The following is a 57,671-nucleotide window of genomic DNA, read 5'->3' on the forward strand; positions in this document are numbered from 1 at the left end:
GGGCGGACCGGAAAAAGTTGGTTGGTTTTCGCAATAGCCGAAAGGGCCAAAACTCTGCCTGTCGGGCGGTGGAGGACACACACCGGCCCGTCCGGCGATTGAGGACGAACCGGCAGCCGGACGGGCCCGGGAACCGGCACGCCCTACGCCACCGCGGGCAGTTGCTCCGGTCCCGCCTCTTCCGCTTCTTCCGTAGGCCGCACCCCCAGGTCACGCAGGATCGCGTGCGCCGCGCGGCGGCCCGAGAACAGCGCGCCCTGGACCGTGTTCGTGTCCCGGTGGTCCCCGCACACGTACAGCCCCGACAACAGCCGCACCGGGCGCCGCAGATCGTGCGGCGGGGGCATCGCGGGGACCGCCTCCGGATCGTGGTAGGCGGCCAGCAGCTCCCAGTCGTCGGTCGGCGTCCCGTACAGCTTCGCGAGATGCGCGCGGACCGTACGGTCGAGATCCGCGGCCGGGGGAGGGGTGCCGAGCACCGTCGACGAGATCAGCACCCGGCCTTCCGGCGCCCGCGCCGGATCGACCGCGCTCATCACGGCGGTGTGCGCGACCGGACCGCCCCGGTCCGCGTCCAGCAGCAGCGCCGGATCGGTCATCGGCGGTTCCGGCGCGGTGTGGTGCAGAACCGTCACGGGGTGGAAGTCCGGCACCCGCAGCCCCGGCAGCAGCTCGGCCGCGGCCCGCGCGCCGGTCGCCAGGACCAGCGCACGGCCGGTGATCTCGCCGTGCTCCTTGGTGGTGACACAGCTGATCGACGCGTCCGTGACGCACACATCCGTACGGACGGTGCCCTCCGGCAGCGCCCGCGCCAGCAGTTCGGGCAGCGCCGAGGCACCGCCCGCGGTGACGAACAGCCGGCCCCGGGCGAACGCTTGCAGCGCGAGATCGGCGCAGCGGCTGGACGTCCCCAGATCGGGGTCGCAGAGCAGCGCGGACAGCAGCGGGCGGAGAAAACCGTTGACGGTACGGGCGGGCAGACCGCGGGCGGACAGCGCCTCCAGGGCGGTGCGTTCGGGCCGGGTCAGCAGTCGGCTCGTCGGCATCGCCGCCAGCCGCCCCAGGACGGCGCTGAGCCGGGCCTGGTCGACCGCGCCGCCCAGCGGCGGGCGGGGGGCGCTCGCCAGGGCGCGTGCCACCGTCAGTGCGCTCCGCGCGCTCCCCACGGCCCCGGTCCGGTAGTTGCGTCCGTCGCTGTGCACAAGCACGCCCGGCGAGAACTTCCGCAGCCCCGCGCCGTCCAGACCCGGTGTACGGAGCAGCTCCGGATACGAAGTGGTGAGCAACTGCCCCTGGCGGTCGAGCCGGAAGCCGTCGACCTCATCGGTCGCCATCCTGCCGCCCACGTAAGGGGCGGCCTCCAGGACAGTGACTCTTACACCTGCGCTGGTCAGATGACGGGCCGCCGACAAACCCGCGATGCCGGCTCCGATGATGACGACGTCCGCCTGCTGTGCGGTCGAGTGGTGTGCGGTGCTGAGCACGTGCCCCTCCCCGATGTCGGCGCGGCCGGCGCCCGGTGAGACCCGGGCGAGGCTCCAGTTCCGGTCGAGCGTAGGAAGAGGAGGGCGTCTCCGGTGCCGCGCGTGTGAGGGGTCACCGGTGCATGGGGGGTGCGCGCGGACCTCCGTAAGAAGGCCGCCGGACAGGACCTAGGCCGCGCGGATGGCCTCGTCGATGGTGGGGAACGCGAACGTGAAGCCGGACTCCAACAGGTGCGCCGGCCGCACCCGTTGACTGCCCAGCACATCCTCCGCGAGATCGCCCAGCGCCACCCGCAGCGCCACCGCCGGGACCGGGAAGGGGGTCGGCCGGTGCAGCACCCGCCCCATCGCCGCCGTCACCTCGCGATTGGTCACCGGCTCGGGCGCCGTGAGATTCACCGGGCCCTCCAGGGACTCCGTGTCGATGAGATGCCGCAGCGCCGCCACCTCGTCGTGCAGGGAGATGAAGCTCCAGTACTGCCGCCCGCTGCCGAGCCGCCCACCCAGACCGGCGCGGAAGACGGGGAAGAGCCGCCCCCACGCGCCGCCCGCGCGCGAGACCACCAGACCCGTCCTGGCGTACACCGTCCGTACCCCCGCCTCCTCCGCGGGCACGGCGGCCTCCTCCCACGCCAGACAGAGCGACGGCAGGAAACCGTCGCCGGGCGGCGCGCTCTCGTCCACCGCCCGGGCGCCGGTGTCGCCGTAGAAACCGATGGCGGAGCCGCACACCAGCACCCGGGGCGGCTCGGCGAGGGAGGCGACGGCCTCGGCGATCGCGGCCGTACCGAGGATCCGGCTGTCCCGGATCTCCTTCTTGTACGCCTCGGTCCAGCGGCGGCCGGCGATGCCCGCGCCCGCGAGATGGACGACGGCCTCGCAGCCGTGCAGCCGGCCGGTGTCGACGCGCTGGCGCAGGGGATCCCACTCGACCTCGTCGTCCGCCCGCGCGGGGCGCCGCACCAGCCGTACGACCTCATGGCCGTCAGCGCGCAGGGAGCGTACGAGTGCCGTGCCGATGAGCCCGGTGGAGCCGGTGACCGCGATCCTCATGGCCCCATCCTGCCCCGGAACGCCGCGTGGCACAGTGGCATCATGCCTGTATCTCCACTGCCTTCACCCAGGTCCGAACCGCGCACACCGCCCCGGATACGCCCCGCGTCCCCCGCGGACGCGGACGTCCTGTCCGATCTGAACCTGCGGACCTGGTCGCCGCTGCATGCCGTGACCCCCAGGCCGGAGCCGCCCCTCGGCCCGTTCTTCGACGCCACGCACGCGCCCGAGGACTATCTCGTCGCGGAGATGGACGTGGACGGCGGCGAGGACCGGATCGCCGGGTACATACGGGTGGGACGGCCCACCCCGCTCGCCACCAACGCGCATGTACGGCAGATACAGGGGCTGGCGGTGTACGAGTGGGCGCGCGGCCGGGGCGTGGCACGCGCCCTGCTCCGCGCGGCGGCCCTGCACGCGCGCAACCAGGGAGCGCGGCGGCTGACGCTGCGGGTGCTGGGGTACAACACGGCGGCGCGGGCGCTGTACGAGTCCGAGGGCTTCGTGGTGGAGGGGGTGCTGCCGGAGGAGTTCTGTGTGGAGGGGCAGTACGTGGACGACGTGTTCATGGGGCTGTCGCTGACGGAGTGAGCGCCCGGCGCCGCCGGGCACGTGACCGTACGGTTCGGGCACGCGCCAACCGTACGGGCCGGGCCCGGCGTGACCGTGAGACCCGGGCGTCAGGCCCGGCCGGGCCCTAGCGGCCCTTCCTGACCTCCCCCGCCGTCTGGGCGCCGAAGCGCTCCCAGAGCCGGGGGAACCGCTCCGCCAGCGCCGTCTCGTCCTCGAAGTCCAGCGGTGTGCCCTGCGGCTCCGCGGTCTGCGGCGGGATGCCCAGGTCCGGCGCCACCACCCCGGTGAGCTGTTCGTACGCCTCGTCCGCCGCGTACCCCAGCTCCTCGCCGTCCCCGTCGAGGTCCTCGTCGAACTCGTCGAGCAGTTCGGCGAGGCTGTCGGGGTCGTGCACCCCGCCCTCGAAGATCTCCCGGCCCTGCCCGATGAGCCAGCAGCGGAAGTAGTCGAACGCGTCGTCGCTCGCACCGCCGAGCAGGACGGCGGCGGCGCCCCACAGATCCCAGCGGTAGGCGCGGTTGTAGCGGGACTCGAAGTGCCGGGCGAAGTCCAGGACGGAGTCGGGATCGAGCGTCAGCAGCCGTTCGACCAGCAGGTCGGCGTGGTCCTCGGGGTCGCCCTCGGCGGCCTCGCGGGTGCTGTCGACGATCTCCCAGAACTCCGTCTCGTCCATCACGGGTCAAGCATCGTGCTTGGCGGAGGGCCGCGCACGCGGAGCCGCCGAAATCATGCGCCTTTCTCACACGCGCGAGGCATACGCCCAGGATCCCGTCCGGCCGGCTCCACGGAATCAGTCCGTCCGGATCTCCGGATCGCGGCAGGCAGGTTCCTCGGATCCCGGCCGGCCCGCCGCTCAGGATCCCGGCTGGTCCGCCAGCTGCAGCGGCTCCGCGACCTGCTCCCAGCGCGACTCGAACCAGCGCGCGATCTGCTCGAATCGGGCCCGCTCCACCACGCTCGCCCCCTCCGCGGTCAGCGACGACGCGAACAGATCGCCGCTGCGCAGCTCCAGTACGTCGAGCGAGGCGCCGTCCGGATTGTTCTGCATCTGGCCGCGCTCCAGCCAGTAGTACCCGGTCAGCAGCTCCGTACCGTTGATCAGATAGCGCTTCTCGCCGGGGATCGTCGGCAGCCCGCGGACGGCCACCGAGACCTGCTCGACCAGCCCCCGTTCTGCCAGCAGGGTCAGCGAGTGCTCCAGCGCCCCGGCGTACGTACGGATCACATGGCGCAGCCTCGCCAGCGGCCTGGGGTCGGCGGGGTCGTCGGCGTGGCGCGGATACGGGTGGCTGGTCACCAGGTCCGGCAGGAGGACCCGTACGGTGATCGACTCCGGCGGGCGGCGGCGGCCCTCGCGGATCGCCTCGACCTCGTTCTGCACCGCCTTGCTGAGCTGCTCGGTGGTCAGCGACCAGACATCGAGGGTGACATGCCGGGCGGCGAAGGCACGGGTGATGTGGTGGGCCAATGGCTGGAGGTTGGCAGTCCGGTTGGCGACCCGGGCGGCCCGGCCGGGAGCGCCCTCCTCCAGCAGGCCTTCGTCACGGAGCATCTGCTGGGCGCTCTGGATGGTGCCGCGGCCCACGCCGTACCGCCGCTGGAGCTGGTGCTGCTTGGGCAGCGTCTGGCCGGCGGGCAGCCGGCCCTCCAGGATCTGGCTGCGCAGATCGTCGGCGATGGAGCGGTACTGGGGGAGGTCGTCGCCTCCTCCCCGCTCTGGGGGCATCACACAGCCGAGGCTACAACCGCCGTTCAAGCCAGGACAGATACCTGCAACCGCCGGTCAACTCGCCCCGCTGGCCGGTGAAGTGACCGGCCGAGCGGTCAGGCCGGGCGGCCTGCACCACAATGGCCACCATTACCAGTGGGTATGGGAAGGGGACCGATACCCGACCATTGGCCTTCTCTCCGCAGCTTTTCTCTGCCAACGGGGTGCCAACCGCAGGGTGTCCCGTTCATGCAGGGTCGAAGCGCGATGAATCGGAAGCGGAGGAGATGCCATGGGGGCACTGACACGTATCGAATGGCTGGTGGAACTGGCGGCCCGGGCGGCGCAGTTGGCGGGGATCCTGGGGCCCGAGGGGTCGATGGGCGTACTGGTCTGCGCCCTGCTGATCCGCGCGGCACGAGCCGACCGCGCCGACCGGACACAGACCGTCAATCTGCTCTGCGCGGCCTCGGTGCTGCTGATCCTGCTGCTCGTGGCCTCGGGCTGAGCCCCCGGCGGTGCTGGTCGCCGCGGGCCGAACCCCCGGTGACAGGGGGGCCGGCGGCAGGGGCCCGTCAGGAGTCCCAGGGCACCGCGATGGTGTTCCACAGCGAGTCGAACCACTGCTGGGTCTGGTCCACATAGGCCGCCGTGACATGGTCGTTGTCGACCGCGGTGTGCCGGAACAGCATGCCTTCCACGCCGAGCATGTCGTAGATCTCGATCGGGTCGTCCCGGTCGAGGTCCACCCGGCGCGACTGCACCTGGTAGTGGCCCGCCAGCACCTCCTGCCCATTGAGGATGTACACCTTCTGGGTCGGGCTGATCGAGACCTTCCGCGCCTCCACCGACACCTCGGGGACCAGTCCGCGGACGGTGAGCATCCGCAGGGAGTGGCGCAACGATCCGTAGATATGGGCGGTGGTCTCCCGGAGCCGCTCGCGTGGCCGGGTGTTCGCCGGCTCGCCGACGACCTGGGGGAGTGCCAGCGGATCGTCGGCGTTCGGCAGCAGGATCCGTACGGCGATCCGCTCCGGGTTCCGTACGCCGGCGGTGCCGAGGGCGACGAGCGGGCCCGCGAGGGCGGAGGCGAGGGTCTCGCCGTTGAGGCAGTACGCGTCGATGGTCACCCGCCGGTGCCGGAAGCACTGGGCGACCCGCTCGCCGAGGAACACCCCTGCGGGGCGCGGCGGATGGCGGCGCGGGGCGGGTACGTCATCGGCGCGGCCGTGGCCTCGCGGCTCGGCCGGGAGCGGGGAGGCCAGCGGGGTGGTCCTGGCGACCGTCGCCGGAGTGCCCTGCTGGGCGCGCTTGATCAGGCCCTCGTGTTCGAGGAGTTCCAGGGCCCGGCGGACCGCGCCGCGCGGGACTCCGTACTGTTCGCTCAGCTCGGCCTGGGTGGGAATCCGCTCGCCGACGCGCAGCTCCCCCTGGGAGATGTGATGGCGCAGCGCGTCCGCGACCACATCCCGTGGACGCTGTTGTCCCTCGGTCAGGGCGCTGTCTCCGGACACAGCCAAACTCTACAACAGCCTGCCAATGGAGGAGAGTTGCCGGAAGCGGACATCTCGCCACTGCCAATGCCCCGCCATTGGGGGCCATTTTGATGCGCGGAGACCCGTGCGCGGGAAGCAATGCACAGGGGCGCGTCGAGGGCCCGTACGGGGCGTGTGCAGGGGCGTGTGCGTGAGTGTGTACGGGGGGGGTGTGTGCGTGGGCGTGTACGGGGCGCTCTCACCCGTACAGCGCGCGCATCCGTTCCGCCGCCTCGGCGAACCGCCCGCGCAGCGAGGCCGGTTCCAGGATCTCCGCGTCCGGGCCGAGGGTGAGCAACTGCCCGAACGCCACGTCCTCGGACTCCACCGGAAGTGTCACGGTGAGCAGCCCGTCGGCGCCGGCGGGGCCGGCCGCGGCGACGGCCTCACGGGCGGCGGCCCGGTCCACGACATACGGCAGCCTGCGGGCGCCGTCCGCGGAGAGCCGTACCACGATCTCGGTGCGCAGCAGCGAGCGCGCGAACTCCGCCGACTGCTCGTCCCAGAAGGTGGGCAGATCGAAGGATTCCTCCCTGACGAAACGTTCCTTCTGGGGCTCGACCGTGGTGAACCGGTCGATCCTGTACACCCGGAACGTGCCCTGCACACAGGCGCAGAGGTACCAGACCCCGGCCTTGAGCACGAGACCGTACGGCGCCAGCTCCCGCTCCACCTCGCTGTCCCTGCGCCGGTAGCGGGCGCCCAGCAGCCGGTCGTCCCACACCGCCTCGGCGATCGCAGGAAGCAGTTCCGGTGTCTGCGGCTCCTGATACCAGCCGGGCGCGTCGAGATGGAAGCGCTGTGACGCCGAGTCCGGGGCGTCCCGCAGCGACGGCAGGAGCGCCGCCGACACCTTCAACCGGGCCGCCGACGACACGTCGTCGAGCCCCATCTCCCGCAGCGCGCCCGGCACTCCGGAGAGGAACAGCGCCTCGGCCTCACTGCGCGCAAGACCGGTCAGCCGGGTCCGGTAGCCGCCGATCAGCCGGTATCCGCCGCTCCTGCCCCGGTCCGCGTAGACCGGCACGCCCGCCTCGGACAGCGCCTGGGCGTCCCGGGTGATGGTCCGCTCGGAGACCTCAAGCTCCCGCGCCAGCTCGGCAGCGGTCATGGAGGGTCTGGACTGGAGCAGGAGAACCATCTTGATCAGCCGGGCAGCGCGCATGACTCCATGATGCCGGGGAGCCCGGCGGGCCGTGGAAGCGGTTGGCCAATTCGCGTGGCCGGATTCCATGACAAGTGGCGTATAGGCGCCCAGATCCCGTATAGATCACAGACAGACCGTGTACGGGACGGCAAAGGATCGGAACTCATGACAGACCACGACACCGACCTGGTGGCCTTTGTCCGGGCTCGCCTCGACGAGGAGGAGCGGATCGCGCGGGAGGCCGGCGAGGAGGACTGGCGGTGCCCGCCCGAAACGCCGGGCGAGATCCACGACCGTACCGGCGGGATCGCCTTCGCCGTGCGCACGCGCGGCTACGACCGGCACATCGCGCGCCAGGACCCCGCGTACACCCTCCGCCGGATCGAGACGAACAGGGTGCTCCTCGACGAGTACACGGAAGTGGCGGCACTCGACATCGACCGCCCGGTGCGCGACTTCGCCTCGGGGCGGGCGGTCGGCCTCGGTTTTGTCGTACGGCAGTTGGCCGCCGAGCACGCGGGGCACCCCGACTACCAGGTCAAGTGGCTGCCCCGGTTCGCACGCTGAGCGCGGGGGCCTTACGGACGGCGCCCCTCCCGGATCCTGTGAACGGGAGGGGCGTCGCGTCCGGGGTTGTCGGCCGAATGGCCTTCCGGTCAGAGGCCGTAGCGCTCGCGGGCCTCGACGACCCGCTCGGGCTTGACCTCGCCCCTGCGGGCGAGCTGCGCCAGCGCCGCCACCACGACCGACCGGGCGTCCACACCGAAGTGGCGACGGGCCGCGTCACGGGTGTCGGAGAGGCCGAAGCCGTCCGTACCGAGCGAGGTGTAGTCCTGCTCCACCCACTGGCTGATCTGGTCCGGGACCTGGCGCATCCAGTCGCTGACCGCGAGGACCGGGCCCGGCGCGCCGGAGAGCGTCCGGGTCACATACGGCACCCGCTCCTCGCCGCGCAGCAGCGCCGCGTCCGCCTCCATCGCGTCCCGCCGCAGCTCGCTCCAGGAGGTCGCGGACCAGACATCGGCCGTGACGCCCCAGTCGGCGGCGAGCAGTTCCTGCGCCTCCAGGGCCCAGTGGATCGCCGTACCCGACGCCAGAAGCTGGGTACGGGGCGAGTCCGCGGCCGCCGGGACGCCCTCCTTGAAGCGGTACAGGCCCTTGACGATGCCCTCCTCGACGCCCTCCGGCATCGCGGGCTGCGGCATCGGCTCGTTGTAGACCGTCAGGTAGTAGAAGACGTCCTCGGCGTCCGGACCGTACATCCGCCGCAGACCGTCCTTGACGATCACGGCGATCTCGTACGCGAACGCCGGGTCGTAGTTGAGCGAGGCCGGGTTGGTGGACGCGATCAGATGCGAGTGCCCGTCCGCGTGCTGGAGCCCCTCGCCCGTCAGGGTCGTACGGCCGGCCGTGGCGCCGACGATGAAACCCTTGCCGAGCTGGTCGGCGAGCTGCCACATCTGGTCGCCCGTACGCTGCCAGCCGAACATCGAGTAGAAGATGTAGAACGGGATCATCGGCTCGCCGTGCGTCGCGTACGAGGTCGCTGCGGCGATGAAGTCGGCCATCGAACCGGCCTCGGTGATCCCCTCGTTGAGGATCTGGCCGTCCCTGGCCTCCTTGTAGTACATGATCTGGTCGCGGTCGACCGGATCGTACGTCTGGCCCAGCGGCGAGTAGATGCCGGCCGACGGGAACAGCGCCTCCATACCGAAGGTGCGCGCCTCGTCCGGGACGATCGGGACCCAGCGCCTGCCGGTCTCCTTGTCCCGCATCAGGTCCTTCATCAGCCGTACGAACGCCATGGTGGTCGCCACCGGCTGCTTGCCCGAGCCCTTGTAGACCGTCTGGAACGCACGGTCGGACGGCTCGGGCAGCACGACCGGATGCACCCGGCGGGCCGGCGCGGGGCCGCCCAGCGCCGCCCGGCGCTCCTGGAGGTACCGCACCTCCGGGGAGTCCGCGCCCGGGTGGCCGTACGGCATCAGGTCCTCGTTGAGCTTCGCGTCCGGGATGGGGAGACCGAGGAGGTCCCTCATCGAGCGGTACTGCTCGCCCGAGAGCTTCTTCATCTGGTGGTTGGCGTTGCGCGACTCGAAGCCCGGGCCGAGGGTGTAGCCCTTCACGGTCTGCGCCAGGATCACGGTCGGGGCGCCCTTGTGCGCCAGGGCCGCGCGGTACGCCGCGTACACCTTGCGGGCCTCGTGGCCGCCGCGCGAGGTGAAGAAGCACTCGGCGATCTTCGCGTCCGACAGCAGCTTCGACATCTCGATCAGAGCCGGGTCGACACCGAAGAAGTGCTCGCGGACATACGCGATGTCCCGCGTCGCGTACGTCTGGAACTGCGCGTCCGGCACCTGGCGCAGCCGCCGTACCAGCGCGCCCGTGGTGTCCAGGGCGAACAGCTCGTCCCAGGCGGAACCCCACAGCGACTTGACGACATTCCAGCCGGCGCCGCGGAACTGGGCCTCCAGCTCCTGCACGATCTTGAAGTTCGCGCGGACCGGGCCGTCGAGGCGCTGGAGGTTGCAGTTGATGACAAAGGTCAGATTGTCGAGCTGCTCACGGGACGCCAGGGCGAGTGCAGCCGTCGACTCCGGCTCGTCCATCTCGCCGTCGCCGAGGAAGGCCCAGACGTGCGAGGCGGAGGTGTCCTTGATCCCGCGGTTCGACAGATAGCGGTTGAAACGCGCCTGGTAGATCGCGGAGAGCGGGCCGAGGCCCATGGAGACGGTCGGGAACTCCCAGAGCCACGGCAGCCGCCGCGGATGCGGGTACGAGGGCAGCCCCTGGCCGCCCGCCTCCTGGCGGAAGTTGTCCAGGTGGGCCTCGGTCAGCCGGCCGTCGAGGAAGGCGCGGGCGTAGATACCGGGGGAGGCGTGGCCCTGGATGTAGAGCTGGTCGCCGGAGCCGTCCCCGCCCTCCTTGCCACGGAAGAAGTGGTTGAAGCCGATCTCGTACAGCCACGCGGCCGAGGCGAAGGTCGCGATATGGCCGCCGACCCCGAGCCGGGAGCCGCGGGTGACCATCGCCGCCGCGTTCCAGCGGTTCCAGGCGGTGATCCGGGACTCCATCTCCTCGTCACCGTCGAAGACCGGCTCGGCGGCGGTGGGGATGGTGTTGACGTAGTCGGTCTCCAGGAGCGCCGGCACCGGGACCCCGGCCGTTCCGGCGTGCTGGAGGGTGCGGCGCATCAGATACGCGGCGCGGTGGGGGCCGGCGTGCTCGGTCACGGCGTCGAGGGAGGCCGCCCATTCGGCGGTCTCCTCGGCGTCACGGTCCGGGAGCTGGTCCAGCTCGCTCGGAAGCTTGCCTACGGGGTCGGGCATGGTCGCCGCCTTCCGACAGGAGGGGGGTGGAGAAAAGCCTTGTCTGGCAGGACAGGGCGGAGGGGCTGGGTGCAGCCCGCCTTTGACTGTAAGTCGCTGATCGATGATCGATCAAAGGGTTGCCGGGCAAAACTTCTCGATCGGAAGAAATTGGCATTCCGTGCCCCAGACAGGGGCACCCAGTGACGGGTGACAAAGCGGTACGGAAGGGGTGGATCAGGCGCGCGGCGCACATCCGAGCACATGGTCCTTCACCAGTGTGCCGATGAGCGGATCCCGTCTCCGGAACGCCTCGACCAGCTCCTCGTGCTCCTCGGCGTACGACTGCTGTACGGTCCCCAGCCAGCGGATCGACAGGGCCGTGAACACCTCGATGCCCAGCCCCTCCCAGGTGTGCAGCAGGACGCCGTTGCCGGCGGCCCGCACCAGCTCCCGGTGGAAGGCCACGGTGTGCCGCACCTGGCCCGTACCGTCCGCCTTGCGGTCCGCCTCGTACAGCGCCGCCACATGCGGCTCCAGCGTGGAGCAGTCCAGGGCCAGCCGCTCGGCGGCCAGTTCGGCGGCGATCTGCTCAAGACCGGCCCGTACGGGATAGCTCTCCTCCAGATCGGCCGCGGTCAGATTCCGTACCCGTACGCCCTTGTTGGGGGCCGATTCGATCAGGCGCAGGCTCTCCAGCTCGCGCAGCGCCTCACGTACCGGGGTCTGGCTGACCTGGAGCTCCGTGGCGATCCGGCGCTCCACGATCCGCTCGCCCGGCTTCCAGCGGCCACTGACGATGCCTTCCACGATGTGCTCGCGGATCTGCTCGCGGAGCGAGTGGATGACGGGCTGGACCATGAAACGCTCCTCGGTGGCAGCGGTCGATGTGTAGACAATACGGCGCGTGCCCCTCACGACGGCGCCCCCGCCCGGAGCGGATCCGGGCGGGGGCGCAGTGTCATAACCCGGCTGTACGGGCTGTCCGTCGGCCCTACAGGCCCAGCTCCACCTCGAACTCGCCGGCTTCGAGGATCGCCTTGACCGCCGTCAGATAGCGGGCGGCGTCGGCGCCGTCCACCAGGCGGTGGTCGTAGGAGAGGGCGACATACGTCATGTCGCGCACCGCGATCGTCTCGCCCAGGTCCGGGTGGTTGATGACCACCGGACGCCGGACCGTGGCGCCGATGCCCAGGATGGCGACCTGGCTCGGCGGCACGATGATCGTGTCGAACAGGGCGCCACGCGAACCGGTGTTGCTGACGGTGAAGGTCGCGCCGGCCAGATCGTCCGGAGTGATCCTGCTGGCCCGGACGGCCGCCGCCAGCTCCGCGGTCTTCTTGGAGATACCGGCGATGTTCAGATCGCCCGCGCCCTTGATGACCGGGGTCATCAGACCCTTCTCGGAGTCCACCGCGATACCGATGTTCTCGGTGTCGAAGTAGGTGATCGTGCCGTCGTCGTTGATCCGGGCGTTGATGACCGGGTGGGCCTTCAGCGCCTGGGCCGCCGCCTTGACGAAGAACGGCATCGGGGACAGCTTGACGCCCTCGCGGGCGGCGAAGGAGTCCTTGGCCTGGGCGCGCAGCCGCATCAGCTTCGTGACGTCCACCTCGACGACCGAGGTGAGCTGGGCCTGCGTGTGCAGGGCCTTCATCAAGTTCTCGCCGATGACCTTGCGCATCCGGGGCATCTTGACGGTCTGGCCGCGCAGCGGGGACGCCTCCAGCTTCGGCGCCTTCGACACCGCGGCGGGAGCGGCGGCCGGGGCCTTGGCCTGGGCGGCTGCCTGGGCCGCGGCCGCCTTCGCGGCCTGGGCGGCGGCTTCCGCGGCGGCGATGACGTCCTGCTTGCGGATACGGCCGCCGACGCCGGTGCCCTTGACCGTGCTCAGGTCGACACCGCTCTCGGCGGCGAGCTTCCGTACCAGCGGGGTGACATACGCGCCCTCGTCCTCGGCGGCCGTGGGGCTCACCACGGGCGCCGCCGGAGCGACGGGAGCGGGCTGCTGCTGCGCTACGGGCGCGGGGGCCGGCGGAGCCGGGGGCGCGACCGGGGCGGCAGGAGCCGGGGGAGCCACCGGCGCGGGAGCCGGGGCCGGGGCGGGCGCGGCGGCGACCGGAGCGGGCGCCGGGGCGGCCGGGGCCGGAGCAGGCGCTGCCGGGGCGGCGGGCGCTGCCGGAGCGGCACCCGGGGCGCCGATCACGGCGAGCTTGGCGCCGACCTCGGCGGTCTCGTCCTCGCCCACCACGATCTCCAGCAGCACACCGGAGGCCGGGGCGGGAATCTCGGTGTCCACCTTGTCGGTCGACACCTCAAGCAGCGGCTCGTCGGCCTCGACCGACTCGCCGACCTCCTTCAGCCAGCGCGTGACCGTGCCCTCGGTGACGCTCTCGCCGAGCGCCGGAAGGACCACATCGGTCCCGGAGGCGCCGCCCGCCGGAGCGGCGGCCGGTACGGGAGCGGGCTGGGGGGCCGGAGCCGGAGCTTCGGCCACCGAGGCCGGAGCAGGCGCGGGTACGGGGGCGGGCTCGGCGACAGGCGCCGGGGCGGCCGCGGGAGCGCCCGTACCGTCGTCGATGATGGCCAGCTCGGCGCCGACCTCCACGGTCTCGTCCTCGGCGACCTTGATGGACGCCAGCACACCGCCGGCCGGGGCCGGGATCTCGGTGTCGACCTTGTCGGTGGAGACCTCGAGCAGCGGCTCGTCGGCCTCGACGCGCTCGCCTTCGGCCTTCAGCCAGCGGGTGACAGTGCCCTCGGTGACGCTCTCGCCGAGCGCCGGCAGGGTTACGGAAACCGCCATGGTTTCAGTTGCTCCTAACGAATGTGCGGTAGGTGGTCGTCAGCGCCCGGACTGAATCAGTCGTGGGAGTGGAGGGGCTTGCCGGCGAGGGCGAGATGGGCCTCACCGAGCGCCTCGTTCTGGGTCGGGTGCGCGTGGATGAGCTGCGCGACCTCGGCAGGCAGAGCCTCCCAGTTGTAGATGAGCTGAGCTTCGCCGACCTGCTCGCCCATACGGTCACCCACCATATGGACACCGACCACGGATCCGTCCTTGACCTGGACGAGCTTGATCTCGCCCGCGGTCTTGAGGATCTTGCTCTTTCCGTTGCCCGCGAGGTTGTACTTGAGGGCGACGACCTTGTCCGCGCCGTAGATCTCCTTGGCCCTGGCCTCGGTGATCCCCACGGAGGCGACCTCGGGGTGGCAGTAGGTCACCCGCGGCACGCCGTCGTAGTCGATCGGTACGGTCTTGAGACCGGCCAGCCGCTCGGCCACCAGGATGCCCTCGGCGAAGCCGACGTGCGCGAGCTGGAGGGTCGGGACCAGGTCACCGACGGCCGAGATGGTCGCCACGTTCGTCCGCATGTACTCGTCGACGAGGACATAGCCGCGGTCCATCGCGACGCCCTGCTCCTCGTACCCGAGCCCCTGCGAGACCGGGCCGCGGCCGATCGCGACCAGCAGCACCTCGGCCTCGAAGGCCTTGCCGTCGGCCAGCGTGACACGGACGCCGTCCTGCGTGTACTCGGCCTTCTCGAAGAACGTACCGAGGTTGAACTTGATACCGCGCTTGCGGAAGGCGCGCTCCAGGAGCTTGGAGCTGTTCTCGTCCTCGACCGGGACAAGATGCTTCAGGCCCTCGACCACGGTGACATCCGTGCCGAAGGACTTCCACGCCGAGGCGAACTCGACGCCGATCACACCGCCGCCGAGGATGATCGCGGACTGCGGGACCCGGTTCAGCGTCAGGGCGTGGTCGGACGAGATGATCCGCTCGCCGTCGATCACCAGGCCCGGCAGCGACTTCGGCACGGAGCCGGTCGCGAGGAGGACATGGCGGCCCTGGACGCGGCGGCCGTTCACATCCACGGAGGTGGGGGAGGACAGCCGGCCCTCGCCCTCGATGTAGGTCACCTTGCGGGAGGCGACCAGACCCTGAAGACCCTTGTAGAGGCCGGAGACGACCTCGTCCTTGTACTTGTGGACCCCCTCGATGTCGATGCCCTCGAAAGAGGTCCTGACACCGAACTGGTCGGCCTCGCGTGCCTGGTCGGCGATCTCGCCGGCGTGCAGCAGGGCCTTGGTGGGGATGCAGCCGTTGTGCAGGCAGGTGCCGCCCAGCTTGTTCTTCTCGATCAGGGCCACGTCCAGGCCGAGCTGCGCTCCGCGCAGGGCCGCGGCGTAACCACCGCTACCGCCGCCGAGGATCACTAGGTCGAAAACGGTGCTGGCGTCGTTCGCCACGTCACGTCCTCCATGCATGTGCGCCGGGCGCGGTCTCCATGACCGGGCGGCGGCTGGTGTTCGGCCGCTTCTCTTCGGCCCTGTGGTGGGGGCCCTGTCCTGCCGAGAACCCATCTTCGCACTTGTTCGGGACCGGTGGGACGCGGGGCTGGAGTCTGAGACGAGGGACGCACCGGCCCAGGGGGTTACCCCGGCGTAGGGTCTCCCCGCCCCCGGATGCGGAACACCCGGGGGCGGGTCTCGTATTCCTGCCGCCACAGGCTATGCCGGTCGCGCGAGCCCTAAAAAGACTCAGCCAGTTTGACGAGCGTGCGGATCGCGGAGCCGGTGCCGCCCTTGGGGGTGTAGCCGTACGGGGCGCCCTCGTGGAAGGCCGGGCCCGCGATGTCCAGGTGGGCCCAGGTGATGCCCTCGGCGACGAACTCCTTCAGGAACAGTCCGGCGACCAGCCCGCCGCCCATCCGCTCGCCGATGTTCGCGATGTCCGCGGTCGGGGAGTCCATGCCCTTGAGCAGATCCGCGGGGAGCGGCATCGGCCAGGACGCCTCGCCCGCCTCCTCGGCCAGCTCGTGGATGGTCGTACGGAACGCGTCGTCGTTCGCCATGATCCCGAACGTACGGTGCCCCAGTGCCAGCACCATCGCGCCGGTCAGCGTCGCCACGTCCACGATCGCGTCCGGCTTCTCCTCGCAGGCGCGGGTCAGCGCGTCCGCCAGGACGAGCCGGCCCTCGGCGTCGGTGTTGAGGACCTCGACGGTCTTGCCGCTGTACATGCGCAGGACGTCGCCCGGGCGGACGGCCGAGCCGGACGGCATGTTCTCCGCCAGGGCCAGCCAGCCGGTGACATTGACGGTGAGGCCCAGCCGCGCGGCGGTGACCACGGCCGCGAACACCGCGGCGGCGCCGCTCATGTCGCACTTCATGGTCTCGTTGTGGCCGGCCGGCTTGAGCGAGATGCCGCCCGAGTCGTACGTGATGCCCTTGCCCACGAGCGCGAGCGTCTTCACCGCGTCGGGGTGCGTGTACGAGAGCCTCACCAGGCGGGGCGGATTGGCCGAGCCCTGGCCGACGCCGAGGATGCCGCCGTAACCGCCCTTGGCGAGCGCCTTCTCGTCGAGGACCTGGACCTTGATGCCGTTCTCCTTGCCCGCGGCGGTGGCCACGGCGGCGAACGCCTCGGGGGTCAGATCGTTCGGCGGGGTGTTGACCAGGTCACGGGCGCGGTTGACCTCCTCGGTCAGCGCGATCGCGCGGTCCGCGGCGGCCTTGACCGCCTTGTCGCGCGGCTTGGTGCCGACGAGCAGGACCTCGCCGAGCGGCAGCTTCGGACCGTTCTCGGCCTTGCCGTTGCCGCCGTTCTTGCCGTTCTTCCCGTTGCCGTTCTTCTCGCCGCCCTGGTACGCGAGGAAGGCGTACGCGCCGAGCAGCGCGCCCTCGGCGACCGCCTCGACGGCCTCGGCCGACTCGACGGGCAGCGCGAACGCGGCCTTCTTGCGGCCGGAGAGCGCACGGGCGGCGGACCCGGCGGCGCGGCGCAGCGGCTCCGTACCGTACGAGTCGTCCTTGCCCGGTACCGGGCCGAGCCCGACAGCGAGGACGACGGGGGCCTTCAGTCCGGAGGGCGAGGGCACTTTGGTCACCTCGCCCTCGGCGCCCGAGGCACCGAGGGTCTCCAGGACGCTGCCGAGCTTTCCGTCGAACGCCTTGTCCACGGCCTCGGCGCCCGGTGCCACGACCGGCCCCTTTGCGCCCTTCGCGACGCCGACGACGATCGCGTCGGCGCGCAGGGACGCCGCGCCGGCAGTGCTGAGAGTGAGAGCAGTCACGGTGGTGAAATCTCGCTTCCGTTGTGTTCATTGGCGGTCGAAGGGTGGGCCGACCGAGCCCGCCATATCGTATTTCGGCCCCGACAGCGGCGGGAACGAGCCTACGCTGAGTGATGGACGCCCTCGACGGGGGCGGCGGTTCACCCGTCTGTGGCCGCGTTTTAACCGAGTGACAGTACGACAAGCGCCACCGTCGCCGCGGTCTCCGCGAGGGCGCCGAAAACATCGCCGGTGACCCCGCCGAAGCGCCGTACGCAGTGCCGCAGGAGCAGTTGCGCCGCACCGAGCGCGGCGAGAACCGCCAGCGTGTGCCGTACGGAGCCGGAGATCCCGAAGAGTCCGCCCGCCGCCGCGCAGAGTGCCGTGACGAGGACGGCCGCGAGGACGGCGGACCGTACCGGCACCGTGCCCGCGACCGCCGCGCCCAGTCCGTCGGGGCGGGCCGGGGGCACGCCCGTACGGCAGGTGAGGGTGAGCGCGAGCCGGGCAGCCACCGCCGCCACGGCCACCGCCACCGCGCCGCGCGCCCAGCTCTCCCCGTACAGCCCGGACACCGCCGCGACCTGGGCCAGCAGGGTCAGCAGCAGCGTGATCACCCCGAACGGGCCGATGTCCGAGCGCTTCATGATCCGCAGCGCTTCCTCGGCGGGCCGGCCGCTGCCGAGGCCGTCCGCGGTGTCGGCGAGCCCGTCGAGATGCAGCCCGCGGGTGAGGACGGCGGGGACGGCGACGGTGGCCACGGCCGCGAGCAGCGGCGTCGCGCCCGCGAGGAGCAGCAGCCCGCCGAGGGCCGCCGAAGCCAGGCCGACCACCAGTCCGGCGGCCGGCGCGCAGAGCATCCCGGCGCGGGCGGCGGCGCGGTCCCAGCGGGTGACCCGGACGGGGAGGACGGTGAGGGTGCCGAAGGCGAACCGCAGCCCGTCGGTGACGGGCACGCGGGCGCCCTCGCCGTCGGCTCCGCCGGCCGGTATGCCGTCCTTGCGATCCTGGGAGGTCATCGCGCGAGCGTAGCCCGGGCCCGGCCGGGGACCAGGGTCAGCGGGTGGACCCCAGGCGGTCACGGCGCAGCCAGCGCGGCAGTCCGGGGGCCTCCAGAAAGCCTTCCGCGCGGCCCGCCGCGACACCGATGCGCGGCAGGTCGGCGCTCTTCTCGAAGAGCATGAAGCGGGGCTCCCAGATGGGCCGGTACTTGGCGTTGGCGCGGTACAGCGACTCGATCTGCCACCAGCGCGAGAAGAAGCTCAGCAGCGAACGCCACAGCCGCAGCACCGGGCCCGCGCCCAGCTTTCCGCCGCGCTCGAAGACCGACCGGAACATGGCGAAGTTCAGCGAGAGCTGGGTGATCCCGATCTCCCCGGCGCGCTGGAGGAGTTCGATGACCATGAACTCCATCAGACCGTTCTCGCTGTCGCGGTCACGGCGCATCAGATCGAGCGAGAGGCCCTTGGGACCCCACGGTACGAAGCTCAGCACCGCGCGCAGCCGCCCCTCGGCCCCGCCCGGTTCGCCGAGCCAGCATTCGAGCATCACACAGCGGCCGTCGCCCGGGTCGCCGAGCCGGCCGAGGGCCATGGAGAAGCCGCGCTCGGTGGCACCGTCGCGCCAGTCCTCGGCACGGCGCAGCAGATCCGCCATCTCCCCGGCGGGGATGTCCTCGTGACGCCGGATCCGGACCTGGTAGCCGGCCCGCGCGACCCGGTTGTACGCCTGGCGTACGGTCCGCATTGCGCGCCCCTCCAGGGCGAAGTCGGCCGTCTCGACGATCGCCTCGTCGCCCAGCTCCAGCGCGTCGAGTCCGTACCGGGCGTAGATGGTGCCGGCCTCCTCGCCCGCGCCCATGACCGCCGGGATCCAGCCGTGTTCGCGTGCCTCGGCCAGCCAGGGCACGATCGCGCCGGGCCAGGCCTCCGGGTCGCCGATCGGATCGCCCGAGGCCAGCGAGACCCCGCCGACGACCCGGTACGTGATGGCCGCCTTGCCGGTCGGGGACCATACGACGCTCTTCTCGCGGCGCAGTGCGAAATAGCCCAGGGAGTCGCGCTCGCCGTACCGGTCGAGCAGCAGCCGCAGCCGCGCCTCGTCCTCCAGGGTGAGCGGGTCGACCGCGCGCGTCGAGCGGAACGCCGCGTACAGCACGGCGAGCAGCAGCAGGGTCGACAGGACGTTGATGGTGACATTGGTCCAGCCGGGGGTGGCGATGCCCGGATAGCGGGCGTCGTCGGCGGTCAGGGAGACCAGCCGGGTCGCTCCGTACCGCCAGCGCTCGGTGAAGGCCGAGCCGCCGCGGGCGGTGTTGGTGACGGTGACGAGCAGCGCGGCCAGCAGGGAGGTGACGAGCAGTCCGCCGGCGGCCACGACCGCGGCCAGCCGGGGATTGGCACGGTCGCCCTTCGCGTAGAACTCCCGCCGGCCGAGGACCAGCGCACCGACGAAGGCGGCGGTCAGGGCGATGGAGATCCAGTTCTGCGGATAGCGCCTGATCTCCGGGAAGGCCATGCCGAAGGCGAACAGCACCAGAAAGAGCCCGGACAGCACGAGATTGAGAATCCAGGCGGCGCGCTTGCGGCGGCGCATGGTGACGGCGAGGAAGAGGGTGAACGCGCCGGAGGCGAAACCCGCGGTCAGGAGATACGGGGTGAAGTAGTCGTCGGTGTTGTGGCGCCGCAGGTCCTGGCCGAAGGAGACCCAGACGGCGCTGAGGAAATTGACGAAGGCGACGGCGCGCAGGTACCAGACGGCGGACACCGCGGCGCGGCGCGAGCGCTCGCCGCCTCGGCTCGATCGATCGGCGGCCAAACGGACTTCTCCCATAAAAACGATCATATGGGGCAGTTGTCGTCCATGGGATGGCTGAGGCCGCCGTCAGTGGCGGCGGCCTCCGTCGATGTGGTGATGCCTCAGCCGGCGGCGCTGTCCTCGGCCTTGAGGGTTTCGTCGGCCTTGAGGCTCTCCTCTTCGGGCTCGGCGTCCTCTGCCGGTCCGCGCTCCGGCAGCTCGGCCGCGAGGGCGGCGGCGGCCTGGACGAGCGGCAGCGCGAGCAGCGCGCCCGCGCCCTCGCCGACCGTGACGCCCTGGTCGAGCAGCGGCACCAGCGCCATCCGGTCCAGCGCCTTCGCCTGCGCGGGCTCGCCGGTCGCCTGCCCGGCCAGCCACCAGTCGGGCGCGCGGAACGCGGCCCGCTGCCCGACGAGTGCGCAGGCCGCCGAGACCACACCGTCCAGGATCACCGGCGTCCGCCGTACCGCGCACTGGAGCAGAAAGCCCGTCATCGCGGCCAGATCCGCGCCGCCCACGGTCGCCAGCAGCTCCAACTGGTCGCCGAGTACGGGCCGGGCGCGGCGCAGCGCGTCCCGGATCGCCGCGCACTTGCGCATCCACGCCAGGTCGTCGATACCGGCGCCGCCGCGGCCGGTGACCACGGACGCGTCCGTGCCGCACAGCGCGGCGACCAGGGTGGACGCGGGGGTGGTGCCGCCGACGCTCAGGTCGCCCAGAACGACCAGATCCGTGCCGGAGTCCGCCTCCTCGTCGGCGATCGCCATGCCCAGCCGTACGGCCTGCTCGGCCTCCTCGACGGTCAGCGCGTCCTCGATGTCGATCCGCCCGGTGCCGCGGCGGACCCGGTTCCGTACGACGTCCTCGGGCAGCAGCGCCGGGTCGCAGTCCAGCCCGGCGTCCACGATCCGTACCGGTACGCCGGCGCGGCGGGCCAGCACGGCGACGGGGCTCACGCCGTCCAGTACGTCGCGTACGAGCCGGTACGCGCCACCGGCCTGCCGGCCCGACACCCCGAGCCCGGCGACCCCGTGATCCCCCGCGAACAGCACGACGCGCGGCTGCCGTACGGCCTTGACCGGCACGGACCCCTGCGCGGCTGACAGCCACTCACCCAGCTCGTCCAGCCGCCCGAGCGCGCCGGCCGGGACGACGAGCCGCTCCCGCCGCTCTTCGGCATCGCGCCGCGTCCCGCTGTCGGGCCGCTCGATCAGGTCGGAGAAGTCATCGAGATTCAGCACCTCTGAAGATTACCGGGGTCACGCTGTCCTCCCGGGCCCGCCCGGGACGCCGGTTCGTCCTCAATCGCCGGACGGGCTCGGGTGGTGGGTCCCGCCGGTGGGCGACTTTCCGGTACGGGCCGCGAAATCCAGCCCGCCCGGCGTTTGAGGACGGAACCGCCCGCCCCGGTGCCGGGTGCGCGAAATCAAGCCCGTCCGGCGATTGAGGACGAACCGGCCAGCCGGGCGGGCCCGGCGGAGACACCGCGCCGCACGCCTCACCGCAGTGTCAGGACCTGGCCCGCCACCACCAGCAGGACCGACTCGCACTCGTCCCCCACCCCCGCGTTCAGCCGCCCCAGTTCGTCCCTGAAGCGGCGGCCCGACGCCGTCGCCGGGACCACCCCCGACCCCGTCTCGTTCGTGACCAGCACCACCGTCCGCCGCGTCTCGCGCACCGCGTGCACCAGTTCCTGGGTGCGTTTGCGGAGCGCGTCGGCCCCGCCCGCCGCCCACGCCGCGTCGTCCCACGCGTTCACGCGGTCCATCGCGTCGGTGAGCCAGAGGGACAGGCAGTCGATGAGCAGCGGCGGGCCCTCGGCCGCGAGGAGGGGGACGAGGTCGCAGGTTTCGGCGGTGGACCAGGAGGCGGGGCGGCGGTCGCGGTGGGCGCGTACGCGGGCCGCCCACTCCGCGTCGTCCTCGCGGCGCCCGCCCGTCGCCACGTACAGCACACCCGGGAACGTCGCCAGCCGCCGCTCCGCCTCCCAGGACTTGCCGGAGCGCGCCCCGCCGGTGACCAGGGTGCGCCGGGGCACCTCGGGGCCAGGCCGGTACGCGCCGACCGTCAGCGTCGTACCGTCCGGGACCGCCCGCGCCCCCGCCGCCGCGAGCCGCCGGTCCAGTTCGGCGCCGGGCGGCACGTCGTGGTCGAGATGGACCGCGACGACATCGGTCGCCGGACCGACCGCCCCCGCCGCCCGCAGCCGCGCCACCGCGTCCGGCCGGCCGATGACATCCGCGGCGACCAGGTCGTAAGGGGCGGGCGCCGCGCGGCCGTCGGTGGAGACCCCGGCCGGCGCGCCGCCCGGCGGGAGGTGGAGCAGCCGTTCCCCGCCGGGCCCCGTCACCTCGTACCCCGTGCCCGGCGCGTCCATCGCCACCGCCCGCACCCGGTGCCCGCTGAGCAGCGTCAGCACCCGTCCGTCCGCCACCCGCCCCGCCGGGGGCAGTCCGGCGGGCAGTTCGACCGCGGGGCCGTCGTGCGGATGGGTGAGCAGTACCTGCCGTACGCCCGCGAGCGAGTGCCCGGCGCGGGCCGCCGCGAACGCGGCGCCCGGGGTCAGGTCCAGCAGCAGCACCCCGTCCACCAGCAGCGCGGTCGCCGCCCGCGCCCGGTCACCGCGGGCGGTCGCGCAGGCGGCGCAGGGGCAGTGCGGGCGGGGGAGCCCGGCGGGGGCTCCGGTGCCGAGCAGAGTCAGTTCCACGGGGTGATCCTCCCGTGTCACCGCCGAGGGTGCGCGCCCGGCTACGCTGCGGGCAGGAAATCGATCAGTTCCGCGGGACCCGGGAGGCGCATATGGCGTGGACGTGGCGGTTCGAGAAGGCCGATGGTACGGAGGTCCCGCCTGCGGTGGAGCCGGAGGAGTTCTCCACACAGGGGGACGCCGAGTCGTGGGTCGGCGAGGCGTGGAAGGAACTGCTGGACGGCGGCGCCGAGCAGGTCTCGCTGTTCGAGGACGGCAGCAAGATCTACGGCCCGATGAGCCTGCGCGCCAACGAGGTCTGAACGAGAGCCCGCCGCACACGCGACAGCGCCCGCGCCCGGACGACCGATCGGGGCGCGGGCGCCGGCTTTCCGCCTGGTGCGGGCCGCCAATCCAGCCAGACCGGCGGCCAACCCGGCCCGTCCGGCACATCCAGCCCGTCCGGCGCTTGAGGACACAACACAGCAGCCCGTCCGGCGTTTGAGGACACAGCACAGGGCACCCCCCTACATCTCCCCCAGCGTGACCTCCGCCGTCTTCGTCCCGCCCGACCGGACATACGTCACCTTCACCTTCTGGCCCGGCTTGTGCGGAGCCAGCGCCTCCGACAGCGACGTGATCGTCGTGATCCCGGTGCTGTCGACCTTCACGATGATGTCGCCCACCTTGATCCCCGCCCGGTCGGCCGCGCCGCCCTTCGTCACCTTGACCACCGCGACGCCCGCCGGCTGGAAGCCGGCGCCCAGGACCGTACGGCCCGTGATGCCCATGGCCGCGCGGCCCGAGTCGGTGACCCGGCCGTACTTGATGATCTGGTCGGCGACCGTCCGTACCATCGAGGCGGGGATCGCGAAGCCGATGCCCGGCGCGGCCCCGTTGCCGAGCTGGGGGTCCGTCGCCGCCAGGGTCGGGATGCCGATGACCTGGCTGTCCAGATTGACCAGCGCGCCCCCGCTGTTGCCCGGGTTGATCGCCGCCGATGTCTGCACCATGTTGGCGATGGTGGCGCCGGTCCCGCCGCCCGCCGCGCTCTCGCTGACGGTCCGTCCGACCGCCGAGACGATGCCCTGGGTGACACTGCCCGACAGACCCAGCGGAGAGCCCATGGCCAGCACGATCTGACCCACCGCCACCTTGTTCGTGTCGCCGAACGTCGCCGCCCTCAGCTCGCCCGGGACCTTGTCGAGCTTGATGACCGCGAGATCCTGCTGCGGAAAGCTGGAGACCAGCTTCGCCCCCAACTGCCGCTCACTGTTGGCGACCGTGACCGCGAACGTCCGCTGGCTGCCGATCACATGGGCGTTGGTGACGATATGGCCCTTGTCGTCGTAGACGACGCCCGAGCCGAGACCGTTCCCCGTGTCGATCTGCACGACCGACGGCAGTACGTCCTTGATGACGGCCTCGTAGTCGGTCTGGAGGCTGTTGGCGGAACGCTGTACGGCGGCGGGCCGGGGTGTGGCGCTGGGCAGGGGGCCGCTGCCCGGGCCCGCGGCGGCGCCGGCGCAGCCGCCCGCCAGGGCGACCGCGCAGACCACGGCGGTGCAGACCACGGCGGTCAGGGGCGGCAGCAGCCGGTGCGGGCGCCCGCGGCGAAGGGAAGCACTCATGCCCGGAGTATCCCTTTCACCCTGTTGGTGCGGCCTGTGATACGCCGCCGATCAGGGGGTACGGGCAAGGGCACGCCCTGATCGGCCGACTCGCCCCGCCGCGCGCACGAACCCACCGGTCCCGCTCAGCGCACCCGCACCCGTACTCGCTCCCGCACCCGCCCCCTCACCGCGCCGCCGTCAGGAACTGGGTCGCCGCCAGCTCCCCGTACAGCGGATCCTTCGCCACCAGTTCCTCGTGCGTCCCCACCGCCCGTACCCGCCCCGCGTCCATCACCACGATCCGGTCCGCCAGCGTCACCGTCGACAGCCGGTGCGCCACCACCAGCACCGTCACCTCGCGGGCCGCCTCCGCCACCGCGTCCCGCAGCGCCAGCTCATTGACCGCGTCGAGCTGCGAGGTCGCCTCGTCCAGGAGCAGCAGCCGGGGCTTGCGCAGCAGCGCCCGCGCGATCGCCACCCGCTGCCGCTCGCCGCCCGACAGCTTGGAGCCGCGGTGGCCGACCAGGGTTTCCAGACCGTCCGGCAGCCGCTCCACGAGCCCGTCCAGCCTGGCCCGTACGAGCACCTCCCGTATCTCCTCGTCGGAGGCGCCCGGCGCGGCGAAGACCAGGTTCTCGCGCAGCGTCCCGGCCAGTACGGGCGCGTCCTGCTCGACATAGCCGATCGCCGCGCGCAGCCCGGTCAGCGGCCAGTCCCGTACATCCCGGCCGTCGATCAGGACCCGGCCGCCGGTCGCCTCGTAGAACCGCTCGATCAGCCCGAAGACCGTGGTCTTGCCCGCGCCTGAGGGGCCGACGAAGGCCGTCATCCCGGGGCCCGGGACCTCGAAGGTGACGCCGTGGTGGACATACGGGAGATCGTCCCGGTAGCGGAAAGTGACGTCCTCGAAGGTCACCGTCGCGGGACCGCGGCCCCCGACGGCCTCCGGCTCCCCGGGCTCCAGCGTCTCCGTCTCCAGCCGCTCCGCCTCCGCGATCCGGGCGATGGCCGCCGACCCCACCTGGTACTGCGTCACCGCCGTGACCAGCTTCGACACCGGGTCGATCAGATAGAACAGATACAGCAGGAAGGCGACCAGCGTGGAGACCGCGATGGCCCCCGAGGCCACCCGCGCCCCGCCGATCCCCAGCACCGCCAGGAACGACACCTGGATGGCCAGCCCGACCGAGGCCCCGGCCACCGACTGCCACTTGGCGGACCGTACGCCGTGCCGCCAGGCCTCCTGCGCCGCGGCCGCCACCACGGCCGTCTCCCGCTCCTCCGCGCCCGACGCCTTGACCGTACGGAACGCGCCGAAGGCCCGCTCCAGCACGGTGGATATCTCGCCCACCGCCGCCTGCGACTGCCGGGTCGCCCGCGAGATGCGGGGCATCACCAGGGCCACCGCGCCGCCGATCAGCACGATCACCCCGAGCGTCACCCCGAGCAGCACCGGATCCAGCAGGCCCATCAGTACGACGGTCGTCAGAAAGGCGAGACCGCCAGTGGCCGCCGAGACGATCGACTGGGTCGTCACCGCGCGCAGCAGGGTGGTGTCCGAGGTGACCCGGGACATCAGATCGCCCGGCTGGGTCCGCTCCACCGCGGGCAGCCGCAGCCGCAGCAGCCGTCCGATCAGGGTGCGGCGGGCGGCGAGGACGACCGACTCGGCGGTCCGCTCCAGGATGTACGAGGCGACCGCCTCGATCGCCGTACCGGCCAGCACCAGACCGGTGAGAAGCAGCAGTATCCCGGTGATCGAGCCGTCCTCGCCGAGCCGGTCGACCAGGGACTTGGCGGCGAGCGGCTGGGCCAGTCCGCTCACGGTGCCGATCAGCGCGAGAAAACCGCCGAGGGCGACGGTCGCGCGGTGCGGCCGGAAATGCCGGTACAGCGCCCGCCAGGTCTCCCTCGCGGAGAGGTTCTCCGCCGTACCGTCCTTCGCCCTGTCGTGTGCCCTGTCCTCCGCCGCGCTGGGGCGCGGCTCCCGCTCTTCGCGGGCTCTGCCGTCGCGCTGCGTGGTCCGGGCGTCGCGCCGCGTGCTCTGAGTGTCGCTCACTTCCATGAGGACGCGATCCGGGCCCGATCGCCTGACTCGGCGGCCGCGCGGCTCTCAGCCACGGACTCCGCACAGATGAAGCAGCGCGGCGATCCGGCGGTACGGTTCCGTGCGCCCCGCGCGGTCCTCCGCGGCCAGCAGCCGGTCCAGGTCGTCACCGGTCGGCGGTTCCGTGCCGTCGGCCGCCCCGTCCGTGAAGACCCGCACCCCGTACCAGGCGTGCAGCGGCGCCGCGATCCCCGCCAGGGTCGCGGTCAGCCGGTCCAGCCGGTCCGCGCGCACCCGCAGCCCCAGCCGGTTGGTGTACGTACCGGCCTCGAAGGCGTCCAGCGCCCCGGCCCAGTCCCCGGCCAGCCCGGGCCGCAGGGCCAGGGCGTCCCCGTTCCGTACGAGCAGCGAGAGCAGCCCGCCCGGCGCCAGCACCCGGGCCAGACCCGCGAGCAGCGCGTCCGGCTCGTTCACGTACATCAGCACACCGTGGCAGAGCACCAGGTCGAAACTGCCCGGCAGGAAGTGGACACCGGTCTCCAGACCGTCGCCCTCGATCAGCCGGACCCGCTCCTGGATGCCCGCGGGCTCGCCGCCCAGCGCCTCCCGGGCCCTGGCGAGCATGCCCGCGTCGGACTCCAGACCGGTCACCGAATGCCCCGCGCGTGCCAGCCGCAGGGCCTGGGTGCCCTGCCCCATACCGACATCGAGGACACGCAGCCGCCGCCCCACCGGGAAGCGGCCGGCTATCTGCTCGTCGAGCTGGCGCGCGACCAGCTCCTGACGTACGACATTGCGCACGCCGCCGAGTCCGGCGAGCCAGCTCGCCGACGCTCCCGCGAAACCGGGGATCTCCGCGCTCAGGGCCGCTCTCCGCGCTTGACCTGCGGCTTGGGCAGCCGGAGTCGGCGCATCTGGAGCGTACGCATCAGGCCATAGGCCACGGCACCGCGCTTGGGCGTGTCGGGGAAGCGCTCGGCGAGCTGCTTGCGCAGCCGGATCGAGATCCCGACCGAGTCCACGACGATCAGCACGATCACCACCAGCCACAGCAGCAGCGAGACGGTCTGGAGCTGCGCGACCCTGACCATGCTCAGCACGAGGATCACCACGGCGAGCGGCAGGAAGAACTCCGCCATGCAGAACCGCGCGTCGACATAGTCCCGGACGAACCGGCGCACCGGGCCCTTGTCGCGGGCGGGCAGGTACCGCTCGTCCCCGCTCGCCAGCGCCTCCCGCTGCCTGGCCAGCTCCGTGCGGCGCACCTCCCGCTGCCGCTTCATGGCGGTCTTGCGGTCGGCGGGCACCGTGGAGGCACGGCGCCGCTGCGACTGCGCCTCACTGCGCTTGGGGGTCGGGCGGCCCTTGGGTGCCTGCGGGTCGCGCTGCTGCGTGGAGGAGTCCGGCGTCACCTGGGTGGCGGGGGCCTTCTCTTCTTTGGAACGGCTACGGAACACAAAGCCCAAGGGTACGGGGTGCCGTGGTTGGACCCCACCCCGCCGGGGAACGATCCCGCAACGGCACGCGTCGTTAGGTGTGGACAGTGCGAACGTACCGGGACAGAGGGGACGCGGTCCCCGATGTCCCCGATGGTCCTCTACTCCTTGCGCCGGAGCGGGACCGGGCAGCAGTCGTCCTTGGGGAGGAGCGCATCCGCACTTGAACAGTGCGGTAATAGAGGCAGGGCCCGTACTGTGGGTTCTGTTGGAGTGCTGGAGCGGAGTCCGTCAGAAGGGGGCGCGCGAAGCCCATGAGCGGTGTCATGAAACGTATGGGGATGATCTTCCGCGCGAAGGCGAACAAGGCCCTTGACCGGGCCGAGGATCCGCGCGAGACCCTTGACTACTCGTACCAGAAGCAGCTTGAGCTGCTCCAGAAGGTACGCCGCGGGGTCGCCGATGTGGCGACGTCCCGCAAGCGGCTGGAGCTGCAGCTCAACCAGTTGCAGGGCCAGTCCTCCAAGCTGGAGGACCAGGGCCGCAAGGCGCTGGCGCTCGGGCGTGAGGACCTGGCGCGCGAGGCGCTGTCCCGCCGCGCCGCGTTGCAGCAGCAGGTCACCGACCTGGAGACGCAGCACCAGACGCTCCAGGGCGAGGAGGAGAAGCTCACGCTCGCCGCGCAGCGCCTCCAGACCAAGGTCGACGCCTTCCGTACGAAGAAGGAGACGATCAAGGCCACCTACACCGCGGCGCAGGCGCAGACCCGGATCGGGGAGGCCTTCTCGGGCATCTCCGAGGAGATGGGCGATGTCGGCCTGGCGATCCAGCGGGCGGAGGACAAGACCGCGCAGCTCCAGGCGCGGGCCGGCGCGATCGACGAACTGCTCGCCTCCGGCGCGCTGGACGACCAGTCCGGGATGGCGAAGGACGACATCGCGGCGGAGCTGGACCGGATCTCCGGCGGCACGGATGTGGAGCTGGAGCTCCAGCGGATGAAGGCGGAGCTGGCGGGCGGCTCGGCACCGAAGCAGGCGATCGAGGGCGGTCCGGCCGAGACGGAGGACACGCCGCCGAATCTGCGCAAGCAGTGAGCGAACGGTAGGGACTCGTCATGATCGTAAGGATCATGGGGGAGGGCCAGGTGAGGCTGGCGGACAGCCACTTCGCCGAACTGAACGAGCTCGACGACGAACTGCTGGCCGAGGTCAGGAGCGGCGACGGGGACGGCTTCCGCCGCACCTTCCACGCGCTCCTGGCCAGGGTCCGGGAACTGGGCGAGCCGCTGCCGGACGACGTGCTGGAGCCGTCCGAACTGATCCTCCCGGCGCGGGACGCGACCCTGGAAGAGGTCCGCGCACTCCTCAACGACGAGGGCCTGATCCCCACGCCGTAGCAGAATCAAGCCCGTCCGGCGATTGAGGACACAGAACAGCCCGTCCGGGATTGAGGGCGAACCGGCTCCGGACGGGCCCGGCGAATCCAGGCGCCCGGACCACTACGCACCGCGGCCCGTACCGTTGGTCGCGTGACTGCCATCGGCGCCGCGTTCGCCCGTACCCGGTACTGGGCCCGTACGCACCCGCTCGTCTCTGATGCCGCCCTCGCCGCCGTCCTTCTCCTCTGCATGCTCCTCGGCTCCTTCGCCGGGCCCCGTGGCAGCCATGGCGGACCGGACTTCGGTGCCCGTACCCCCGGCGCGCTCAGCGTTGTGCTGATGGTTCTCGGCGCCGCCGCGCTCGTGTTCCGGCGGCGCGCGCCCATGCCCGTTCTCCTGTGCACCTGCGGCGCCACCATCGTGGAGCTGATCGCGGTCCGGTCGCCCGCCCCCGTCGTGCTCAGTACCGTCGTCGCGCTGTACACCGTCGCCGCGTACACCGACCGCCCCACCACCTGGCGGGTCGGCCTCGCCACCATGGCCGTGCTGACCGCGGTCGCCATGATGTCCAGCTCCGACGTCTGGTACGCCCAGGAGAATCTGGGGATCTTCGCCTGGGCCGGGATGGCGAGCGCCGCGGGCGACGCCGTACGCAGCCGGCGCGGCTTCATCGACGCCATGCGCGAACGCGCCGAACGGGCCGAGCGCACCCGCGAGGAGGAGGCGCGCCGCCGTGTCGCCGAGGAGCGGCTGCGGATCGCCCGCGATCTGCACGATGTCGTCGCCCACCACATCGCTCTGGTCAACGTCCAGGCCGGGGTCGCGTCGCATGTCATGGACAAGCGCCCGGACCAGGCCAAGGAGGCCCTCGCGCAGGTACGGGCGGCCAGCCGCTCCGCGCTCAGCGAGCTGCGCGCCACCGTCGGTCTGCTCCGCCAGTCCGGCGACCCGGCCGCCCCCACCGAACCGGCCCCCGGCCTGCTCCACCTCGAAGGCCTCCTGGACACCTTCCGGAACGCGGGACTGCCCGTACGGTTCGCCGCGACCGGCGCGGAGTTCGAGGAGACGGACGACCAGCCCGGCACCCCGCCGCGCCCCCGCCTCCCCGCCGCCGTCGACCTCGCCGCGTACCGGATCATCCAGGAGGCCCTCACCAATGTGCGCAAGCACGCGGGCCCCGCGGCCACGGCCGAGGTCCGTGTCGTACGGATCGGCGCCGCCCTGGAGATAACCGTCCTCGACGACGGCAAGGGCACCGGCGAGCCCGCCGACGGCGGCGGCCACGGCCTCATCGGTATGCGCGAGCGCGTCACCGCCCTCGGCGGCACCCTCACCGCGGCACCCCGCCCCGGCGGCGGCTTCCGCACCCGGGCGATACTTCCCGTGAAAACCCCGGCGGGCGGAGCCCCGAAGACCCGGGACACCCGGGACCCCCGGCACACCGAGGCCGCCCGGCCCGCCCGCGGTACGGGGGAGAGCACGGAGGACGCATGACGATCAGGGTGCTGCTCGCCGACGACCAGACACTGCTGCGCAGCGCGTTCCGGGTCCTGGTGGACTCGGAGCCCGACATGGAGGTCGTCGGGGAGGCCGCCGACGGCGCGGAGGCCGTGGCCCTCGCCCGCTCCACCCGGGCCGATGTGGTCCTGATGGACATCCGGATGCCCGGTACGGACGGCCTCGCCGCCACCCGCGCGATCAGCGCCGATCCCGATCTCGCCGGGGTACGGGTCGTGATGCTGACCACCTTTGAGGTCGACGAGTACGTCGTACAGTCGCTGCGCGCCGGCGCCTCCGGCTTCCTCGGCAAGGGCGCGGAGCCCGAGGAACTGCTCAACGCCATCCGGGTCGCCGCGGCCGGCGAGGCCCTGCTGTCGCCCGCCGCGACCAAGGGCCTGATCGCCACCTTCCTCGCCCAGAGCGCCGCCCCCTCCGGCGACCGCGGCCCGGCCCGGCACGCCGAGCGGCTGACGGCCCTCACCGGGCGCGAGCGCGAGGTCCTCGTGCTGGTCGCGGGCGGCCACTCCAACGACGAGATCGCCGAGCGTCTGGCCGTCAGCCCGCTCACCGTGAAGACCCATGTGAACCGGGCCATGGCGAAACTCGGGGCCCGTGATCGTGCGCAATTGGTGGTGATTGCGTACGAATCGGGCCTGGTACGTCCAAGGGTGGAGTAGCTGCCCACCCTCGCGTACTACAGGCGCGGTACGCGGCGCATAAGGAAATGGACCTGGGGGCTACGCGCGGGCGCCCTCGCATGGCAGATCGTATAGAGGGGCCGCAATCCCAGAGGGGCCACAATCCCGACCGGTCGACGGGCGACCCGTAGCCGGACCTTCAGGGACGGGCCACCCGGAACCGGGTCGCCGCGCCAAACTGCCGCGTACACCACAGAAGAGAGACCCCAATGTCCTGGCTGTCCAGATTCAGCCTCGCGCAACGGGCCCTGATAGGGCTGATGTCGATCATCGCGATCATCTTCGGAGTGATCGCGATACCGCAGCTCAAGCAGCAGCTCCTGCCGTCCATCGAACTCCCGATGGTGTCGGTGCTCGCCCCCTACCAGGGCGCCTCCCCTGATGTGGTCGAGAAGCAGGTCGTCGAGCCGCTGGAGAACTCCCTCAAGGGCGTCGACGGCATCAGCGGCATCACCTCCACCGCGAGCGAGGGCAACGCCCTGGTCATGGCCAGCTTCGACTTCGGGAGCGAGGGCACCAAGCAGCTCGTCGCCGATGTCCAGCAGGCCGTGAACCGCGCCCGCGCCCAGCTGCCCTCCGAGGTCGACCCGCAGGTCGTCGCCGGTTCGACGGACGACATCCCGACCGTCGTCCTCGCCGTCACCTCCGACAAGGACCAGCAGGCGCTCGCCGACCAGCTGGAACGTACGGTCGTCCCGTCCCTGGAGGACATCGACGGCGTCGGACAGGTCACCATCGACGGTGTCCGCGACCTCCAGGTCGCCGTCACCCCGGACGACAAGAAGCTCGCCGAGGCCGGCCTGAACACCATGGCCCTCTCCGAGGCGCTCAAGGCGGGCGGCGCGGCGATCCCCGCGGGTTCGTTCTCCGAGGACGGCAAGAGCCGTACGGTCCAGGTCGGCGGCGGCTTCACCTCGCTCAAGCAGATCGAGGACCTGCGGATCGTGCCCCAGTCGGGCGGCCAGCCGGGCGCCGGCGCCCCCAAGCCCGTACGCCTCGGTGACATCGCCACCGTCACGCAGAAGCCGTCCGCCGCGACCTCGCTGACCCGTACGAACGGCAAGCCCAGCCTCGCGGTCATGGCCACCATGGACAACGACGGCAGCGCGGTCGCCATCTCCGACGCGGTCAAGGACAAGCTGCCCGGGCTGCGCCAGGACCTCGGCGCCGGTGCCACCCTGACCGTCGTCAGCGACCAGGGCCCGGCCGTCTCCAAGTCCATCTCCGGCCTGACCACCGAGGGCGCGCTCGGTCTGGTCTTCGCCGTGATCGTGATCCTGGTCTTCCTGGCCTCGATCCGCTCCACGCTGGTCACCGCGGTCTCCATCCCGCTGTCCGTCGTGCTGGCGCTGATCGTGCTGTGGACCCGGGACCTGTCCCTCAACATGCTCACCCTCGGCGCGCTGACCATCGCGATCGGCCGTGTCGTCGACGACTCGATCGTCGTCCTGGAGAACATCAAGCGGCACCTGGGCTACGGCGAGGAGCGCGAGAGCGCCATCCTCAACGCGGTCAAGGAGGTCGCGGGCGCGGTCACCTCGTCCACGCTCACCACCGTCGCGGTGTTCCTGCCGATCGGTCTGGTGGGCGGCATGGTCGGCGAGCTGTTCGGCTCGTTCTCGCTGACCGTGACGGCGGCGCTGATCGCCTCGCTGCTGGTCTCGCTCACCGTGGTGCCGGTGCTCTCGTACTGGTTCCTGCGCGCGCCGAAGGGTACGGAAGGACTCGGCGCGGAGGAAGCGCGCCGCCAGGCCGAGGAGAAGGAGGCCCGCAGCCGGCTCCAGCGCCTGTACGTGCCGGTGCTGCGCTTCGCGACCCGCCGCCGCCTCACCAGCGCCGCCATCGCGATCGTCGTGCTGCTCGCCACCTTCGGCATGGCGCCGCTGCTCAAGACCAACTTCTTCGACCAGGGCGAGCAGGAAGTGCTCTCCATCAAGCAGGAGCTGGCCCCGGGCACCAGCCTGGAGGCGGCCGACGCCTCCGCGAAGAAGGTCGAGGCCGTCCTCGGCGGTATCGACGACATCAAGGACTACCAGGTCACCGTCGGCTCCTCCGGCTTCATGGCGGCCTTCGGCGGCGGTACGGGCGCCAACCAGGCGTCCTACCAGGTCACCCTCAAGGACAACGCGTCGTTCGACGCCACGCAGGACCGGATCGAGAAGGAGCTGGCCGGGCTCGACGGCATCGGCGAGACGACCATCTCCGCCGGTGACGGCTTCGGCAGCCAGGACCTGAGCGTCGTCGTCAAGGCCGCCGACGCGACCACCCTGCGCACGGCGGCGGACCAGGTACGGGACACCGTCGCGGGCCTCAAGGACGTCACCGACGTACAGAGCGACCTCTCGCAGAGCGTCCCGCGCATCTCGGTCAAGGCCAACTCCAAGGCCGCGGACGCCGGATACACCGATACGACGCTGGGGCTCGCCGTCGGCCAGGCGGTACGGGGCACCACCTCCGGCAAGGCGATCCTCGACGACACCGAGCGCGATGTCGTGATCACGTCCGCCAAGCCGGCCAAGACGATCGCCGAGCTGAGGAACCTGCAGCTCGGGCCGGTCAAGCTCGGCCAGATCGCCGATGTGAAGCTGGTGCCGGGCCCGGTCACGATGACCAGGATCGACGGCTCGCGCGCCGCGACCATCACGGCCAGGCCGACCGGTGACAACACCGGCGCGGTCAGCGCCTCGCTCCAGTCGAAGATCGACGCGCTGGATCTGCCGGAGGGCGCGACCGCGTCCATCGGCGGTGTCTCGCAGGACCAGGGCGAGGCGTTCACCCAGCTCGCCCTCGCCATGCTGGCGGCCATCGCGATCGTCTTCATGCTGCTGGTCGCGACCTTCCGCTCGCTGATCCAGCCGCTGATCCTGCTGGTGTCGATCCCGTTCGCGGCGACCGGCGCGATCGGGCTGCTGATCCTGACCGGTACGCCGATGGGTGTCCCGGCGATGATCGGCATGCTGATGCTGATCGGCATCGTGGTGACCAACGCGATCGTGCTGATCGACCTGATCAACCAGTACCGCGGGCAGGGGCTCAGCGTGGTCGAGGCGGTCGTCGAGGGTGGCCGTCACCGGCTGCGCCCGATCCTGATGACCGCGCTGGCGACCATCTTCGCGCTGCTGCCGATGGCGCTGGGCATCACGGGCGAGGGCGGCTTCATCGCCCAGCCGCTCGCGGTCGTGGTGATCGGCGGTCTGGTGACCTCGACGCTGCTGACGCTGCTGCTCGTACCGACGCTGTACGCGATGGTCGAGCTGCGCAAGGAGCGCCGGGCGAAGAAGAAGGCGGCGAAGCGGCACGCGAGGTCGGGCGGCGCGCCGGCGCCGGAGGCCGCTCCGGACCCGGAACCGGCCGGCGTGTGATGACGGCTTGAGGGCTGTTCGCCCCGGAGTGCCCGCGATGTGCGGGCAGTCCGGGGCGACGGCTTTTTGGGCGGAACTTGTGTGGGGGACATGTGCGGGGATTCGCGCGGAACTTGGGTGGGGAACAACCGTTCCCCGGGCGTTCATGGCCCCCTAACGTCTGAGCTTCATGCGCACCGGGCCCGGCGAATTAGCGTCACCGAGTCCAGTCCGCCCGAAACAGATGAGGTTCAGATGTCCCTCTGGCATGGATTCGCTGCCCTGGCCGTCATGCCGGCGCTCGCCCTCCCGGCGACTGCGCAGGCAACCACGGCCAACGGCCACCACGATCACGTACCGCCCCGGAAGACCCACTTCGACCTTCAGGCGCATCGCGGCGGCCTCGGTCTGACCACCGAGGAGTCCTTGGAGGGGTTCGGCAAGGCGCTGCGCCTCGGGGTGAGCACGCTGGAACTGGACACCCACGTCACCAAGGACCAGAAGGTCGTCGTCAACCACGACCGGCAGATCAGCGCCCAGAAGTGCAAGGACACCGCGCCGGTGGTGCCGGGTGACCCGATGTACCCGTACGTCGGGAAGTACATCAAGGACCTGACGCTGGCCCAGCTCAAGACCATGGACTGCGGCTACGAGCAGTTGCCCGGCTACCCCGAGCAGGAGCAGATCAAGGGCTTCCGGATGGTGGAGCTGAAGGACGTCCTCAACCTGGTCAAGAGCTACAAGGCCAAGCAGGTCAAGCTGAACATCGAGACGAAGGTGGAGGCGGGCGCGCCCGAACAGACCGCCCCGCGCGAGCTGTTCGTCCGCCGCGTGTACGAGGAGATCCACCGCTCGGGCATCGAGAAGCAGGTCACCATCCAGTCCTTCGACTGGGGCGCGCTGAACGAGATGCACAAGCTGGCGCCGAAGTACCCGCTGGTGGCGCTGACGAACTACGACTTCCTCCAGGTCGGCAAGGAGGGCGCGTCCCCGTGGCTCGGCGGCATCGACGCGGACGACTACGACGGCGACTTCGTCAAGGCGGCGTCCACCATCCGCGGTGTCACGGCGCTGTCCCCGAACTACGGCTTCCCGCAGAACGGCACGGTCGCGGACCCGAACTTCCGCTTCTACCCGGACAAGAAGATGATCTCCGACGCCCACAAGCGCGGTCTGAAGGTCATCCCGTGGACGTGCGACGACCCGGCGACGATCGAGGCGCTCATGGACATGGGTATCGACGGCATCATCACGGACTACCCGGACCGGGTGCGGGACATCATGGCGGAGCGGGGGATGCGGCTGCCGAAGGCGTATAAGGCGCCGCGGCACTGAGCCGGGTTGGCGGGGGTCGGGTCGGGGTGGGCCGGCAGGTGTCGTTTCAGGCGAGGCCGCCCCTTCCTTCCCCCGCAGCCCCGCCCACCCCGACTACCCCTCGGCCCTGACCTTCAGCCGGCCGTGCAGCTACCCCCCGATCAACGGCAGCGCCGGGAACTCGTAGTTCTGCCAGATCCGGCGGGACGGTTCCTCCGGGTAGGTCGTCACAACCGGCCGGCTGTCGAAGACCTGCACCAGGCGCTGATCGGTGTCGTACGGCGGCCAGCCCGGGTCGCCATGGGTTGCGAACGACGTCCACGCGGCTCGCATGTGTGCGGACAGGGCCTCCGCCTCCGGGGAGGGTGCCTCACCGATCAGCATCGCTGGCTGGCCGCGGTCCAGGTTGCCGAAGACCAGTGGTACGTCGAGGCCGTGGCACGCGCCGAGGGCGCCGCCCATGCCCGGGGCGGGCCAGGTCAGCTCGTAGACGTGCGCTTGGCCGCCGGCGGCAGTCTGGGCCTCGGCGAGGTGCAGCGTCGGCATACGGAACAGCCAGTCGGAATGGACCAGTTCGTACAGCTCGTCCGGGCCTGCCGCCGGGAACGCGTCGCGGTAGCTGCGCGCGCCGTCCGGACCCGGGGTGAAGACACGGAGGGCGGTCGCCGCCTGCTCCTCCGTCACCTCGCCCAGCAGACCGCCGAGCGCGGTGAACAGGCGCTGCTCCTCGCGGGTGTGGCCGACGAGGAGTCCGACATCGCGCCCGGCGCCGTCGGCCAGGGCCTGCCACGGCGTGACGGGCAGGACATCGCCGTCGACCACGGGCGCGAAGGGGATCGATCTGTGCGCGGGCCGGCCCCAGCGTTCCGCCCACCGGTCCAGCTTCGCGCCGACCGCGTCGCCGGCGGCGGGCAGCCGGTGCGGGGCAACGCCGGACAGGTCGGCCACCGTGGGCCGCAGCCCCAGCTCGGCGGCGCAGGCACCGGCGATGTCCGCGGCGAGTTCCGGTGAGAAGAACGTGCCCGGCGCGCTCTGCGCGACGGCCCGGCGGAAGAGCCCGGCCGTACGTTCCATCGCCAGCAGCGCGGCGACCGATCCCCCGCCCGCCGACTCGCCGAAGACCGTGACCCGGCCGGGGTCGCCGCCGAAGGCCCGGATGTTGTCGCGCACCCACTCAAGAGCTGCGACCTGGTCGAGCAGACCCCGGTTGGCGGGAGCCCCCTCGATCTGTGCGAACCCCTCGATACCCACGCGGTAGTTGAACGTCACCACGACCACGCCGCCGTCCCGCGCGAGCCGGGCGCCGTCGTACTCGGGGAGGCCGGACATACCGATCACGTACGCGCCGCCCTGGATCCACACCATCACCGGCAGCCCCGCGCCCGGGCCGGGGTCGGGCGACCAGACGTTGACCGTCAGCCAGTTGTCGTCCGCCGCGTCCCGCGACAGCGCGTCCATGCCGAAGTGGCCGCCCTGCGGAGGCGGCGGACCGTACGAGACAGCCTCCCGCACCCCGCTCCACCCCCGTACCGGCCGCGGCGCGGCGAATCGCAACGCACCGACCGGGGGCTCGGCGAACGGGATGCCACGGAAAACCGCCACCCCCGCCTCCCAGCTGCCACGCAGCGCCCCGGCCGCCGCGCGTACTTCGGTCCGGGACCCGGACGGCTCGGACTCGGGAAGGGTCATCACAAGGTCTCCCGGACGGGTGGCGAGGGTCCATAGCGGCCCCGGACCCTGCGGATCATCCGCCTCTGTCCATATACCGCGCCAGCGATTTACGGAAGCAGCGCGGCCGGGTGCCGATCCGGGCTGCCGGCCCCTGTTACTCGCTGGGCAGAAAGTGGTCCCCTCCGCCCACGCCGGCGTCCCTGCCGCGACGAACTGTTCGTGGCCATCCAGTGTCTGCAGCAGAAACTGCGGTGCAGCACGAGCAACTTCACCACACTACTTCAAGCCATCCTCATTCTTCATGCAATCTGCACAAACGGAAGTCGGAAATGGATCAAGGTATCCCATTCTTCCCTCAAGATCCTTGTCCCGTGAAGGATCACGGTGTCTCATTCTCTCCCCAAGATCCTTGTCCTGTGATTTTGCTGGGTGTTTTTATGTGGCGGCTTTGAACGGGTTCAAGGTCTGGCGCGGTTCGTGAACGGGGGGACTGATGGCTGTGCGTTGCCGAAGACCAGATTGGTCGAGTGGTGTGCTGGTGGCGTTGACTGCCGGCGCGCTGGTGCTGGGGCCGTTGCCTGCATCGGTGCAGGCTGTTCCGCGGTCCGGGGTGTCCGGGGTGTCCGCTGCGTCGGAACGCGGGTCGGAGCAGAGTGAGGCCGCGCGGGCGTTGGTGACGGCGGCTGAGACCAGTGAGCGGGTTGAGGTGGTGGGGGAGCGGTCGTCGGATACGACCGTCTATGCCAACCCGGATGGGTCGACGCTCACGTTGGAGCAGTCGGCCGTCCCGGTGCGGGTGGCGACGGCTGACGGGGGCTGGCAGACTCCCGACGCGACACTGGTGCGCCGGGCGGACGGGACGGTGGCGCCCAAGGCCGCTGCGGTGAGCATGGAGTTCTCCGGCGGCGGGGACGGCGATCCGCTGGTGCGCATCGAGGAGGATGGCCAGTCTCTGGCTCTGGGGTGGCTCGGCGCGCTGCCGGAACCTGAGCTGGACGGGACGAGCGCTGTTTATCGCGCTGTCCTGAAGGACGTGGATCTGAAAGTCACGGCCTCTGCCGAGGGTTTCCGGCATGTCCTGGTTGTCAAGACCCCCGAGGCCGCCGCACGCCCGGAACTGGAACGGATTGAGTACTCGCTGAAGACGTCACGGCTGAGTGTCGTTGAGAACAACAGCGGCGGCTTCAACGCTGTCGATGCCGACGGTAATTGGGTGTTTCGGGCACCGAGGGCACAGATGTGGGACTCGGCGGGCTCCAGCGCCACACCGCCGGCGGTGGAGACGTCGTCCTTGCGGGCTGCTGACGCCTCGACCGATTCCGGCGAGGTCGCCGACGACGGCGGGTCCGGTGCTGAGCCGATGGCCGGTGACACGGTGAGGCCGATGGATGTCGCGGTGGACGAGGACTCCCTCACGGTCAGGCCCGACCCGGACCTGCTGGTGAACACCGAGGTACAGCACTTCCCGCTCTACATCGATCCCACTGTGTCATGGGGTGAGGCGGAACGGACCTTGCTGCGGTCGGACGGCTACGAGTCGTACGGGTGGGGCAACGGCAGCGACAACCTGGGGCAGGGTGTCGGCAAGTGCGGTACGTGGGGCGGTTATTACTGCGGCCCGGGGTATGTGCAGCGCCTGTACTTCGAGTTCTCCCCGGCGAGCCTCAAGGGCAAGCGGGTTCTGGATGCCACGTTCCGGGTGACTGAGCCGTGGGCGTTCCAGTGCGACCCGCGGTGGGTGCAGTTGTACCGGATGGGCAATATTTCCTCGTCCACAACGTGGGCCACGCGCCCGTCCGCCATCGACTTGGTGGGTGACCGGAACGTATCCGCGGGGCGGGGTTCGTCGTGCGATCCCGACAGCCCGGCGGCGCCGATCGAGTTCAACGACGACCCGAATGAAAGCTACGAGAACCTCACACCGACCGTGAAGAGCTTCGCGGACGGTAAGTTCTCACGCCTGACCCTGATGCTCAAGGCGAAGGACGAGGGCGACGCATCGGCGTGGAAGCGGTTCCGGAACGATGCGGTGCTGGCCGTGACCTACGTCGGGGAGCCGGCGGTGCCGACCAGCCCGAGCGTCGCCTCCTCGTGCGAGACGAACGCATCCGATCCGGCCTGGATCTCCAACCCGAAACCGAAGTTCAGTGCCCAGGTGCAGGCGGCTTCCGGCGGTGAGAGCGGGGCGAGTCTGCGGGCTCATTTCTATGTCCAGCAGAAGACGTCTGATGGGTGGTCGGTCGTGGCGACCGAGCCGATCCGTCCGTCGAGTGGTTATGTCGGGGACAACGCCACGGTGACGGTGGACTCGCCAATCACCCTGGCGCAGAACACCGCCTACCGGATGGCCGTGTTCACGCGCTCCTACTACAACAGTGGCGCCGGCACGATCGAGAGCCACAGCACGGTGACGACGAAGGGCTGGTGTTATTTCACGGTCGACTCGACCCGTCCCAAGGCGCCGACGGTGACCACGCCTGCCGGAGCGGTGTACGCGGTGTGCCCCGATGACGGGGACGGCTGCGGTGCGGCGACGGGCGGTCCCGGCATTGCGGGGCAGTTCACGTTCAGTAAGAACTCCGCCGATGCCAACATCGTCGCGTTCGAGTACAAGCTCGCCACCGACAAGTCGTGGACGAAGGTGTCGGCGACGAGTTCGCTCACCCGGTCGGTCAAGCCGGCTCTTTCGGGCGTGCAGGTCCTGAACGTACGGGCGGTGGACAGCGTGGGAACCGGTCAGTCGGGGGAGACCACAGCGATCCGGTTCAATGTCGCAGAGGGCGAAGGTCCCTCGGGCCTGTGGCACTTCAATGACTCTGCCCCCAATTCCGGGGGGACGACTGCGGCAGATGCGGGGACGGCGCCGGGCAGCCGGCACAAACTCACCCTGTACGAGGCCGGTGCGGGCTGGTCGTCGCAGGCCCGGTTGGGCGATGCGGACAGATCTCTGTGGCTGAACGCCACCAACAGCTCGCAGCAGACCGGGTATGCGGCGTCGTCAGGGCCCGTGGTGAACACACAGTCCTCGTTCACCGTCTCGGCCTGGGCGTATCCGACGGACGACGGCTCCTTCCATACGGTGCTCTCCCAGACCGGCAGCGACAACAAGGGCATCTCGCTGTACTACTCGCACGGGATCGGCCGCTGGGTGTTCCTGACGCACTGGTACGACGCAAACGGCGCGCGCAAGTACATCGGCGCGAGCGCCGATGCGACACCCGGCATCACCCTGAAGACCTGGACGCATCTGGCGGGTGTCTACGACGGTGAGGCGCACACGCTGAGCCTTTTCGTGAACGGGCAGCGCCAGGGTGATCCGGTCCCGGTCCCCGAGGCGGGGCGGCCGACCGCGGTCGACGGCAACTTCCAGATCGGACGGGCCGGCGGCTACAACGGCACGTACAACGACTACTGGAAGGGCGGCGTCGACGAGGTCGCCGCGTTCCAGACGGCCCTGCCGGACGCCGAGGTCGCCAAGGTGGCCAAGCTCCTGAACGCGGACGGAACCGCACGGGCTGTGGAACTCGTGGCGCAGTGGAAACCGCTGGGCAGCACGGGCACCGCCGCCCTCACGGATACGGTCAGCGGGTACGGCCGCTCGCTCCAGATGAACGACGGGGCCTCCGTCGTCAACGACGCGATCGTGCTGGACGGTACCAATGACTCGGTCACCACGCCGGGACCGGTCGTCGACGACCGGGAATCGTTCACGGTGACCACTGAAGTCGAGCTGAACCAGAAGGTGCTGCGCACCAAGCCGGACGGCTATACGGCCCAGGTCCTCGGGCAGCGGACGGCGGACGGTTCGGCGTGGGGCCTGTGGTACGAGCGCACCAGCTCCGAGGAGTACATGGACGAAGAGACGGGCGAGCTGCTGACCAGGTCCGTGGGGTACTGGCGCTTCGGCCGCCTCAACAGCGACAAATCCTTCACCGCGGTCGACTCCAACGAGGTGGCCTCCGACGGCGCGGTGCGCCTGACCGGGGTCTACGACGCCCAGGAAGGGACGATCCGTCTGTACCTCGCCTCCGTCCAGAACGACGTGGACACCGCGTACACCGCGATGATCGGGGCGGATGAGCTGGCCGGTGGCAAGGGCTTCGTGAACAAGACATGGGGCCACTACCTGCCGGGCGAGATCACCGACATCAAGATCTGGGTCGGCGCCGCGGCCGACGATGACCAGGTCGAGGACCTGGTCAATGTGGCGCAGGACGACGAGAGCGACGAGGCGTCCGGCTGATCTGGTGCGGTGGCCGGTGCCGCACGTTCACGCGGCACTGGCCACCGTTTCCTGGCCGCACCACATGTACGGCGCGGTGCCTCTGTGCGAGGTCCGCTGTTCCTTCTCTGGCTGATTCACGACACTTGTGGGGGTTGTTGGTGTTCGGAAGACGGATGACGCGTCGACGACGTTGGCATGAGCGGGCCAAGAATGTACTGGTCCTGACGGTGGCCGTAGCAGTGGTCGGCGGCGGGGTGACTCCCGTGGCCTGGGCTGCTGAGGGCCCGGACGGCTTGAAGCCGTTGTGGGAGAGGAAGGTCAGCAGGACCGAGGCGGTGACCGGGCTCGGTGCCAAGGCCGAGCGCGAGAAGGCCGCCGCCGTACGGAAGGAGAACGAGGCCCGGGCCAAGAACGCGAGGAGCGAGCAGAAAGCGGTGTGGCCCCGGGGCGGCGAAGGCCGCTTGAGCGTGGGCACCGCAGGAAGGACGCCCGCCGCGGAGGTGGGTGGCCTGCCACTCGCCGTCAGCGCACCGGACGCACCGAAGACGCAGAAGTCCGCCAAGTCCCCCGGGAGCCTGCCCGCTGACGGGTCGGTGCGGGTGGAGGTGCTCGGTCACCAGGCTGCGACAGCCCTGGGGATCAAGGGGGTTCTGCTGTCGGCCGAGACCTCGCGGTCCGGTGCCGGTGAAGTGAGCGTGGGGTACGGGGAGTTCGCCTCGGCCTATGGCGGAGGTTGGTCGGGGCGGCTGGGACTGGTCCGCCTGCCGGAGTGTGCCCTGACCACGCCGGAGAAGGCGGAGTGCCGGAGGACCACCCCGGTGGCGTCGGCCAACGACATCTCCGCCCGGACGGTCACCGGTACGGTCGCTCTGTCGGCCTCCGCTCCTACTGTGCTGGCCCTGGCGGCGACCACTGCGGGCGAGTCGGCGTCCGGTTCGGGCAATTACTCGGCCACGCAGTTGTCTCCGTCGGCCACGTGGGAGGCGGGCGGGTCGTCGGGCGCGTTCACCTGGTCGTACCCGATGGCAACTCCTCCGGCCCCCGGACCCTCCCCTTCCCTGTCCCTTTCCTACGACTCGGGATCCGTGGACGGGAAGACGGCGTCGACGAACAACCAGTCCACCCAGGTGGGTGAGGGTTTCGAGCTGTCCGCCAACTCGTACATAGAGCGCACCTACGGTTCGTGCGACGACGACGGGCAGAAAGACAAGTTCGACCAGTGCTGGAAGATCGACAACGCCAGCCTGGTCCTGAACGGCAAAGCCTCCGAGCTGGTCAAGGACGACACCACGGGCACGTGGCGGCTGAAGAACGACGACGCCTCGACGGTGACGCTGTCGACCGGAGCGGACAACGGCGACAACAACGGCGAGTACTGGACGGTCACCACCGGGGACGGCACCCGGTACGTGTTCGGCCTGAACAAGCTGTCCGGCGCCGGCACCGAGCGCACCAATTCGGTATGGACGGTGCCGGTGTTCGGTGACGACTCCGGCGAACCCGGCTATGACCAGGGCAGCGCGTTCGCCGACCGCGCGGTGACGCAGGCGTGGCGGTGGAACCTCGACTACGTCGAGGACCCGCACGACAACGCGATGTCGTACTGGTACACCAAGGAGACCAATTCCTACGCCAAGAACGGCGCGGACACCGCCACCGCCACTTACACCCGCGGCGGCTACCTGACCAAGATCCTCTATGGGCAGCGCGCCGATGCCCTGTTCTCAGGGGTGACCTCGGGCAAGGTCGATTTCTCGTATACGGAGCGCTGTACGGCCTCCGACTGCACGGAGTTGAAGGACTCCACAGCTCCGAACTGGCCGGACGTCCCCTTCGATGCCATCTGCGCGTCAGGGGCCGACTGTGATGCCGTCGGGCCGGCATTCTTCTCCCGTAAGCGGCTGACCAGGATCGACACCTCCGTCTGGTCGGCAACCGCCGGCAGTTTCTCTGCGGTGGACACCTGGGATCTGACCCAGCAGTACCTGGACGGCGGGGACATCGGTGACACGACCGACCAGACCCTGACGCTCAAGAGCGTGAAGCGCACCGGGAAGAACGGCACAGCCATCAGCCTCAACCCCGTGAGCTTGGCCTACGACATGCGGCCCAACCGCGTGGACGGCGACCGGGACGACATCCTGCCGCTGACCCGGCCGCGCATTCGCACCGTCACCTCGGAGACCGGCGCCATCACCGATGTGACACTCTCGGACCCGGAATGCGTGCGGGGCAGCGCCATGCCCGCGGCCGAGGACCAGAACTCGTCGTCCTGCTACGCGCAGTACTGGCACATCAACGGCGCCGAGGAAGCCTCGATCGACTGGTTCCACAAGTACCGGGTCACCGATGTGATCACCAGTGACCCCACCGGCCAAGGCGTGACCGTGGAGAGTCACTACGCCTACGCCGATCCTGCCTGGCACTACAACGACTCGCCCTTCACCCCGGCCGACGAACGCACCTGGTCCATCTGGCGCGGCTACCGCACGGTCACCGCCACCCAGGGATCCGGCTCCGGGCTGTCGAAGACGACGTCGGTGTACTTGCAGGGTATGGACGGCGACCGCCTCCTGAAGGCGGACGGCGGCCTCGACCCCGACGCCCGACGCAGCGCGACCGTGGCCGGGCTGGATTTCGAGGGTCTGAATGTGGCGGACCAGAAGGACAGCGAGCCCTACTCCGGCTTCCTCCGCGAGCAGATCACCTACAACGGGACCACTCCCGTCTCGGTCACCGTCAACGACCCCTGGTCGAAGAAGACGGCCACGCAGCACAAGTCGTACGCCGACACCGAGGCGTACTACGTCCGCACCGGCAAGACGGCCACGCACACTTATCTGACGGCTACGCAGGCTTGGCACTCGACGGCCGGCACCACCACGTACGACGACTACGGCATGGTCGTGAAGGTCGACAACACCGGCGACACGGCCAAGACGGGTGACGAGACCTGCACACGTTCTTGGTACGCCCGCAACGACAGCCTTGGCATCAACTCGCTCACCTCTCGGATACGGACGGTGGGCAGGGCATGCTCGGTCGCCGAGGCGGACCTCTTGCTGCCGTCGGGCGCAGCGTCCTCCGGTGACGTCGTCTCCGACACCGCGACCGTCTACGACAATCCGAACGCGACGGTCTGGAGCGCGTCGCAGACCCCGACCAAGGGAGAGGCGTCCTGGACCGGCCGGGCCTCCGCGTACCCGGCGGCCGTCTCCGGTGGCGAGCGCACCCCGTCCTCCTGGCAGACGGTCGGTAAGTCCACCTTCGACACGCTGGGCCGCATCGCGACCACGACGGACGCGGACGGCAATCCGATGGCGACGATCTACATTCCCGCCGACACCGGCCCGGTCACCCGGATCCAGACCAAGGACCCGAAGTACAGCACCTACACATATGTGGACCCGGCACGCGGCCAGTCCACGAAGGTGTTCGATCCGAACAATCGGGTCACAGAGACGGCCTACGACGCGCTCGGCCGCGCGACCGCGGTGTGGCTGCCCAACCGGATCCGTACCGGCGGGCAGAGCGCAAACTATGTCTTCGACTACTCCGTCTCCAGCACCACCCCGTCCTGGACCTCCACGGGCACCCTGAAGGCGGACGGTGACACCTACTCCACCGCCTACACCATCTACGATTCGCTGCTGCGTCCCGTTCAGACGCAGTCGCCGGGCGCGACGAGCGGCCGGATCCTGACCGACACCCGCTACGACAGCCGGGGCTTGGCCTACGAGTCCTACGCCGACATCTACGACTCCGCCGCCCCCTCGGGCACATACACACAGGCCGAGTACGGAGAGACGCCGAGCCTGACCAAGACCGAGTTCGACGCGGCTGGCCGGCCGGTGACGACAGCGTTCCTGGTCGGCGGGGTGCAGAAGTGGCAGACCACGACCGCCTACACGGGTGACTCCACCGCCACCAGCGGCATCCCCGGCGGCTCGGCGAGCCGTGCCATCACCGATGCCCTCGGCCGCACGGTCGAGACCCGCCAGTACGCGAGCACCTCGCCCGCAGACACCGAGTACGGCAGCGGTACGGGGGCGGAGTACACCCGCACCCGCTTCAGCTACACCCCCGACGGCAAGCAGAAGACCGTAACCGGCCCGGACGACGCCGTGTGGTCGTACACCTACGACCTCTACGGCCGTCAGGTTGCGGCGAGTGACCCGGACAAGGGCACCGCGACGACCGGTTACACGGCACTCGACCAGGTGTCCTGGAGCAAGGCGTCCACCGGACAGGCGGTGATCTCCGCCTACGACGTGCTCGGCCGGGTCACCGACACCTGGAAGTCGGCCGCCAACGCGGACCTGACCAGCCCCACGGTGCTCGCGGCGCAGAAGACGGATGCCAACAAGCTCACCCACCTCACTTACGACACCGTCACCTCCGGCAAGGGTCAACCCGCCGAGTCCACCAGGTATGTGGGGGGAGCGGGAGGCAAGGCGTACACCCAGAGCGTCACGGCCTACGACAGCCGCTACAACGTCACCGGATCCAGCCTCACGCTTCCGTCCGACGATCTGCTGGTGACCTCCGGCGCCCTCGCCACCAACACGCTGAAATTCTCCAGCTACTACAACATCGACGGCACGCTGCAGCAGACCACGGAACCGGCGGCCGGCGGCCTCGCCTCCGAGATCGTCGGGTACAAGTACTCCAGCGAGGGTCTGCCCACGACCCTTACCGGCGGCAGCAAGGGCATCGTCCTCAACACCACCTACACCGATCTGGCCCAGGTCTCCACCCTCCAGCTCGGTGTCTCCGAAGCGACCGGCACCAAGAAGATCGACGTCACCAACGGCTACGAGGACGGCACTCACCGGCTCCTGCGGACTCAGGTGCGCGCTCAGTCCCATGCCTACGACGCGCTGAACCTGCGCTACGGCTACGACGATGCCGGCAACGTCACCAAGGTCTCCGACACCACGACCCTGGGCGGTACGGGTGCCGCGGACACCCAGTGCTTCTCCTACGACGGGTACCAGCGCCTGACCGAGGCCTGGACACCGACCGACGCCGACTGCGCGGCCAGTCGCCGCACGACCGCCAACCTCGGCGGCGCCGCCCCGTACTGGACCAGCTACACGTACAACACCGCCGGCCAGCGGGCGACCGAAACCACCCATGGCGGCAGTTCGACGACCACCACCCACTGCTACAAGGCGGGCACCACCCAGCCCCACACCCTGCTCGCCACGATCACGACGGGCTCCTGCACCGGCACCACCGCCCAGTACACGTACGACGCGGACGGCAACACCACCAAACGCCCGGACGGCAGCACAACGCAGAGGCTCGACTGGAACGACGAAGGCCGGCTCTCCCGCCTGGCCGAGGACCCGAACGGCGCGGCCCGCGCCACGGACTACGTCTACGGTGCCGACGGCGGCCTCCTGATCCGCCGCACCACTGCCGCAGACGGGGAGACCGTCCTCTACCTCGGCGCCACGGAAGTCCATCTCAAGGCCGGGAAGAAGTGGGCCAACCGTTACTACACCTTCGCAGGCTCCGCGGTCGCCCTGCGCAGCAATCAGTCCGGCGCAGAGACGATCACCTATCTTGCCGGTGACCAGCAGGGCACCGGCACCACCGCCATCACAGCCGACACCCAGGCTCTGACCAAGCGCTACCTGACCCCCTTCGGCAAAGACAGAGGCACGCCCCTCCACGGCCCCTGGCCGGACGACAAGGGCTTCCTCGGCAAGAGCAAGGACACCGACACCGGACTCACCCACATAGGCGCCCGCGAATACGACCCGGCCATCGGCCAGTTCATCAGCGTCGACCCGGTACTCGATCCGGCACAGCCACAATCCCTCAACGGGTACAGCTACGGGAACAACAACCCCGCCACTCACAGTGACCCCACCGGACTGTGGATCGACGACGGTACGGGCCACAGCGAGCCCCGCAACGACGGACCTGCCGGCCCCGCAAGCCCCACCCCCGGCATACCCGCCGGAGGCACAGGACCGAACGACTGCTACTACCACTGTGGTGGGGGTGGCGGTAGTGGCGGTGGTGTCGGCGGCGGTGGCGGTACAGCCTCCCCACCCAGCAATGGAACCATCGGTAGCCTGCCGAGACCGAGCCCAGGGCCAGCACCCTCGCCCGTGCCCTACAAGGGCGATAGCATCAACGATCCTGTTCTCGACGCACTCAAATTCGCTTTCAACTTGGTCTTTGGAGAGCCTGATCCTCAACTACTCTGCGATGTAGACGGATCGGACTGCGAATACAGACAACCACAGCAGAACGTCGTCCCATGGGTTCCCGGCCCAGGTTGGGCGCGTGCCCTGGGTATCGGAAAAGGCGCGGTAGGGTTTAAGGAATTTGCTACTCGGGTACTTCCGAAATTTGCTGAGAATGGGCCGACGGTCGGGGTTAGGGCCACTTCATCCGGGCGCGTATACCGCCTGGTCAGCGGAAATAAGAAAGCCGATTCTGAGCTGATAGGAATAGTGAATGACAGCCTTCGAAAGAAGGGGTTTCTGTCTTCTTCCAGTGTTCTGATCTCGTGATCGTGCCCAAGGGGGGCCGCCATGGTCGAGGCTTTCCGCGCGATCACGGCCGAGGGTCCGCAGGGGACTCTCGGCAATCTGGAGTAGCGCGATTCCGGCCGTCTTGCCGGGCCGTTCCATAAATTCTGGAAGCTCCACCGGCGTATTGTTCGGTGGAGCTTCCGGTCGTTTGACGGCAGGCTGACAACGTCAACGGACGACGGCTGCGGTCAGTAGGCCGTCAGGTCGTCGTCCTGGTCGCCGAGGGCGCGGCCCAAGGCGGGGTGCGGTGAGATCGACTTCTCCTCGCAGGGCGTGGAGCGGACTGTCAGTTTCCGGCGACTGGGGGAAGCGTACGCACTTCGATGTCACTCCAGGACTACCTGGAAGCCGTCTACTGAAGTTGAACACGTCGATTCTGCCAGGATGGAAGTCATGTTAACGGAATTGATTTCCAAATTCCTGTCCGGCCTGGAGGCGGCTTCTTCGGAGATGAAGCTGTTCCGCAAGCGGCACGTGTACCCGGAAGGACCGTTCTGGTCGGTGTACGTGCGCCTGGTCGATGAGGGATTTGTCGACGACCGTCAGTCCCGGGGGCTCACCGACAGTGCGATCGAGGAGATCTCCCGGGATCAGGGGGTGTTGCTGGCGCCCCAGTACGCCGACTTCCTGCGCTGCATGGGTGCGGGATCCGGGCGAACGCTCATCGGCGAGACCATCTTCCACCCGGCGGTGTTGGGCATCCGGGCCAATGCCGAGGCGATGTGCGCGGAGTTCGGCATCGACTGCGACCTTCGTGACGCCCTGTTCGTCGCCTCCCACCAGGGCTATATCTACTACTACGTCGACCTGCGCGACGGCGGAGTCCACTGCCTCACCGAGGACTCCGTCGGCCCGGTCTGGGTGGCGGACTCCTTCAGCGCGTTCCTGTACGACTTCGTGAAGTCTGCGTGAACCTCGGCAGCCGCAGGGTCCAACGCTTCGCGCAGGTCGCGGGCACGCTACTGCGTTTCCTCGACCTGCGTAGCAACCCGGGAAGGAGGACGGGCACCAGCGACGGATCTACCCGGGGACCCCTTCCCTGGGGCCGCCCTCCCGCCAGCAGTACCAGCGAGAGCGCATTGGCACGCAGCCGCTCGTACTGGCGCCTCCACCTCTTCACTGCGGCCCGGCGTCAATGGGCGAGCGGCGAGGCTAGCCGGTTATGCATGCATTCCCTGCTGCCGACCGGCCGCCGGAATGCCGACTCATCAACGATCGTGCAGTGGAACGGGGGTGGCTCTGATCGCCGTTGTTCCTGTCGGGCCGTGCGGGCAGCGACCCGCTCCTCGCGCTTCTCGGAAGTCAGCCCAGGCAGAGCCCTGAAGAACGCGCGGGCGTAGTCCTCGGTCTGCGGCAGTCCCGGCAGGATCTGCGCGCCGTACTGCCCAATGACCTCGGCCTGTCCCTCGACGTCCATGTACGGCAGTACTGGTCCGGATGCGCCTCCCTCCTTGCCAGTTGGTACAGGTCGTGGAAGCGCTCGTCCGTACCGAACGCCGCGTCCAGTAGCGGGCTGACAGGTACGGAGTCAGCGTCAGAAGCGCCGAAAGGTCAGAGGAGGCAGGGCCGGCATGTTCGTACCGAAGCCCGCGAAGACGCGCGTTGCCGAGGGGAGGCGGCCGTACGGTGATTCCGTGTGACTCGTAGGGCAGGCCCATGCGGCCGCTGCCGTGCGGGGGCGGCCCGTTGTGGGTGCCCCCGCCAGGCCGCGTCGCCGCCAGGCCGCGTCGGCTACGGCAGTGCCAGCATTCGTTCCAGGGCCAGCTGTGCGAAGTCCGCTGTTTCCTTGTCGACCTGGATGCGGTTGACCTCGTTGCCCTCGGCCAGTGATTCCAGTGCCCAGACGAGGTGCGGCAGGTCGATCCGGTTCATCGTTGAGCAGAAGCAGACCGTCCTGTCGAGGAAGACGATCTCCTTGTCCTCCGAGGCGAAACGGTTCGCCAGGCGCTGGACCAGGTTCAGCTCCGTACCGACCGCCCACTTCGAGCCCGCCGGGGCCGCCTCCAGCGCCTTGATGATGTACTCCGTCGAGCCGACATGGTCCGCCGCGGCCACGACCTCGTGCTTGCACTCGGGGTGCACCAGCACATTCACCCCGGGGATCCGCTCCCGTACCTCCCGGACGGAGTCCAGCGAGAACCGGCCGTGCACCGAGCAGTGCCCGCGCCACAGGATCATCTTCGCGTTCCGCAGTTCCTCGGCCGTCAGACCGCCGTTGGGCTTGTGCGGGTTGTAGAGGACGCAGTCCTCCAGGGACAGGCCCAGCTCCCGTACCGCGGTATTGCGCCCTAGGTGCTGGTCGGGCAGGAAGAGGACCTTCTCGCCCTGCTCGAAGGCCCAGTCGAGGGCGCGCGCGGCGTTCGACGACGTACAGATCGTGCCGCCGTGCTTGCCGGTGAACGCCTTGATGTCGGCCGAGGAGTTCATGTACGAGACGGGCACGACCTGCTCGGCTATGCCCGCGTCGGTCAGCACGTCCCAGCACTCCGCGACCTGCTCGGCCGTGGCCATGTCGGCCATGGAGCAGCCGGCCGCCAGATCCGGCAGCACGACCTTCTGGTCGTCCGAGGTCAGGATGTCTGCGGACTCAGCCATGAAGTGCACACCGCAGAAGACGATGTACTCCGCGTCGGGCCGCGCCGCCGCGTCCCTGGCCAGTTTGAAGGAGTCCCCGGTGACATCCGCGAACTGGATGACCTCGTCGCGCTGGTAGTGATGGCCGAGGACGAACACCTTGTCCCCGAGCTTCTCCTTGGCCGCGCGGGCGCGCTCCACCAGGTCCGGGTCGGACGGGGAGGGCAGATCGCCGGGACACTCCACGCCCCGCTCGCTCCGCGGGTCGGCCTCCCGGCCGAGCAGCAGCAGGGCGAGGGGCGTCGGCTGGACATCGAGGTCCTGTCGGGGCTGGGCGGTGGTCACGTCACGCACCCTTTCTTCTCTGCGAGTCTGCGGATCTGCGGGTTTTTTCCCGCGAATTCCCCGCGAACGAAGGTCCGCGAAGCCTTTTCGTCTAATTGACGTTATCTATCATAACTCCTTTCGTGTCACTTTGACGATGGCGATAGCGTCGATGTGACGCATTCCCGCGGCCGTCGGCCGCTGACGATCAGCGAGCGGGTGTGCGAGCATGAAGGCGGCACACGAACGGCACAAGACACGCGCCAGCGCCCGGAATGAATCCGCGGCCGAGCCGGTTGCACTGTCGGCAAGCAGTCCGTACAACCCGGGAGAGAAGACGATGTCCGTATCGGACGAGACCACCACCGTGAGCGACGGCATCCTCCTGTCCGACGCCGCCGCCAGCAAGGTCAAGGCCCTGCTGGACCAGGAAGGCCGGGACGATCTCGCGCTGCGGGTCGCCGTACAGCCCGGCGGCTGCTCCGGCCTGCGTTACCAGCTCTTCTTCGACGAGCGCTCGCTGGACGGCGACGTCGTCAAGGAGTTCGGCGGTGTCAAGGTCGTCACCGACCGGATGAGCGCTCCGTACCTCGGCGGTGCCTCCATCGACTTCGTCGACACCATCGAGAAGCAGGGCTTCACGATCGACAACCCGAACGCGACGGGCTCCTGCGCCTGCGGCGACTCCTTCAGCTAAGCCCTCCGCTAAGCCCTCCGCCCGAGCGGCACAGGGGTACAGAAAGGCGGCGGTCCCCCCTCGGGCCCGCCGCCTTCCCTATGCGTGCCCGGATGGCACGCACGTCCCGTGGCCCGGCCGCTCTCCTGGGCCGGGCCGCCGTCAGAGCCTGGGCATCCGCTCGCCCGACGCCCGGTCGATCACCTGCCGGCCGCCCAGCGGCTCCGCCAGCCTCACCGACACGGTCTGCTCCTTGGCGAGGGTGATACAGACCGTCCCCGGCGCCGGCTCCGTGTAGGACAGCCGTACGGTCACCGCCGTACCGCTCTCGTCCGCCACAGCCGCGTACGAGCCGCACACCCCGCCCATGAAGCGCAGCTTCAGCGTCCGGCCGTCCACGCCGTACGAGGTGAAGCCCAGGCCGTCGTCGCCCGGCTTGCGCTCCGGCGCGGGCGAGTCCTCCGGCGCCGCCTTGGTCAGGAATTCCGGAGCCACCGCGGTCTGCGCCAGGGTGTACGGCGGGGTACCGCCGCCGGGCACCACCTCGAACAGCCACGCCGGTACGAGCACGCCCTGCCCGCCCGAGGACCGCAGCGCCAGACCGAACACCGCCCGCCCGATCTCCACCGGCGCCGCGTCCGCCACGGTCCGCGGCGCGCACGGGTCCGCGGACGTGCCGTCCTCCAGTGGCTTCTCCAACGGCTTCTCCAGCGGCATCGAGGTGGCGCAGTCCACGATCGGGCCGGGGACGCGCAGATCGCCGGAGGTCCTGTTCAGCTCTTCGAGCGCCTTGTCCGCGCTGATCACCGGATACGCGGCGCCCTCCTCCGGCGCCGCCAACTGGCCCGTACCGCCGACCACCTGGCCGTCCGCGCCGACCTGGATCCCGGTCGACCAGCCGTATGTGGGCAGCCCGCCGACCACCGGGTCCGCGTTCACCACCCGTACCGCGCCCATCAGTTGACCGGCGTCGAGTTCGGCATCGCCCTGGCCCGCCGCCTTCAGTACCGGAGCCGCCGCCTTCTTCGCAGTCTCTTCGCTCACGGCGCCCGCCCCCGAGCCACCAGGGTCCCCCGAACCACTGGTGTCACCCGAGCCGCCGCCCGCGCAGCTTGTGACCTTGCGGCAGTCGTCACCGCCCGACGCGGGCCCGAACCGGGCGAAGGTCCAGGTCCCGGGCGCTTGCCGGGCGACCTGGAGCAGCGGCCCCGAACCGTCCTTGTCCGTGCCGACCTTCCAGTACGTACCGTCCTGGCGCGGAGCGCCCGCCAGCCCCAGCGCCCCGGCCAGCCCGGCCACCTCGTCCGCCGTGACCTCGCCGGACGGCCGGTACACACGGGCCGTACCGGGGCCGTCCGGCAGCGGGCCCCTGGCACGGTAGACGAACCCCCGTGGATCGGGCTCGCCCGGCGCGATACCCGGCGCACCGCCCTCGGCGGAGCCCGCGGGCTGATCCGCGCCCGCCGGCTCGTCCAGAGCAAGCGGCGGCGGGTTGCGGTCGCCACCCTTCGGCGTACCGCTCCCGCCGCCGCCGTCCGAGCCGCTTCCGCCGCCGGAAGCGCTCGTGGCCAGATACGCGCCACCGCCCCCGGCTATCAGTACGGCCGCCGCCACCGTGGCGACCGCGAGCGGCGAAAACCGCCGGCGTTCCCGGTCCACGCGGTCCGTGCCCTGCTCGGGGCTTCGCTGAGGCCGCTCCGTACCGCTCACCGCTGTTCTCCCTCGACCGCGATCCAGCCCGATCCGCCCACGACACCGGTGGGACGGAACGGCGGCCCGGGCGGTTCCCCGCAGGACAGCGGCCGGGGATTCCGGCGGACACGGCCGGGGATTCCGCTGGAGAGCCGCTATCGGGACGGTCTCGGAGTTGTCCAGAGCTTAGGAAGGGCGCCCGATGACCGGGTAGCGTGAACCGTCCACCGTTCTCCTTCAGCAGGAGCGTTCACGCCGTGCGAATCGCAGTCACCGGCTCCATCGCCACCGACCATCTGATGACCTTCCCCGGCCGCTTCGCCGACCAGCTGGTCGCCGAGCAGCTCCACACGATCTCCCTCTCCTTCCTCGTGGACAACCTTGAGGTGCGCCGGGGAGGCGTCGGGGCGAACATCTGCTTCGGCATGGGCCAGCTCGGCACCCGGCCGCTCCTGGTCGGCGCGGCCGGCGCGGACTTCGACGAGTACCGCGGGTGGCTCGACCGGCACGGTGTGGACACCGAGTCGGTCCGGATCTCCGAGGTCCTGCACACCGCGCGGTTCGTCTGCACGACGGACGCCGACCACAACCAGCTCGGCTCCTTCTACGCGGGCGCGATGAGCGAGGCCCGCCTGATCGAGCTGAAGAAGGTCGCCGACCGGGTCGGCGGGCTCGACCTGGTGCTGATCGGCGCGGACGACCCCGAGGCCATGCTCCGCCACACCGAGGAGTGCCGTACGCGCGGGATCCCGTTCGCCGCCGACTTCTCGCAGCAGATCGCGCGGATGGAGGGCGAGGAGATCCGTACGCTGCTCGACGGCGCGACGTACCTCTTCTCCAACGAGTACGAGAAGGGGCTCATCGAGTCCAAGACCGGCTGGAGCGACGCCGAGATCCTCTCCAGGGTCGGCCATCGCGTCACCACCCTCGGCAAGCAGGGCGTCCGGATCGACCGGACCGGCGAGGAGCCGATCGTCGTCGGCTGCGCGGAGGAGGAGACCAAGGCCGACCCGACCGGAGTCGGCGACGCCTTCCGTGCCGGTTTCCTCTCCGGCCTCTCCTGGGGCGTCGGACTGGAGCGCGCGGCCCAGGTCGGCTGCATGCTCGCGACGCTGGTCATCGAGACCGTGGGCACGCAGGAGTACACCCTGCGCAGGAACCACTTCATGGAGCGCTTCACCAAGGCGTACGGACATGACGCCGCGGCCGAGGTCCACGCGCACCTTCCCGAGACGGCGGCCTGAGCAGCCCCTCAGGCGTGAGCAGCCCGTCACCGGGGTCCTGAGCAGCGCTCCGGGACAGCCCCTCACCAGGGTCCTGAGCAGCGCTCCCCGGACAGCCCCTTTCCGGGATCACGAGACCCGGCGGACCATATAAGCGACACCGTGGTCCGCCGGCTGCTCGCCCAGATACTCCTGGCCGCGCATCCCGCACCACGCCGGGATGTCCAGCCGCGCCGCCTCGTCGTCCGACAGGACGGTCACCGTCCCGCCCACCGGGACCCCGCCGAACACCTTGGCCAGCTCGATCACCGGGATCGGGCACCGCTTGCCGAGCGCGTCCACCACCAGCGAGGGCTGCCCTCCGCCCGGAGCGCCGGGGGAGACAGGGGCGCCGAGCCGCTCCCGTACGCCGGACACCGCGCCCGGCAGCACCTCCAGGAACCGGTCCACCTCCGCCTCCGGCGTACCGAGCGGCAGCGAGACCCGGACATTCCCCTCCGACAGCACCCCCATCGCCCGCAGCACATGGCTCGGGGTCAGCGTGCTGCTCGTACAGGACGAGCCCGAGGAGACCGAGAAGCCCGCCCGGTCCAGCGCGTGCAGCAGCGCCTCCCCGTCGACATAGAGACAGGAGAAGGTGACGAGATGGGGGAGCCGGCGCTGCGGATCGCCGACCACCTCGACATCCGGCACCAGCTCCGGCACCCGGGCCCTGATCCGGTCCACCAGCGCCCGCAGCCGTACCGCCTCGTCCGCCGCCTCCGCGCGCACCGCCCGCAGCGAGGCCACGGCGGCCACGATCGCAGGGATGTTCTGGAAGCCGGGAGCGCGCCCCGACTCCCGCTCGTCGGCCGGACCCCGCGGCGCGAAGCGGACACCTTTCCGTACGGCGAGCAGCCCGACCCCCGCCGGGCCGCCCCACTTGTGCGCGCTCGCCGTCAGCAGTGACCAGGCGCCCTCCACCGGACCCCAGCCCAGCGACTGCGCCGCGTCCACCAGCAGCGGGACCGCCCGGCTGCGGCACGCCTCGGCGACCGCGGCCACCGGCTGCTCCGTACCCACCTCGTGATTGGCGGACTGGAGACAGGCCAGGGCGGTGTCCTCGCGCAGGGCTTCCGCGTACGTCTCCGGCGCCACCGCCCCGTACCGGTCCACCGGCACCTCGGTCACCGCGCCGCCCGTCGCCTCCTCATGGGCCGACGCCGCGTGCAGCACCGAGGAGTGCTCGACCGCGGAGACCACGAGATGCCGTCCGGTCCGGCGGCGGCCCGCGAGCGCCCCGGCCATCCCGGAGTGCACCGCGTGCGTCCCCGAAGGGGTGAACGTCAGCTCGTCGGGACGGCAGCCGACCGCCTCCGCGGCGGCCTCCCGCGCCGTGTTCAGCAGCAGCACGGCCCGCCGCCCCTCGCGGTAGAGCCGGGCGGGGTCCGCCCACCCCTCGTCGAGCGACGCCTGAAGCGCCTGCCGGGCGACGGGGTGCAGCGGAGCGGAGGAAGCGACGTCGAAGTAGGACACACCACCACGCTAATACGGTGCGGAAGAGGCCTTCGTAGGGTGCCGGGACGGGGCTCCGGCGCGTTGGGCACCCTCCCCGCACGGCCCCAATTCGCGTCCAGTAGGGTTTGGTCCGCATAAACATCCAAACCCCTGCCCGCGTCAGGGCCGGCGACCGACCAGCGAGACGGCCGCGGCCGGCCGCGCGGGCGAGACTCTCGGGAAGGCGCTACGTGAGTCCCAACGGCTCCGACCGCTCGTCGCGGCGCCCGATGCGGCGGAAGCTGCCGCAGGTGCTGACTGCGGGCCTGATCCTCGCGACCGCCACCGGTTGCACATACAAGGACTTCCCCCGCCTCGGAATGCCCACCCCAGTGACGGAGGAGGCGCCCAGGATCCTCTCCCTCTGGCAGGGCTCGTGGGCGGCAGCGCTCGTCACGGGCATCCTGGTATGGGGTCTGATCCTGTGGAGCATCATCTTCCACCGCCGCAGCCGCACCAAGGTGGAGGTACCTCCGCAGACCCGGTACAACATGCCCATCGAGGCGCTGTACACCGTGGTCCCGCTCATCATCGTCTCGGTGCTCTTCTACTTCACCGCACGTGACGAGACGAAGCTCCTCTCGCTCTCCGAGAAGCCCGCCCACACCGTGAACGTGGTCGGCTACCAGTGGAGCTGGGGCTTCAACTACATCGAGAACGTGGACGGCAACCCGTCGACGGGGACCACGGTCCCCAAGGAACTCGACGCCATTCCCAACCGGTTCACCAAGCAGTTCCCCCAGGGGGCCGAGGGTGTCTATGACGCCGGTGTCCCGGGCCAGCGCAACCCCCAGACCGGCAATCCGGGCCCGACCCTGTGGCTGCCCAAGGGGGAGAAGGTCCGGTTCATCCTGACCTCGCGTGATGTCATCCACTCCTTCTGGGTGGTGCCGTTCCTGATGAAGCAGGACGTCATCCCGGGGCACACCAACTCCTTCGAGGTGACCCCCAACCAGGAGGGCACCTTCCTGGGCAAGTGCGCCGAGCTGTGCGGCGTCGACCACTCGCGGATGCTCTTCAACGTCAAGGTGGTCTCCCCGGAGCGCTACCAGCAGCACCTCGAAGAGCTGGCCAAGAAGGGCCAGAGCGGCTACCTCCCGTCGGGCATCGCGCAGACGGATCCGGCCAAGAACGCGGAGACGAACAAACTGTGAGCATCCTCAACGAACCCCAGGGTGCCGCCGCAGCAGCAGACGACTCGTACGAGAACGAGCTGCCGGTACGGCGCAAGCAGCCGGGCAATGTCGTCGTGAAGTGGCTGACCACCACCGACCACAAGACGATCGGCACGATGTACCTGGTCACGTCGTTCGTGTTCTTCTGCATCGGCGGTGTGATGGCGCTCTTCATGCGCGCCGAGCTGGCCCGCCCCGGTACGCAGATCATGTCGAACGAGCAGTTCAACCAGGCGTTCACGATGCACGGCACGATCATGCTGCTGATGTTCGCGACGCCGCTGTTCGCGGGATTCGCCAACTGGATCATGCCGCTCCAGATCGGGGCGCCCGATGTGGCGTTCCCGC

The 57,671-nt window shown here is 70.4% G+C and carries 41 protein-coding genes (1 of these 41 running past the window's edge); 17 read left to right on the forward strand and 24 right to left on the reverse strand.

Annotation, left to right across the window (positions count from 1 at the left end):
* Window positions 1-143 precede the first annotated feature (143 nt).
* Window positions 144-1,484 carry an NAD(P)/FAD-dependent oxidoreductase gene (locus tag ACFU9P_RS10350; protein ID WP_384078554.1) on the reverse strand — a complete coding sequence of 447 codons (1,341 nt, stop codon included), beginning with the start codon at window positions 1,482-1,484 and terminating at the stop codon, window positions 144-146.
* A 168-nt stretch (window positions 1,485-1,652) separates the two neighbouring features.
* Complete coding sequence (locus ACFU9P_RS10355) at window positions 1,653-2,537, reverse strand: TIGR01777 family oxidoreductase (RefSeq protein ID WP_384078555.1); 885 nt, start codon at window positions 2,535-2,537, stop codon at window positions 1,653-1,655.
* A gap of 42 nt (window positions 2,538-2,579) precedes the next feature.
* Here ACFU9P_RS10355 and ACFU9P_RS10360 point away from each other — a divergent pair, with 42 nt between their 5' ends.
* Window positions 2,580-3,128, forward strand: a complete 549-nt coding sequence (locus ACFU9P_RS10360; protein ID WP_384078556.1) for a GNAT family N-acetyltransferase — start codon at window positions 2,580-2,582, stop codon at window positions 3,126-3,128.
* 106 nt (window positions 3,129-3,234) lie between these two features.
* On the opposite strand, the gene ACFU9P_RS10365 is transcribed toward ACFU9P_RS10360, so the two are convergent.
* Together ACFU9P_RS10365 and ACFU9P_RS10370 are read right to left on the reverse strand one after the other, a co-directional pair.
* On the reverse strand, window positions 3,235-3,783 hold the full coding sequence (locus tag ACFU9P_RS10365; protein ID WP_376379135.1) for a DUF4240 domain-containing protein: 549 nt from the start codon (window positions 3,781-3,783) through the stop codon (window positions 3,235-3,237).
* A gap of 180 nt (window positions 3,784-3,963) precedes the next feature.
* A complete protein-coding gene (locus tag ACFU9P_RS10370) occupies window positions 3,964-4,836 on the reverse strand; it encodes a winged helix-turn-helix domain-containing protein (protein ID WP_384078938.1) in 873 nt (290 codons plus the stop codon).
* Between the two features lie 274 nt (window positions 4,837-5,110).
* Here ACFU9P_RS10370 and ACFU9P_RS10375 point away from each other — a divergent pair, with 274 nt between their 5' ends.
* Window positions 5,111-5,326, forward strand: a complete 216-nt coding sequence (locus ACFU9P_RS10375) for a hypothetical protein (protein ID WP_376378882.1) — start codon at window positions 5,111-5,113, stop codon at window positions 5,324-5,326.
* Between the two features lie 67 nt (window positions 5,327-5,393).
* On the opposite strand, the gene ACFU9P_RS10380 is transcribed toward ACFU9P_RS10375, so the two are convergent.
* On the reverse strand, window positions 5,394-6,332 hold the full coding sequence (locus ACFU9P_RS10380) for a winged helix-turn-helix domain-containing protein (protein WP_376378879.1): 939 nt from the start codon (window positions 6,330-6,332) through the stop codon (window positions 5,394-5,396).
* Between the two features lie 220 nt (window positions 6,333-6,552).
* Window positions 6,553-7,518, reverse strand: coding sequence for a helix-turn-helix transcriptional regulator (locus ACFU9P_RS10385; protein WP_384078557.1), 966 nt, complete (start codon window positions 7,516-7,518; stop codon window positions 6,553-6,555).
* 147 nt (window positions 7,519-7,665) lie between these two features.
* Between ACFU9P_RS10385 and ACFU9P_RS10390 the strand changes: the two genes are divergently transcribed.
* Window positions 7,666-8,067 (forward strand): DUF6221 family protein, encoded by a 402-nt coding sequence (locus tag ACFU9P_RS10390; RefSeq protein WP_376378873.1) that lies wholly within the window; start codon window positions 7,666-7,668, stop codon window positions 8,065-8,067.
* 89 nt (window positions 8,068-8,156) lie between these two features.
* On the opposite strand, the gene aceE is transcribed toward ACFU9P_RS10390, so the two are convergent.
* From aceE to ACFU9P_RS10435, 9 genes are all read right to left on the reverse strand, one after another.
* Window positions 8,157-10,829, reverse strand: a complete 2,673-nt coding sequence (gene aceE, locus ACFU9P_RS10395) for a pyruvate dehydrogenase (acetyl-transferring), homodimeric type (protein WP_384078558.1) — start codon at window positions 10,827-10,829, stop codon at window positions 8,157-8,159.
* A gap of 216 nt (window positions 10,830-11,045) precedes the next feature.
* A complete protein-coding gene (locus tag ACFU9P_RS10400) occupies window positions 11,046-11,669 on the reverse strand; it encodes a GntR family transcriptional regulator (RefSeq protein WP_376378868.1) in 624 nt (207 codons plus the stop codon).
* Window positions 11,670-11,802: 133 nt separating this feature from the next.
* Window positions 11,803-13,614, reverse strand: coding sequence for a 2-oxoglutarate dehydrogenase, E2 component, dihydrolipoamide succinyltransferase (sucB, locus tag ACFU9P_RS10405; RefSeq protein WP_384078559.1), 1,812 nt, complete (start codon window positions 13,612-13,614; stop codon window positions 11,803-11,805).
* A 56-nt stretch (window positions 13,615-13,670) separates the two neighbouring features.
* Complete coding sequence (gene lpdA, locus ACFU9P_RS10410; protein WP_376378862.1) at window positions 13,671-15,059, reverse strand: dihydrolipoyl dehydrogenase; 1,389 nt, start codon at window positions 15,057-15,059, stop codon at window positions 13,671-13,673.
* 281 nt (window positions 15,060-15,340) lie between these two features.
* Window positions 15,341-16,885 carry a leucyl aminopeptidase gene (locus ACFU9P_RS10415; RefSeq protein ID WP_384078560.1) on the reverse strand — a complete coding sequence of 515 codons (1,545 nt, stop codon included), beginning with the start codon at window positions 16,883-16,885 and terminating at the stop codon, window positions 15,341-15,343.
* Between the two features lie 161 nt (window positions 16,886-17,046).
* On the reverse strand, window positions 17,047-17,883 hold the full coding sequence (locus tag ACFU9P_RS10420; protein ID WP_384078561.1) for an adenosylcobinamide-GDP ribazoletransferase: 837 nt from the start codon (window positions 17,881-17,883) through the stop codon (window positions 17,047-17,049).
* Window positions 17,884-17,920: 37 nt separating this feature from the next.
* Window positions 17,921-19,696, reverse strand: coding sequence for a phosphatidylglycerol lysyltransferase domain-containing protein (locus tag ACFU9P_RS10425; RefSeq protein ID WP_384078562.1), 1,776 nt, complete (start codon window positions 19,694-19,696; stop codon window positions 17,921-17,923).
* 86 nt (window positions 19,697-19,782) lie between these two features.
* Entirely contained in the window at window positions 19,783-20,898 is a 1,116-nt protein-coding gene (gene cobT / locus ACFU9P_RS10430; RefSeq protein ID WP_384078941.1) for a nicotinate-nucleotide--dimethylbenzimidazole phosphoribosyltransferase, read from the reverse strand.
* A 260-nt stretch (window positions 20,899-21,158) separates the two neighbouring features.
* Complete coding sequence (locus ACFU9P_RS10435) at window positions 21,159-22,367, reverse strand: bifunctional adenosylcobinamide kinase/adenosylcobinamide-phosphate guanylyltransferase (RefSeq protein ID WP_384078563.1); 1,209 nt, start codon at window positions 22,365-22,367, stop codon at window positions 21,159-21,161.
* 92 nt (window positions 22,368-22,459) lie between these two features.
* On the opposite strand from ACFU9P_RS10435, the gene ACFU9P_RS10440 reads away from it, so the two are divergent.
* Window positions 22,460-22,669, forward strand: a complete 210-nt coding sequence (locus ACFU9P_RS10440; RefSeq protein ID WP_384078564.1) for a hypothetical protein — start codon at window positions 22,460-22,462, stop codon at window positions 22,667-22,669.
* Window positions 22,670-22,873: 204 nt separating this feature from the next.
* On the opposite strand, the gene ACFU9P_RS10445 is transcribed toward ACFU9P_RS10440, so the two are convergent.
* The 4 genes from ACFU9P_RS10445 to ACFU9P_RS10460 all read right to left on the reverse strand — a co-directional run bounded on the left by ACFU9P_RS10445 (window position 22,874) and on the right by ACFU9P_RS10460 (window position 27,463).
* On the reverse strand, window positions 22,874-23,977 hold the full coding sequence (locus ACFU9P_RS10445) for a S1C family serine protease (protein WP_384078565.1): 1,104 nt from the start codon (window positions 23,975-23,977) through the stop codon (window positions 22,874-22,876).
* Window positions 23,978-24,143: 166 nt separating this feature from the next.
* Window positions 24,144-25,853 carry an ABC transporter ATP-binding protein gene (locus tag ACFU9P_RS10450; RefSeq protein WP_384078944.1) on the reverse strand — a complete coding sequence of 570 codons (1,710 nt, stop codon included), beginning with the start codon at window positions 25,851-25,853 and terminating at the stop codon, window positions 24,144-24,146.
* Window positions 25,854-26,072: 219 nt separating this feature from the next.
* Complete coding sequence (locus ACFU9P_RS10455; protein WP_384078566.1) at window positions 26,073-26,807, reverse strand: class I SAM-dependent methyltransferase; 735 nt, start codon at window positions 26,805-26,807, stop codon at window positions 26,073-26,075.
* A 59-nt stretch (window positions 26,808-26,866) separates the two neighbouring features.
* A complete protein-coding gene (locus ACFU9P_RS10460) occupies window positions 26,867-27,463 on the reverse strand; it encodes a DUF3043 domain-containing protein (RefSeq protein WP_376378838.1) in 597 nt (198 codons plus the stop codon).
* A 293-nt stretch (window positions 27,464-27,756) separates the two neighbouring features.
* Between ACFU9P_RS10460 and ACFU9P_RS10465 the strand changes: the two genes are divergently transcribed.
* The 6 genes from ACFU9P_RS10465 to ACFU9P_RS10490 all read left to right on the forward strand — a co-directional run bounded on the left by ACFU9P_RS10465 (window position 27,757) and on the right by ACFU9P_RS10490 (window position 35,694).
* On the forward strand, window positions 27,757-28,536 hold the full coding sequence (locus tag ACFU9P_RS10465) for a PspA/IM30 family protein (protein ID WP_376378835.1): 780 nt from the start codon (window positions 27,757-27,759) through the stop codon (window positions 28,534-28,536).
* Between the two features lie 20 nt (window positions 28,537-28,556).
* Entirely contained in the window at window positions 28,557-28,838 is a 282-nt protein-coding gene (locus ACFU9P_RS10470) for a hypothetical protein (RefSeq protein WP_384078567.1), read from the forward strand.
* A gap of 132 nt (window positions 28,839-28,970) precedes the next feature.
* Window positions 28,971-30,314, forward strand: coding sequence for a sensor histidine kinase (locus ACFU9P_RS10475; protein ID WP_376378828.1), 1,344 nt, complete (start codon window positions 28,971-28,973; stop codon window positions 30,312-30,314).
* Window positions 30,311-30,997, forward strand: a complete 687-nt coding sequence (locus ACFU9P_RS10480; protein ID WP_384078568.1) for a response regulator — start codon at window positions 30,311-30,313, stop codon at window positions 30,995-30,997. The genes ACFU9P_RS10475 and ACFU9P_RS10480 overlap by 4 nt, the downstream gene beginning before the upstream one ends.
* A gap of 230 nt (window positions 30,998-31,227) precedes the next feature.
* Window positions 31,228-34,380, forward strand: coding sequence for an efflux RND transporter permease subunit (locus tag ACFU9P_RS10485; protein ID WP_384078569.1), 3,153 nt, complete (start codon window positions 31,228-31,230; stop codon window positions 34,378-34,380).
* 234 nt (window positions 34,381-34,614) lie between these two features.
* Window positions 34,615-35,694 carry a glycerophosphodiester phosphodiesterase family protein gene (locus tag ACFU9P_RS10490; protein ID WP_384078570.1) on the forward strand — a complete coding sequence of 360 codons (1,080 nt, stop codon included), beginning with the start codon at window positions 34,615-34,617 and terminating at the stop codon, window positions 35,692-35,694.
* A 129-nt stretch (window positions 35,695-35,823) separates the two neighbouring features.
* On the opposite strand, the gene ACFU9P_RS10495 is transcribed toward ACFU9P_RS10490, so the two are convergent.
* Window positions 35,824-37,362 carry a carboxylesterase/lipase family protein gene (locus ACFU9P_RS10495; protein WP_384078571.1) on the reverse strand — a complete coding sequence of 513 codons (1,539 nt, stop codon included), beginning with the start codon at window positions 37,360-37,362 and terminating at the stop codon, window positions 35,824-35,826.
* A 601-nt stretch (window positions 37,363-37,963) separates the two neighbouring features.
* Between ACFU9P_RS10495 and ACFU9P_RS10500 the strand changes: the two genes are divergently transcribed.
* The 3 genes from ACFU9P_RS10500 (at window position 37,964) to ACFU9P_RS10510 (ending at window position 49,035) form a co-directional block, all read left to right on the forward strand.
* Complete coding sequence (locus ACFU9P_RS10500; protein WP_384078572.1) at window positions 37,964-41,587, forward strand: LamG-like jellyroll fold domain-containing protein; 3,624 nt, start codon at window positions 37,964-37,966, stop codon at window positions 41,585-41,587.
* 245 nt (window positions 41,588-41,832) lie between these two features.
* Window positions 41,833-48,102 carry an RHS repeat-associated core domain-containing protein gene (locus ACFU9P_RS10505; protein ID WP_384078573.1) on the forward strand — a complete coding sequence of 2,090 codons (6,270 nt, stop codon included), beginning with the start codon at window positions 41,833-41,835 and terminating at the stop codon, window positions 48,100-48,102.
* Window positions 48,103-48,528: 426 nt separating this feature from the next.
* On the forward strand, window positions 48,529-49,035 hold the full coding sequence (locus ACFU9P_RS10510) for an SMI1/KNR4 family protein (protein ID WP_376384974.1): 507 nt from the start codon (window positions 48,529-48,531) through the stop codon (window positions 49,033-49,035).
* Window positions 49,036-49,255: 220 nt separating this feature from the next.
* Here the strand turns inward: ACFU9P_RS10510 and ACFU9P_RS10515 are convergent, their stop codons facing one another.
* Together ACFU9P_RS10515 and nadA are read right to left on the reverse strand one after the other, a co-directional pair.
* Window positions 49,256-49,540 (reverse strand): Scr1 family TA system antitoxin-like transcriptional regulator, encoded by a 285-nt coding sequence (locus ACFU9P_RS10515; RefSeq protein WP_376384977.1) that lies wholly within the window; start codon window positions 49,538-49,540, stop codon window positions 49,256-49,258.
* Between the two features lie 314 nt (window positions 49,541-49,854).
* Window positions 49,855-51,042, reverse strand: coding sequence for a quinolinate synthase NadA (gene nadA / locus ACFU9P_RS10520; protein WP_384078576.1), 1,188 nt, complete (start codon window positions 51,040-51,042; stop codon window positions 49,855-49,857).
* A gap of 319 nt (window positions 51,043-51,361) precedes the next feature.
* Between nadA and ACFU9P_RS10525 the strand changes: the two genes are divergently transcribed.
* Entirely contained in the window at window positions 51,362-51,718 is a 357-nt protein-coding gene (locus tag ACFU9P_RS10525; protein ID WP_046496510.1) for an iron-sulfur cluster assembly accessory protein, read from the forward strand.
* 141 nt (window positions 51,719-51,859) lie between these two features.
* Here ACFU9P_RS10525 and ACFU9P_RS10530 read toward each other — a convergent pair whose 3' ends face one another.
* Window positions 51,860-53,407, reverse strand: coding sequence for a hypothetical protein (locus ACFU9P_RS10530; RefSeq protein WP_384078578.1), 1,548 nt, complete (start codon window positions 53,405-53,407; stop codon window positions 51,860-51,862).
* 239 nt (window positions 53,408-53,646) lie between these two features.
* On the opposite strand from ACFU9P_RS10530, the gene ACFU9P_RS10535 reads away from it, so the two are divergent.
* A complete protein-coding gene (locus ACFU9P_RS10535; RefSeq protein WP_384078580.1) occupies window positions 53,647-54,633 on the forward strand; it encodes a carbohydrate kinase family protein in 987 nt (328 codons plus the stop codon).
* A 108-nt stretch (window positions 54,634-54,741) separates the two neighbouring features.
* On the opposite strand, the gene ACFU9P_RS10540 is transcribed toward ACFU9P_RS10535, so the two are convergent.
* A complete protein-coding gene (locus ACFU9P_RS10540) occupies window positions 54,742-56,127 on the reverse strand; it encodes a cysteine desulfurase/sulfurtransferase TusA family protein (protein ID WP_384078582.1) in 1,386 nt (461 codons plus the stop codon).
* A 212-nt stretch (window positions 56,128-56,339) separates the two neighbouring features.
* Here ACFU9P_RS10540 and coxB point away from each other — a divergent pair, with 212 nt between their 5' ends.
* Both coxB and ctaD read left to right on the forward strand, forming a co-directional pair.
* On the forward strand, window positions 56,340-57,302 hold the full coding sequence (gene coxB, locus ACFU9P_RS10545; RefSeq protein ID WP_376384992.1) for a cytochrome c oxidase subunit II: 963 nt from the start codon (window positions 56,340-56,342) through the stop codon (window positions 57,300-57,302).
* Window positions 57,299-57,671 carry the 5' portion of a cytochrome c oxidase subunit I gene (ctaD, locus tag ACFU9P_RS10550; RefSeq protein ID WP_376384995.1) on the forward strand. Its footprint extends 1,364 nt past the window's final position, so only the first 373 of its 1,737 coding nucleotides appear in the window; the start codon lies at window positions 57,299-57,301; its stop codon lies off the right edge, out of view. The genes coxB and ctaD overlap by 4 nt, the downstream gene beginning before the upstream one ends.

The organism is Streptomyces sp. NPDC057617, from assembly GCF_042800555.1.
Taxonomy (GTDB): Bacteria; Actinomycetota; Actinomycetes; order Streptomycetales; family Streptomycetaceae; genus Streptomyces.

Coding starts and splice junctions, on each gene's coding strand:
- ACFU9P_RS10355 (WP_384078555.1), bottom strand. CDS start 2,537: ATGAGGATCGCGGTCACCGGCTCCACCGGGCTCATCGGCACGGCACTC.
- ACFU9P_RS10360 (WP_384078556.1), top strand. CDS start 2,580: ATGCCTGTATCTCCACTGCCTTCACCCAGGTCCGAACCGCGCACACCG.
- ACFU9P_RS10365 (WP_376379135.1), bottom strand. CDS start 3,783: ATGGACGAGACGGAGTTCTGGGAGATCGTCGACAGCACCCGCGAGGCC.
- ACFU9P_RS10370 (WP_384078938.1), bottom strand. CDS start 4,836: ATGCCCCCAGAGCGGGGAGGAGGCGACGACCTCCCCCAGTACCGCTCC.
- ACFU9P_RS10375 (WP_376378882.1), top strand. CDS start 5,111: ATGGGGGCACTGACACGTATCGAATGGCTGGTGGAACTGGCGGCCCGG.
- ACFU9P_RS10385 (WP_384078557.1), bottom strand. CDS start 7,518: ATGCGCGCTGCCCGGCTGATCAAGATGGTTCTCCTGCTCCAGTCCAGA.
- ACFU9P_RS10390 (WP_376378873.1), top strand. CDS start 7,666: ATGACAGACCACGACACCGACCTGGTGGCCTTTGTCCGGGCTCGCCTC.
- aceE (WP_384078558.1), bottom strand. CDS start 10,829: ATGCCCGACCCCGTAGGCAAGCTTCCGAGCGAGCTGGACCAGCTCCCG.
- ACFU9P_RS10400 (WP_376378868.1), bottom strand. CDS start 11,669: ATGGTCCAGCCCGTCATCCACTCGCTCCGCGAGCAGATCCGCGAGCAC.
- sucB (WP_384078559.1), bottom strand. CDS start 13,614: ATGGCGGTTTCCGTAACCCTGCCGGCGCTCGGCGAGAGCGTCACCGAG.
- ACFU9P_RS10420 (WP_384078561.1), bottom strand. CDS start 17,883: ATGACCTCCCAGGATCGCAAGGACGGCATACCGGCCGGCGGAGCCGAC.
- ACFU9P_RS10425 (WP_384078562.1), bottom strand. CDS start 19,696: ATGGGAGAAGTCCGTTTGGCCGCCGATCGATCGAGCCGAGGCGGCGAG.
- ACFU9P_RS10440 (WP_384078564.1), top strand. CDS start 22,460: ATGGCGTGGACGTGGCGGTTCGAGAAGGCCGATGGTACGGAGGTCCCG.
- ACFU9P_RS10445 (WP_384078565.1), bottom strand. CDS start 23,977: ATGAGTGCTTCCCTTCGCCGCGGGCGCCCGCACCGGCTGCTGCCGCCC.
- ACFU9P_RS10465 (WP_376378835.1), top strand. CDS start 27,757: ATGAGCGGTGTCATGAAACGTATGGGGATGATCTTCCGCGCGAAGGCG.
- ACFU9P_RS10470 (WP_384078567.1), top strand. CDS start 28,557: ATGATCGTAAGGATCATGGGGGAGGGCCAGGTGAGGCTGGCGGACAGC.
- ACFU9P_RS10480 (WP_384078568.1), top strand. CDS start 30,311: ATGACGATCAGGGTGCTGCTCGCCGACGACCAGACACTGCTGCGCAGC.
- ACFU9P_RS10485 (WP_384078569.1), top strand. CDS start 31,228: ATGTCCTGGCTGTCCAGATTCAGCCTCGCGCAACGGGCCCTGATAGGG.
- ACFU9P_RS10490 (WP_384078570.1), top strand. CDS start 34,615: ATGTCCCTCTGGCATGGATTCGCTGCCCTGGCCGTCATGCCGGCGCTC.
- ACFU9P_RS10495 (WP_384078571.1), bottom strand. CDS start 37,362: ATGACCCTTCCCGAGTCCGAGCCGTCCGGGTCCCGGACCGAAGTACGC.
- ACFU9P_RS10515 (WP_376384977.1), bottom strand. CDS start 49,540: ATGGACGTCGAGGGACAGGCCGAGGTCATTGGGCAGTACGGCGCGCAG.
- ACFU9P_RS10525 (WP_046496510.1), top strand. CDS start 51,362: ATGTCCGTATCGGACGAGACCACCACCGTGAGCGACGGCATCCTCCTG.